Below are 56,883 nucleotides of genomic sequence, written 5' to 3'. Positions count from 1 at the left end.
AGCCCGGGCACCCCGTCGAGGGCGGAGGCGCGCATCCTCTTCGAGCGCTGCTGGCGGTGGTAGGTGATGGCGAAGCGGTGCGCCTCGTCGCGAATCTGCTGCAGCAGGTACATGCCCTCGGAGTTGCGCGGCAGGATGACGGGTTCGTCGTCGTCGGGCACCCACACCTCCTCGAGGCGCTTGGCCAGGCCGACGAGTGCGACGTCGACGATGCCGAGCTCGTCGAACACCGCCTGCGCCGCGTTGACCTGGGGCTTGCCGCCGTCGACGATGAACAGCTGCGGCGGGTAGGCGAAGCGCCTCGTCCCCGTGGTCTCCACGTCGGGGTCGTCGTCGAAAACGTCCTCATCCGGGGTGGCCAGCTTGTCCTCGTTGTAGCGCCGGAAGCGGCGCCGGGTCACCTCGGCGATCGAGCCGACATCGTCGGAGCGGCCCTCGCCCGCGGCCTCCCGAATCCGGTAGCGCCGGTAGTCGCCCTTCTTGGGCAGCCCGTCCTCGAACACGACCAGCGAGGCGACGACGTCCGTGCCCTGGATGTGCGAGATGTCGGTGCACTCGATGCGCAGCGGCGCCTCCTCCAGGCCGAGCGCGTCCTGGATGTCCTGAAGCGCCTGCGAACGGGCCGTCAGGTCCCCCACGCGCTTCAGCTTGTGCTGGTGCAGCGCCTCCGCGGCGTTGCGGTGCACCGTCTCCATGAGCGCCGCCTTGTCGCCGCGTTGCGGCACGCGCACGGAGACCGGCCCCCCGCGCAGGCTCTCGAGGAGCGCGGTGACCTCCTCGGGCTCCTCCGGCATCGCCTCCACGAGGATCTCCCGGGGCACGGGCAGGGCGGGGCGGGCGGCGGCGTGCGACTCCTGGTCCACCCCGCGGCGGCGCACCTTGCTCTCCAGAAGGGCGCGGTCCTCCGCCTCCTCCTGGCGCACCCGCTCGACGGCGTCGGAGTAGTACTGGACGAGGAAGTTCTGCACGAGCAGCGGCAGCGCGGGGTCTTCCCTGCCCTCCTCGAGGCGCTCGAGGCTGCCGGGCTCGTCGCCGGTTTTCTCCACGACCCACCCGCGCTGGGCCCGGATGCGCCCGTCGCGCACCGTGAAGATCTGCACGGCGGCCTCCAGTTCGTCGGTGTCGAATGCGATCACATCCGCGTCCGTCCCCTCGGCCAGCACCACGGTCTGGCGCTCCATGACCTTGTTGACGGCCCCGAGGTCGTCGCGAAGCCGCGCAGCCCTCTCGAACTCGAGGTTCTCGGCGGCCTCGTTCATCCGGCGGGTCAGCTCGCGCACGACGCGGTCGGTGCGGCCGGACATGAACGCGAGGAAGCCCTGCACGATCTCGTCGTACTCGGCCTCGTCGACACGCCCCACGCACGGCGCGGAGCACTTGTCGATGTAGCCGAGCAAACACGGCCGCCCGAGGCTCTCGTGGCGGTTGTACACCCCGTTGGAGCACGTCCGGATGGGGAAGACACGGGTCAGCAGGTCGAGGGTTTCACGCACCGCCCAGGCGTGGGAGAACGGGCCGAAGTAGCGCACGCCCTTGCGGCGCGGGCCGCGGTAGAAAAACGCGCGGGGGAAGCGCTCCCCCACGCTCACCGCGAGCATCGGGTACGTCTTGTCGTCGCGGTACATGACGTTGAACCACGGGTCGAAGCGCTTGATCCACGTGTACTCGAGCTGCAGCGCCTCGACCTCGGAAGAGACCACCGTCCACTCCACTGACGCCGCGGTGAACACCATCTGCCGGGTGCGCGGGTGCAGCTGCGCGGGCGGCTGGAAGTAGTTGCTCAGCCGGGCCCGCAGGTTTTTCGCCTTGCCCACGTAGACCACGCGGCCGTTGGCGTCGCGGAACTTGTACACGCCCGGCTCAGTGGGGATCGTCCCCGGCGCCGGGCGGTAGGAAACAGGGTTCGCCACGGCGGGCCTAGTCCTCCGGCATGTACTTTGCCTCGAGGCGGCGGAACTTCTCCACCGACTCGAGCGCCTTTTCCTTGTCGCCGGACTGGATCGCCCACAGCGGCACGTACTCGAACTCCGGCAGCTCCAGGCGCGCCATGCGCGAACCCCGCGGGAAGGACAGCCCGTAGATGACCAGCCACGGGTAGAAGCGGGTGCCGATGATGTTGCGCACCTCCACGCCGTCCTCGTTCGCGCGCACGCGCGGGCGCGTCAGGGCGATCCACGACAGCACACTGATGACGAGGCCGACGCCGGGGAACGCAAGCTTGTCGACGCCCGTGATGGTCAGCCCGGTGAACTGCACGTCCAGGACGGCGGCCATGAAGATGTGCACGGCCATGACGAGCACGACCCATCCGATTGCGACGCGGCGCAGGAACGGCGAGGCAATCTCGAGCTCCCACGGCTTGTCGCTGACCACGGCGTGGGGGTCGGCCGCGTTCAGGTACTCCAGTTCGCGGTCGCTCAGCCTGTTTCCCTCGCTCACGTCGCCTTCTTCCCGCATTGTCTCTTCCCGCATGGTCGCGATCTCCGCGCTGCCGCGCGGGCTTAAGTCTTTTGGTTGATACTAGCCCTTCGGGGGCCGCGGAGTTAAACCTGCGCGGGTCCCACCGCGGCGACCTTGGCCAGCTCGACTGCGGCGCCGAGCGCCGCCTCGAGCGCCTCGGCGCCCTTGTCCTCCTTGGCCCCCTCGCCGCCCGCGCGGTCGAGGGCCTGGTCCTCGTCCTCCACGGTGAGCACGCCGTTGCCGACGGGCGTGCCCTCGTCCAGCGCCACGCGGGTCAACCCCGCCGTGACGGAATCGCAGACGTAGTCGAAGTGGGCGGTCTCGCCGCGGATGACACAGCCCAGCGCCACCACGGCGTCGTAGCGCTGCGCGCACGCCTGCGCGACGACCGGCAGCTCCAGCGCCCCGGCGACGAGGTACTCGTCCGCCTTCGCCCCGAGCTCGCGCGCCTTCTCGAGCGCGCGTCGGTGGAGCCGCTCCACAATGTGCGCGTTCCAGCGGGTGGACACGACGGCCACCGTCATGCCCTCCGCCTTGAGGGTGTATCCCTGGGGTGCTCCGTGCGTCGCCATGGCGAGGTGCTCCTTTACGTCAGATGCCGGCGGTGTCCTGCCAGTGCTCCACGGACGGCAGGTCGTGGCCCATTCGGTCGCGCTTCGTGCGAAGGTAGCGGATGTTCTCGTGGGAGGGCGCGATTTCGATGCGGACACGCCCGGCCACCTCCGGACCGTAACCCGACAGCGCCCTGACCTTGTCCGGGTTGTTCGACATCACCCGCAGCGACTCGATGCCCAGGTCCGCGAGGATCTGCCCCGCCACCGAGTACTCGCGCGCGTCGACGGGCAGGCCCTGCTCCAGATTGGCGTCCACCGTGTCCAGCCCCTCGTCCTGCAGCCGGTAGGCCTGCAGCTTGGCCAGCAGGCCGATGCCCCGGCCCTCGTGGCCCCGGACGTAGACGACGATGCCCGCGCCCGCCTCCTGGATGCGGCGCATGGACTCGTGCAGCTGCGGCCCGCAGTCGCAGCGCTTCGAGCCGAACACGTCACCTGTCAGGCACTCGGAGTGCACCCGAACGAGCACCTCCTCGGCGCCGGCGACGTCGCCCTTGACCAGGGCCACGTGCTCCGTGCCGTCGACGGTGTTGCGGTAGCCGTGGGCCTCGAAGTCGCCGAACTCGGTGGGCAGGTGGGTCACCACGGTTCGCTCGACGAAGCGCTCGGTGTGGCGTCGGTAAGCAATGAGCTGCTCGATGGAGATCATCTTCAGCCCGTGCTTGTCCGCGAAGGCGCGCAGCTCGGGGCCGCGGGCCATGTCGGTCGGGTCGGACTCGGAAACGATCTCGCACAGAACGCCCACGTGCGACAGGCCCGCGAGGCGGCTCAGGTCGACGGAGGCCTCGGTGTGCCCGTCGCGAGTGAGCACGCCCCCGCGGCGGGCGCGCAGCGGCACGACGTGGCCGGGGCGAGTGAAGTCGTCCGCCCCGAACTGCGGGTCCGCGAGGCGGGTGATCGTCTCGCAGCGCGAGCGCGCCGAAATGCCCGTGGTGCCGGTCGCCGCGTCGACGGTCACGGTGTAGGCGGTCGAGCGCGCGTCCTCGTTCAGCGCCACCATCGGCGGCAGCCGCAGCTCGTCGGCGCGCGCGTCCTCCATCGCCACGCAGATGTAGCCGGAGGTGTGGCGGACCATGAACGCGACGAGCTCCGGGGTGGCCAGCTCGGCGGCGAAGATGAGATCGCCCTCGTTCTCCCGGTCCTCGTTGTCGACGACAACGACGGCCTCACCGCGCGCGATCGCGGAAATGGCGTCCTCTACCGGGTCAAGGGAAATCGGCTCTGTCATGGCTGAATACCTTAGTCCCCGACCATTTTCTCGACGTACTTGGCCACGATGTCCACCTCGACGTTGACGGTCTCGCCCGCGGCGAGCCCGCCTGCCGTCGTGTCGCGCAGGGTGGTGGGGATCAGCGAGACCTCGAACCAGTCGCCGCCCACGGCCGAGACGGTCAGCGAGGTGCCGTTGACGGCGATGGAGCCCTTCTCCACCACATAGCGCGCCAGCTCCACCGGGAGGCTGAAGCGCAGCACCTCCCAGTGCTCGGAGGGCGTGCGGCTGAGCAGCTGCGCGACGGCGTCGACGTGTCCCTGCACGATGTGCCCGCCCATGCGCGCGCCCGCGGCGAGCGCCCGCTCGAGGTTGACCCGGGCGCCGACGCCGTAGCCGCCGAGGCGCGAGCGGTCGAGGGTCTCCTGCATCACGTCCGCCGTGAAGACCCCTTCCGCGTTGTCGACCACCGTCAGGCACACGCCGTCCACCGCGATCGAGTCGCCCGGCGCCGCGTCCGCGGTCACCACCGGCGCCGCGATGGCGATGCGCACCGAATCACCCAGGTCATCGAGCCTTTCGACCCGTCCGATCTCTTCCACCAGTCCCGTAAACATCTACCTCTCCAATTCGATCAGAACGTCGTCGCCCAGGGTACGAACCCCGCCCAGTGTGTAACGCCGCGCGTCCGCCAGTGTTCCCGCCAGCGCCCGCTGCACCACCGGGCGCCCGCCGCCGAGCAGCAGCGGCGCCACGTAGGCCTGGATGCGGTCGACGACCCCCAGCTCGACCACGCTGGTCAGCAGGCCCGCCCCGCCCTCCACGAGCACGTCGCGCGCGCCCTGCTCCCACAGGGTGTCGAGGGCCTCCTGCGGCGTGGGGTACTGCTCGAAGCCCAGCCGCGTGAGGTTTCCTTCGGGCACCTTCCGCTTACCGACGACCACCCGCCGCGGCTGCCGCTCCCGCAGCGTTCCGTCGGGGTAGCGCGCCGTCAGCGAGGGGTTGTCCGCGATGGCGGTGCCGGTGCCGACGAGGATGGCGTCGCGAAGCGCCCGGTCCTCGTGGACGTGCTCGCGCGCCGCGGACCCCGTGATCCACTGGCTTGTCCCGTCGACTGCGGCGGTGAACCCGTCCACGGTCGCGGCGAACTTGGCGGTGACGGACACGCGGCCGTGGCGCACCGAGGCCAGCCACGGCTGCAGGGCGTCGACGCGGGTCGGGGCGAAGGTGACCTCCACTCCGTGGGAGCGCAGGTAGTCGGCCCCGCCGGCCGCCTGCGGGTTGGGGTCGGCGGTCAGGTAGACCACCTTCCGGATCCCGGCCTCCGCCAGGGCGTGGGAGCAGGGCCCGGTGCGGCCGGTGTGGTTGCACGGCTCGAGCGTGACCACCGCCGTGGCGCCGCGGGCGCGGTCCCCGGCGGCGCGCAGCGCGTTGATCTCGGCGTGGGGCCCGCCGGCGGGCGAGGTGCCCCCGGTGGCGATGACCTCGCCCCCGGGGCCGACGATGGCGCAGCCGACGGGCGGGTTGGGCGAGGTCGCCCCACGCACCGCCTCGCCCGCGGCGAGGGCCTCCGGGATGCCCACTGTCACGCTCAGCTCTCGCGCGCTTCGGCGGCGAGGCGGCGCAGGTTGTCGACAGCCTCGGCCGGGTTGTCCGCGCCGAAGACCGCGGAACCGGCCACGAAGGCGTCCACGCCCGCGGCGGCGGCCTCCGCGATGGTGCCGGCGCCGATGCCGCCGTCGATCCCGATGAGGGTGTCCAAGCCGCGCTCGTTGATGTGGTCGCGCAGCGTGAGGACCTTGCCCAGCACCTCCGGCATGAACTTCTGCCCGCCGAAGCCCGGCTCGACGCTCATGACCATGACCTCGTCGAAGTGCTCGAGGTCGTCCAGGTAGGGCTCGACCGAAGTTCCCGGCTTGATGGCGAACCCGGACTGCGCCCCGAGCTCGCGGATCTGCCTGCCCGCGGCGACGTGGTCGTCGGTCGCCTCGACGTGGAAGACGAGGCGGTCGCCGCCGGCGTCGATGTACGCTTCGAACCAGCGCTCGGGCTCCTCGATCATCAGGTGCATGTCGAGGAACTGCTCGGTCACCCCGTTGACGGCCCTGGTCACGTCCGGCCCGAACGACAGGTTGGGCACGAAGTGCCCGTCCATGATGTCCACGTGCAGAAGGTCGGCGTTGCCCACCTTGCGCACGTCATTGCCGAGGGCCGCGTAGTCCGCGGCGAGGATCGAGGGGGCGATGTAGATCATGGCTCCTAGCCTATCTTCCGCAGCACGGCGAGGAACATCGCGTCGGTGCCGTGGCGGTGCGGCCACATCTGCACGGCCGGGCCGGCGCCGACGTTGTCCATTCCGCCGACGAACTGCCGCGCGTCGAGCTCCTCGACGCCCCCGGCAGACAGCGCCGCGTCGACGATCTCCCGCGTCTCGCGCGCGTCAGGCGAGCACGTCGAGTAGACGATGACCCCGCCGGGCTTCGCCATCCGGATCGCGGAGGCGAGCAGCTCGGACTGCAGCGTGTTCAGCCCGGCGATGTCACCCTCGGACTTGGTCCAGCGCGCCTCGGGGCGGCGCCGCAGGGCGCCGAGGCCGGAGCAGGGGGCGTCGACAAGCACCCTGTCGTAGCCCGGCTCGAGGCCCGGGTCGCGGCCGTCGGCCGTGCGGACGGTGACGGGCAGGCCCCGGACGGCCTTGCGGATCAGCTCCGCGCGGTGCTCCGAGATCTCGATGGCGTCGACGTGCGCCCCGTCGATGGCCGCAAGTGAGCCCATGAGCGCCGCCTTGCCTCCCGGGCCGGCGCAGAGGTCCAGCCAGCGGCCCCGGTCGTCCTCCACGGGCACCGTGGCGGCGGCGCGGGCGATGAGCTGCGAGCCCTCGTCCTGCACCGCGGCGAGCCCGTCGCACACGGGCTCGAGCTGGCCGGGGTCGCCCTCGGGGAGGTAGACGGCGTAGGGCGAGTACCGGCCCTCCTCTCCGCCGGTGATCAGCGCCAGCTCCTCGGCGGAGATCTCTCCGGGGCGGGCGACGAGGTGGACGATGGGGCGCTCGCTGTCGGCGGCGAGCGCGTGCTCCAGCTCCCCCTCGCCGAGCACGCGCGCGAAGGAGCGCGCAATCCACTCGGGGTGCGCGGTGCGGAAGGCGAGGTTGGCCAGCGGTTCTGCCGGGGCGAGCCTGTCCATCCACTGCTGCGCCGGGGTGCGCGAAATCGTGCGCAGGATGCCGTTGGCGAAGCCGGTCGCCTTGGGCTGCCCGGCGGCCTCGACGAGGCTCACGGAGGTGTCCACCGCCGCGTGGGGCTCCACGCGCGTGTACAGCAGCTGGTAGGTCCCGAGCCGCAGCGCGGCAAGGACCTCGGGGGCGATCCTGTCGAGGGGGCGCGAGGAGCAGTCGGCGATGACGGCGTCGAGCACGCCCAGCGAGCGCAGCGCGCCGTAGGTCAGCTCGGTGGCGAATGCGGCGTCGCGCCCCTTGATGCGGCGCTCGCGCAACAGCTTCGGCAGCACGAGGTTAGCAAACGCGTTGTCCTCCGCGACGCGGTAGAGCACCTCCCACGCCACCTCGCGGGCGGGGTCGCCTATCGACGCCCTCTTCTCCCGCACCTCCCCGCGCCCGGCGGCGCTCTTCGGCGCGTCCACCGCCCGGCGCTGTTGCGTGGCCGTCTGCCTGCGCCCGGCGGCGCGCGACCTGAACCCTCCGCTCACTGGAACACCACTCCCTGTTCGATGACGTCTGTGTGGAGGCCGCGCGCCCACGCGGCGGCGTCCATCATTTTCTTGCCCGGCGGCTGGACGGTGCCCAGGCGCACCTCGGTCGTGCCGGTGCCGACGTAGACGGCGTTCTTCTCGGCGCGCACCTCGCCCGGGCCGAGGCCGGCGGAGCCGGAGGCGTCCGTGGGCTCCACGGGGCCGAGCTTGACGCGCTGGCCCTCCCACGTCGTCCAGGCGCCGGGCCCGGGGGTGTGGGCGCGGATGGCGCGGTCGATCTCTACGGCCGGCTGCGACCAGGACACCTGGGCGTCGGCGGGCGTTATCTTGCGCGCGTACGTGCCCTCGGCGGGCTGGGACACCGGGGTGACCGCCCCCGTCTCGAGGGCTGTCATCGTGTCCACGAGCAGCCCCGCGCCGGCGTGCGCGAGACGAGTGAGGAGGTCGTCGGCCGTGTCGCGCGGGCCGATGTCCTCGCCGACGGTGCCGAGGATGTCGCCGGTGTCGAGCCCGGGGTCGATGCGGAAGGTCGTCGCGCCGGTGGTGACGTCGCCGTTTTTGATCGCCGCCTGCACCGGGGCCGCGCCGCGCCACTGCGGGAGCAGGGAGAAGTGCAGGTTGACCCACCCGTGGCGGGGGATGTCCAGCATGTCCTCGGGGATGAGGTTGCCGTAGGCGACGACGGGGATGGCGTCCGGGGCGATGCCGGCGAGCCGGGCCCGGATCTCCTCGTTGCCGCGCAGGGACTCCGGCGTGAGCACCTCGATGCCGTTGGCCTCGGCCAGCGCCTTGACCGGCGAGGGGTGCAGGGTCCTGCCCCGGCCGCGCCGGGCGTCGGGGCGGGTGAGCACGGCCACAACCTCGTGCTCCGAATGAATGAGCTTCTGCAGGGCCACCACCGCGGGTTCGGGGGTGCCGGCGAAGACCAGACGCATCTACTTCTCCTTAAACCAGTCCGCGTTGCGGATCATCGTCATCGCTTCCTTGCGCACCTCGGGGACCATGCGCCGCATGAACATGATGCCGTCGAGATGGTCCGTCTCGTGCTGGATGCAGCGGGCCAGAAGGCCGGTGGCGCGAAGCGTGAGGGGGCGGCCCTCGGCGTCGCACCCCGTGGCCACGACGCTGTTGTAGCGCGCGACGGGCCCGGAGACCCCCGGCACGGAGAGGCAGCCCTCCGCGCCGACCTGGAGGTCCTCGCCGAGGGGGCGCCACTGCGGGTTGACCAGGTGCCCGCGCATGCCCTGGCAGTCGAACACGAACACGCGCGTCCCCAGGCCGATCTGGTTGGCGGCCAGCCCCACGCCGCCGGCGTGGTCCATCGTCTCGAGCATGTCGGCGACGAGGCGGCGCAGCGGCTCCCCGAACTCCCGCACGGGCGCCGCCGCCGAATTCAGAACCGGATCCCCGAACAACCTGATCTCGCGCACTGCCATGCCCATAGAGTGTACTGGGCGTGCCGGCTAGCCGATGTTGACCGGGTCGACCTGGATCCGCAGCGGCAGATCCTGCTTGCGCGTCGCCCGGCTCACCGACCCGGCCCGCAGCGCCCGGCCGAGCTCGGCGCGCCCGGCCAGGGGGCTGCGCACCAGCATGCGCTGCGCCGGGCCGAAAGAGCGCTCGTCCCACTCCCCCGGCAGGTCCTCGCCGGGCGGCAGGTCGACAGGCCCGAGTTTCTCGGCGTCGCCGGGAAGCTCGGTGTGCGCGAAGAAGTCCTCCAGCGCGGCGCGGGGGGCGTCGACAACCGCGACGTGCACCGCCGGGGGGAACCGGGCCTCGCGGCGCTGCGCCAGCTCCCCCGCCGCTTGGCTGACGGGGTCCCAGCGAATGAGGTGCTGCACCGGCGGCAGCGCGGGCTCCGCCACCACAATCACCTCGCCGGAATCGAGGCGGGAATCGACGAGAGAGGCCGCGCCCATCCACTTGGCGAAGGTGTCCTCCACCGCCCGCAGGTCCTGGCGGCGCAGCAGCGCCCAGGTGTCCAGCAGCACCGCGGCCCCGTAGCCCCCGGACTCGACGCGCGGCTCGGCCCCCGGGGTCGCGACGACGATGAGCGGCTCGCGCGGCACCGTGTCGAGGATCCGCTCCCCCCACGACGTGCGCACCCTCGTGCGCGGGAAGGCGCGCCCCAGCTCCTCCGCGGTGCGCTCCGTGCCGAGCACCACCGCCCGCAGCTTCTTCGACCCGCACACCCCGCACACGTGGGACGAGTCGACGCGGCCGCACCAGCGGCACGCGGGGGCGGCCGCCGGCCCGCCCTGCGGCAGGCCGAGCGGGCCGTTGCACCAGCGGCACCGGGCCGGGGTGCGGCAGCTGCCGCAGGCGAGCGACTGCACGTAACCGGTGCGGGGGACCTGGAAGAGGACCGGGGCGCCGCGCTCGAGCGACTTAGTGGCGGCCTGGAAGGCGGCGGAGGGCAGGCGCGCCTCGCGCGCTCGGGGGTCGCGCTCGAGCTCTAAGTCGGAGTCGCCCGCCGCGCGGATGTAGGGCGCCCGCTGGCGCAGCACCTCGCGCGGGGCGACGAGCTCGTGCATCCAGCCCGACTCGACGAGCAGCTGCGTCTCGGCCGTACGGGCGTGGCCCCCGATGATCAGGCAGGCGCCCTCGAGCGCCGCCCGGGTGGTCAGCACCTCCCGGGCGTGGACGTAGGGGGCACGGGGGTCGACGAGCGAGTCATCTCCGTCGTGCATGAGCACCATGAGGCGCAGGTCGGCCACCGGGGCGAACGCCGCCGAGCGCGTCCCCACCACCAGCCGGCCCTGCCCGTGGAGCACCGAGAGGTAGCGCGAGTAGCGCGCCTGCGGCCCCTGCGCCGCCGTCAGCGTGGTGATCTGCCGGGCCCCGACGACCCCGCGCAGGGCAGCCTCGCACCTGTCGACGTCCCGCTGGTCCGGCACCACAATGAGCGCGCCCCCGCCGTCCACCGCGACCTTCGCGCACAGCGCCGCCGCCGCGGCAGCCCAGTCGTCCCCGGGGGCGACCTGCCAGGCGGCGCGAGCCAGCTTGCCAGCGAGGACGGCGTCGACGAAGGAGTCGCCGAACTCGTAGGAGGTCCAGGCGGACAGGTCCGGCTCCTGCGCCTCGCCCAGCTCCTCCCACGGGGTGGTCGTGTCGGTCTCCTCGGCCTTCGCGTGGCGCGCCGGGATGGCGGCGCGGTAGATGTCGGAGCGGGTTCCGGCGTAGCGCTCCGCGAGGGCGTCGACAAGCGAGCGCAGCGCCGCGGGCGCGACCACCTCGGGGGAGATGACCCGCTCGATGTAGCGCAGCTCGCCGTCGTGCTCCGAGGTGGCGTGGCGCGACAGGACGATGGCGTCGACGAGGCGGCCGGCGAAGCGGATGCGCACGCGCACGCCGGGCTGCGCGGCGGCCGAGTCCTTCTCGGCGACGAGGTAGTCGAAGGGCCGGTCGAGGTGCGACAGCCCCAGCAGCGGGAGGAGGCGGGCGACGGGCGCGTCTGCTGCTGGGGTGGTCGACATGGCCACAGATTGTATCGCGGCGTCCGACACCGCCCCGCCGGCTAGTTCAGGCCAGCCGCCGCGCGCAGGTCGTCCACGCGGTCGAGCCGCTCCCACGGCAGGTCGATGTCCGTGCGGCCGAAGTGGCCGTAGGCGGCGGTCTGGCCGTAGATCGGGCGCAGCAGGTCGAGGTCGTTGATGATGGCCGCCGGGCGCAGGTCGAAGACCTTCTCCACGGCGTGCTGGATCGACTCGTTGGTCTGGCCCTCGGCAGCGGTGCCGAAGGTCTCCACGTACAGCCCGACCGGGGTGGCGCGGCCGATGGCGTAGGCCACCTGGATCTCGGCGCGTGAGGCGAGGCCCGCGGCGACGACGTTCTTGGCCACCCAGCGCATCGCGTAGGCGCCGGAGCGGTCCACCTTCGAGGGGTCCTTGCCGGAAAACGCGCCGCCGCCGTGTCGGGCCATGCCGCCGTAGGTGTCGACGATGATCTTGCGCCCCGTCAGGCCGGCGTCGCCCATCGGTCCGCCAGTGATGAAGGAGCCGGACGGGTTGACCAGGAGCTTCGTCTCGGCGTCGTAGAAGCGCTCGAGGCCGGCGTCGGCGATGACCCATTCAACCACGTGCTCGCGGACGGCGTCGAAAAGCTCCTGGCCCGCGAAGTTCGGGTCGTGCTGGGTGGACACGACGACGGTGTCGAGGTGGACCGGGGTGTCGCCGTCGTAGGCGAAGGTCACCTGGGTCTTGCCGTCGGGGCGCAGGCCCACCACCTCGCCGAGCTTGCGCACCTCGGTGAGGCGGCGCGCGAGGCGGTGAGCGGTGGAGATGGGCAGCGGCATGTACTCGGGGGTCTCGTCGGTGGCGTAGCCGAACATGAGGCCCTGGTCGCCCGCGCCCGCCTGGTCGTTTTCCTCGGTGGAGCGGTCTTCGCGGTGCTCCTGGGAGAAGCTCACGCCGTTGGCGATCTCGTCGGACTGCTCGCCGATGGCGATGTTGACGCCGCAGGTCTTGCCGTCGAAGCCGACCTCGGAGGAGGTGAACCCAATGCCGACGAGCTTCTGGCGCACGATCTTCGCGATGTTCGAGTACGCGGACGTGGAAACCTCGCCGACGACGTGGACCTGGCCGGTGGTCACCAGCGTCTCCACGGCCACGCGGGCCTTCGGGTCCTGACGGAGGATGTCGTCGAGGACGGCGTCGGAGATGGCGTCGCAGATCTTGTCCGGGTGGCCCTCGGTGACGGATTCACTCGTGAAGAGACGGTGGTAGTTCGCGGTAGTCAAGAGCAGTTCCTTCCTCGCAGTCTTCTGGGGTAACGCGCCTTACCGTGTCCGGGCGCCGGGCTCAGCGTCATCGCGGTGGAAGGCCAACTCTGACCAATATAGACCAAGCGGTCTAATTTGCCAACCTAAGAGGTCCACTTCTCGATGGCGTCCCAGATCTCCGCCGCCACGACGTGCTTCGACCCGTCGGCGATCTCCGCCACCGAGCCGTCCCGCGCCACCAGCCAGCCGCTGTTGCGGGCCTCCCCGAACACCCGCCCGCCGGCCACGGAGTTGACCATGAGCAGGTCCGCGGCCTTGCGCGCCAGCTTCGCCTTACCGTACTCGAGGGGGTTGTCGGTCTCTGCCGCGAAGCCGACGATCACGGCCCGAGTCTCCCCCGCCTCGCGCTTGTCGACGAGCCCCCGCAGCACGTCCGGGTTCTCCACCAGCCGCAGGGTGGACAGGGCGTCGTCCGCTTCGCCCTTCTTCAGCTTGGAGGTGGCCTCCGTCTCGGGCCGGTAGTCGGACACCGCTGCGGCCATGATGATGACGTCCGCCTCCCCCGCCCGCGCGGTCATCTCCTCCTGCAGCTGCCGCGTCGAGCGCACCCTCACGACCTCGGCGCCCGCCGGGGTGTCGAGCTCGTCGGTCGCCCCCGCCACCACGGTGACCGTGGCACCGCGGTGGGCGGCGATGTCCGCCAGGGCGAAGCCCTGCCTGCCGGAGGAGCGGTTGCCCACGTAGCGCACCGGGTCGATGTTCTCCTGCGTGCCGCCCGCGCTGATGAGCACCCGCAGCCCCTCCAGGGTGCGCGGGAGCGGGCCGTGCTCGGCGACGGTGCGCGCCATCGCCGCGATCGCGGCGGGCTCCATGAGCCGCCCCGGCCCGGTGTCCGCGCCGGTCAGCCTGCCGTGCGCGGGCTCCAGCACCGTCACGCCCCGCTCGCGCAGCGTGCGCACGTTCGCCTGCGTGGCCGGGTTGAGCCACATCTCTGTGTGCATCGCCGGGGCAACCACCACCGGGCAGGTGGACACGAGGATGGTGGAGGTGAGAAGGTCGTCCGCGCGCCCGGCGGCGATCCGGGCGATGAGATCCGCCGTCGCCGGGGCGATGACGATGAGGTCCGCCTCCTGGCCGATGCGCACGTGCTGCACCTCGTCGACCCGGGTGAACACCCCGGTGTCCACCGGCTGCCCGGACAGCGCCTCGAAGGTCGCGGCGCCGACGAAGTTCAGCGCGTTGGCCGTGGGGACGACGCGGACGTTGTCCCCCGCCTCCTTGAAGTCACGGACGAGGTGGCAGGCCTTGTAGGCGGCGATCCCGCCGGCGACGCCGACGACGACGTTTCTCGGGTTGCTCATGTCCGCCCAGTCTACGCACCGCGGAAACGACGAAGGCGCGCCGCCCAGGGTGTGGGGGCGCGCCCGGTGTGGCGTCGTGAAGCGGCTTACTGGCCTTCCTCGTGCTCGAGGAGCCCGGCCTGGATCTCGCGCAGGGCGATCGACAGCGGCTTCTCGCCGACCTCGGGAGTGACAAGGGGGCCGATGAACTCGAAGACGCCCTCGTCTTGCTCCTGGTAGAAGCTGTTGATCTGGCGCGCGCGCTTCGCGGCGAAGATCACCAGGGCGTACTTGGAGGACACCTTGGTCAGCAGCTCGTCGATCGGCGGAGCGGTGATGCCCTCGGGGGTGTCGTAGACCATTTCCTCGGGAGCCTGGCTCGTCGACAGGTCGTTGGTTACGTTGCTCACTTGCACCTACTAATTCTCGGGTTGTGTGCTCAGAAGTATATCCGCTATCGCGGCGACAGCCGTCTCGACGTCGTCATTGACCACCACATCGTCGAACTCGCCCTGGGCCTCGAGCTCGCCGCGGGCCGTTTCCAGCCTGCGCCGGATCACGTCCTCGGGCTCGGTCCCCCGGCCGGTGAGGCGCTCCACGAGCACCTCCCACGACGGCGGGGCGAGGAAAACCGTGGAGGCCTCCGGCATGAGCCGCTTGATGTTCCTAGCTCCCACCAGGTCAACCTCGACCAGCACCGGGCGGCCGGCCGCTAGGGCCTCGCGCACGGGACCCGCCGGGGTGCCGGAGCGCTGGAGGCCGCCGTGAATGTCGGCCCATTCGAGCATCTCCCCCGCGTCAATGCAGCGCCGGAAGTCCTCGGCGGTGACGAAGAAGTAGTCCTTCCCGTCGACCTCGCCGGGGCGCGGCTGACGCGTGGTCATGGAGACGGAGAAGTAGAGGTCGGGGACGTCGGTGCGCAGACGGTGGACGACTGTCGATTTGCCCACGGCGGAGGGACCGGCCAGAACGACCAGCCTCCCCCGCGGCGTCACGTCCGACACGGGCCTAGTCCTCGGAGTAGCCGAAACGCTCCAGCAGGGCGCGACGCTGACGCTCGCCGAGGCCCCGCAGGCGGCGGGTCTGGGCGATCTCCAGCTCCTCCATGATCTCGCGGGCCTTGACCTTGCCCACCTTCGGCATCGCCTCGAGGAGAGCGGAGACCTTGGTCTTGCCGATGATCTCGTCCGACTCAGCCTTGCCGAGCACGTCCTTGAGGGTGGTGTCGCCACGCTTCAGGGACGCCTTCAGTTCCGCGCGCTGCTTGCGCGCCTCGGCCGCCTTGGCGAGGGCTTCCTTGCGCTGCTCATCGGTCAACTGTGGAAGGGCCACGTTTCCTCCATTGTGTAGTAGTAAAAATCTTTGGCCAGTTTCCCAACCGGATCAGCCAGCCGCAGCAGGTCCCGCGCAGTGCGAATCCCACCGGTGCAACTCGCTGGTTCCGGCCAAGTGTATCACTGGGTCGTTTGTAGCACGATAGCCGAGGGCCGTGTTGTGACACGTTTTACCACGTCATCGCGTTGACGCACCTAAACTACCAGGGTTTTTCCGCGCCGACTAATGCGCCCCGCACTAAGCGCGTTTTCCCATGTCAACGGCGCATTTTCGCAGCTTATCGACGTCCGGCCCCGCGGATAGTACGCCCCGCGAAACGTTCGGGAACACCAGCCGCGCCCGCCGCCCGGCGATGCGGACGACGTCCTCGAAGGTCGCCCCCTGGGCGCCCACGCCCGGCATGAGCACGGGCGCGTTGAGCCCGCCGAGCTCCGGCGGGTCGGCGACCGTGGCCCCGACGACGACGCCCACGTCGCCGACGCCCCCGCCGTCGTTGTACGCGGCGCAGGCGTCCACCATCTGCTGGGCGATGCTCACCCCGTCGACCCGCTGGGCCTGGAACGCCTCGGCCTCCGGGTTGGAGTTCGCCGCCATGACAAACACGCCCTTGCCGTTCTCACCAGCCAGCCGGATGGCTGGCTCGAGCGAGCCGACGCCCAGGAAAGGCGTCAGCGTGACGGCGTCGGCCTCGAGCGGGGACCCCGCGCCCAGCCAGGCCCGGGCGTAGCCCTCCATCGTGGAACCGATGTCTCCGCGCTTCGCGTCGGCGACGGTGAGCGTGCCCGCCTCGCGCAGGGCGGCGAGGGTCTCTTCGAGCACCGCGAAACCGGCGGAACCGAAGCGCTCAAAGAAGGCCACCTGGGGCTTGACCAGCGCGACGTGTCCGGCGAAGGCCTCGACGCAGATCTCGCTGAACGCGCGCAGGCCCTCCACGGAATCGCCCAGGCCCCACGTCTCTAGCAGCCCGGCGTGCGGGTCGATGCCCACGCAGAGCCGGCCGTGCTTCTCCCCCGCCGCGACGAGGCGTTCTCCGAAGCCCATTTAGCGCCCGCCCGCCGTGTGGTCGATCTCCTGCAGGCTGAGCACCGAGATGTCGTTGTCGCGCACGCCCTCGATGCCCTGCACCGCGGCGACGACGCCCTGCACCGTGGTCACCTGCGGCACGCCGGCGGCGGTGGCGGCGGCGCGGATCTCGTAGCCGTCGTGGCGCGCACCGGAGGACCCGGCCGGGGTGTTGAGGATGAGGTCGATCTCGCCGTTGGTGATCCTGTCCACGATCGAGGTTCCCTCGGCGCCCTCGCGCACCTCGGAGGCCTTGAGCGCGACCTCGCATTCGATGCCGTTGCGGCGCAGCATGGAGGCCGTGCCGGCGGTGGCGAGGATGGTAAAGCCCATGGTGTAGAGGCGCTGGATGGGCAGGATCAGGGAGCGCTTGTCGCGGTTGGCCACGGAGACGAACACCGTGCCCTCCGACGGCAGCTCGCCGAACGCGGCGGCCTCAGCCTTGGCGTAGGCCTCGCCGAAGGAGTCGGCCAGGCCCATGACCTCGCCCGTGGACTTCATCTCGGGGCCGAGGATGGTGTCGAGCACGCGGCCCTCCGGGGTGCGGAAGCGGGTGAACGGCAGCACCGCCTCCTTCACCGCGATCGGGTGCTCCAGCGGCAGGGAGCCGCCGTCGTAGTCGGCGGGGAGCATGCCCTCCGCCTTCAGCTCGGCGATGGTGGCGCCCATCATGATCCGGGAGGCGGCCTTGGCCAGGTGAACGCCGGTGGCCTTGGACACGAAAGGCACGGTACGCGAGGCGCGCGGGTTGGCCTCGATGACGTAGAGGATGTCGTCCTTGAGGGCGAACTGGACGTTCATCAGGCCCTTCACGCCGATGCCGTGGGCCAGCGCCTCGGCGCTGCGCCGCACGGTGGCGATGTCCTCCGGGCCGATGGTCATCGGCGGCAACGCGCAGGCGGAGTCGCCCGAGTGGATGCCGGCCTCCTCGATGTGCTCCATCACGCCGCCGAGGTAGACGGACTCGCCGTCGCAGAGCACGTCGACGTCGATCTCGATGGCGGAGTCGAGGAAGCGGTCCACCAGCACCGGGTGGTCGGGGCTGAGCTCGGTCGCCCGGTTGATGTAGTCCTCCAGGCTGGCCTCGTCGTAGACGATCTCCATGCCGCGGCCGCCCAGCACGTAGGAGGGGCGCACGAGCACGGGGTAGCCGATGCGCTCGGCGACTTCCCGCGCCTCCGGGAAGGAGGTGGCGGTGCCGTAGGCGGGGGCGGGCAGGTTGGCGTCGGCAAGCACCTTGCCGAACTCGCCGCGGTCTTCGGCCAGGTCGATCGCTTCGGGGCTGGTGCCCACGACGGGCACGCCCGCGTCGGCGAGCTTCTGCGCCAGGCCCAGCGGGGTCTGCCCGCCGAGTTGGACGATCACGCCCGCGACCGTGCCGGAGGCGGACTCCGCGCGGTAGACCTCCATGACGTCCTCGAAGGTGAGCGGCTCGAAGTAGAGGCGATCCGCGGTGTCGTAGTCGGTGGAGACGGTCTCGGGGTTGCAGTTGACCATCACCGTCTCGTAGCCGACGCGGGAGAGCTCGAGCGCGGCGTGCACGCAAGAGTAGTCGAACTCGATGCCCTGGCCGATGCGGTTCGGGCCGGAGCCGAGGATGATGACCTTCTCCCTGCCGGTCTCGGCGATCTCGGACTCCGCGTTCGGGTCGAGCTCGTAGGCCGAGTAGTGGTACGGGGTCTGGGCCTCGAACTCGCCGGCGCAGGTGTCCACCGTCTTGAACACGGGGTGCACGCCGAGGGACCAGCGCAGGGCGCGCACGCCGTCCTCGCCGGCGAGCTCGGGGCGCAGCGCGGCGATCTGGGCGTCGGAAAGCCCGTAGGCCTTGGCCTCGCGCAGGAGATCGGCGTCGAGGACGGGGGCGTCGACAAGCGTGCCACGGAACTCGATGAGCGCGGCGAGCTCGGCGAGGAACCAGGGGTCGATGCCGGAGGCCTCGTAGACCTGCTCGATCGTCGCGCCGAGGCGCAGCGCCAGCTCGACGTCGTACATGCGCTTGTCGGTCGGCGTCTTCAGGTCCTCGAGCACGGCGGCGACGTCCGTGGCGCGCTCGCCGGCGAAGTACTCGTCCGGGCGGGTCCAGAAGCCGTTGGGCTTGTCCTCCATCGAGCGCATGACCTTGTTCAGGCCCTGGATGTAGTTGCGGCCGATACCCATGGCCTCGCCGACGGCCTTCATGGAGGTGCCCAGGGTCTCGTCCGAGCCGGGGAACTTCTCGAAGGCGAAGCGCGGCATCTTCACGATCACGTAGTCCAGCGTCGGCTCGAAGGCCGCCGGGGTCACCCCGGTGATGTCGTTGGTGATCTCGTCGAGGGTGTAGCCGATGGCGAGCTTGGAGGCGATCTTGGCAATCGGGAAGCCCGTCGCCTTCGACGCCAGCGCGGAGGAGCGCGACACGCGCGGGTTCATCTCGATGGTGATGATGCGCCCGTCGACCGGGTTGACGGCGAACTGGATGTTGCAGCCGCCGGTGTCCACGCCGACCTCGCGGATGATCGCAATGCCCTGGTCGCGCATGGTCTGGAACTCGCGGTCGGTCAGGGTGAGCGCGGGGGCGACGGTCACGGAGTCGCCGGTGTGCACGCCGAGCGCGTCGACGTTCTCGATCGAGGCGATGACCACGACGTTGTCGTCACCGTCGCGCATGAGCTCGAGCTCGAACTCCTTCCAGCCGAGGATAGACTCTTCGATGAGGACGTTCGCCTCGGGCGAGGCCTCCAGGCCGCCGCCCGCGATGCGGTCGAGGTCCTCCATGGTGAAGGCCAGGCCGGAGCCGAGCCCGCCCATGGTGAAGGAGGGGCGCACGACGACGGGCAGGCCGAGCTCGGCGACGGTGTCGTGGACCTCATCCATCGTGTGGCAGACGCGGGAGCGCGCGGACTCGCCGCCGATCTTCGCCACGATGTCCTTGAACTTCTGACGGTCCTCGCCGCGCTCGATTGCGTCGATGTTCGCGCCGATGAGCTCCACCCCGTGCTTGTCCAGGATGCCCTGGCGGTCGAGCTGGATGGCCGCGTTGAGCGCGGTCTGCCCGCCGAGGGTGGCCAGGATGGCGTCGACGGGGTGGCCCTGCTCCGCCTCGCGGGCGAGGATCGCGTCGATGTAGGCGGGCTCGATCGGCTCGACGTAGGTGTGGTCGGCGAACTCGGGGTCGGTCATGATGGTGGCCGGGTTCGAGTTGATGAGGGTGACGCGCAGGCCCTCCTCCTTGAGCACGCGGCACGCCTGGGTGCCGGAGTAGTCGAACTCGCAGGCCTGGCCGATGACAATCGGGCCGGAGCCGATAACCAGGACGTGGTTGATGTCTTCTCGCTTCATGGTGTGTGCGTTTCCTCTCCTGGTTAGTTCTTGTTCGGGCTGTGGTTGTCCATCAGGTCAATGAACTGGTCGAACAGCGGGTTGGCGTCGTGGGGGCCGGCGGCGGACTCGGGGTGGTACTGCACGGAGTAGGCCATCCCGCTTTCCAGGGCGACGCCCTCGACCACGTCGTCGTTGAGGCAGGTGTGGGTGACCACGGCGGGGCCGAAGTCGGTGTCGAAGCTCTCCCCTGCCGTGCCCTTCAGTGCGAAGCCGTGGTTCTGGCTGGTGATGTCGATCTTCCCGGTGAGGTGGTTCTTCACGGGCACGTTGACGCCGCGGTGGCCGAACGTGAGCTTGTAGGTCTCCATGCCGAGCGCGCGGCCGAGGATCTGGTTGCCGAAGCAGATGCCGAACAGCGGCACCTTGTTCTCGATGACCTCGCGGGTCACGGCCACCATCTCGTCCGCGGTGGCGGGGTCGCCCGGGCCGTTGGAGATGAACACGCCGTCCGGGTTGTAGCGCGCGATCTCGGCGTAGGGGGTGTTGGCCGGCACGACGACGGTCTCGATGCCGCGCTTGGCAAAGTGGCCGGGGGTCGCCGACTTGATGCCCATGTCGTAGGCGACGACGGTGTACTTCTTCTCCCCCTCGGCGGCGATCGTGTAAGGCTCGTCGGTGGAGACCTCGCCGGCCAGGTCCGCGCCCGTCATCGCGGGCTGCTCGTTGACCTTTGCCACGAGCTTGTCGACGTCCTCGCGCGCCGCCTCCCCCGTGAAGATGCCCGCGGCGATGGAGCCGTAGTTGCGCAGGTGGCGCACGACGCTGCGGGTGTCCACGCCGTAGATGCCCGTGACGTCCTGGGCCTTCATCTCGTCTTCGAGGGAGCGCTCGGCGCGCCAGTTGGAGACGCGCTTGGCCAGGTCGCGGATGACCAGGCCGGCGACCCAGATGTTGGAGTCGTGGGACTCGTTATCCTCGTCGTTCCAGCCGGTGTTGCCGATCTGCGGGGCGGTCATCACCACGATCTGGCGGTGGTAGGAGGGGTCGGTCATGGTCTCCTGGTAGCCGGTCATGGCGGTGGTGAACACCGCCTCGCCGTAGACCTCGGCGGCGGAGCCGAAGGAGTAGCCGGGGAAGACCTTGCCGTCACCGAGAACGAGGACGGCGGGGATTTTCTGGTTGCTCATGTGGTGTCAGTCCTTTGGGTTAGTTCTCGATACGGTGGGTGATCCGGCCGCGCAGCATGGTGAGCTCGACGCGGGCCGAGAAGTCCATCCCCTCGTAGGGGGTGTTGGAGGCCTTCGAGGCCATGTCCTCGCCGACGGCGGTCCACGGCGCGTCCGGGTTGATCAGCGCCAGGTTGGCGGGTTCGCCCTCGGCGATGGGTCGGCCATGCTCGGCCAGCTTGAGGATCTCGGCGGGGCGCTCGCTCATCACCCGGGCGACGAAGCGCCAGTCGGCGAGGCCGGGCTCGACGAACACCTGGTGGACGACGGCGAGCGAGGTCTCCAGGCCCAGCATGCCGGGCTTGGCGTGCTCGAACTCGACGCACTTGTCCTCGGAGCCGTGGGGGGCGTGGTCGGTGGCCACGACGTCGATGGTGCCGTCGAGAAGCGCGTCGCGCAGCGCCTCCGTGTCCGTTTTCTCGCGCAGCGGCGGGTTGACGCGGAAGTTGCCGTCGTAGGTCTCCAGCTTGGCGTCGGTGAGTACCAGGTGGTGCGGGGTCACCTCGGCGGTGACCGTGATGCCCTGCTCCTTCGCCCAGCGCAGCAGGTCGACGGTGCCATTGGTGGAGGCGTGGCAGATGTGCAGGCGCCCGCCGTAGTCGCGCGTCATGATGACGTCGCGGGCGACGATGGACTCCTCCGCGACACGCGGCCAGCCGCGCAGGCCGAGCCGCGCCGCGGTCTCGCCCTCGTGGGCGCAGGCTCCCTCGGTCATGCGGTGGTCCTCGGCGTGCTGCGCGAGCAGGACATCGTAGGCCTTCGCGTACTCGATGGCGCGGCGCATGATCTGCGGGTCGTTGACGCACTTGCCGTCGTCGGAGAACATGCGCACGTGCGAGCGGCTCATCAGGCCGATCTCGGTGAGCTGCTCCCCCTTGAGGTCCTGGGTGATGGAGCCGACCGGGTAGACGTCGCAGGCGCCGTAGGCCTGACCCTTCTCCCACACCGCGTCGGCGAGGAAGGGCTGGTCGATAACCGGGCTGGTGTTGGCCATGGTGAACACGGCGGTGAAGCCGCCGCGGGCGGCTGCGTCGGAGCCGGTGGCGATGGTCTCGGTGTCCTCGCGGCCGGGCTCGCGGAGGTGGACGTGCATGTCCACGAGGCCGGGCAGCGCGACGTTGCCGCGGCCGTCAATGACCTCGTCGACCCCCTCGCGGTTGAGGTCAGCGCCGATTGCGGCGATGACGCCGTCGCGAACGAGAATGTCCGCGGTGTCCTCGCCGTAGGGGCGGACGTTGGTGATCAGGGTGGTTGCCATTTAGCTTTCCTCTCCCGCCAGAAGGGTGAACAGGACGGCCATGCGGGTGTACACGCCGTTGGAGACCTGCTGGAGTACGGCGGTGTTGTCCCGGTCGGCCACGTTGAAGTTGATTTCCATGCCGCGCAGCATCGGGCCCGGGTGCATGATCACGGCGCCGTCCTTGAGACGGTCGGCGCGTTCGCGGCTCAGGCCGAACAGCGTGGCGTACTCGCGGTGCGAGGGGAAGAACCCGCCGTTCATGCGCTCGGCCTGGACGCGCAGCATCATCACCACGTCGGCCGCGGCGAGCTCGGCGTCGAAGTCGGCGGTAACGCGCGCCGGCCAGTGCTCCACGCCCTGGGGCAGAAGCGTCGGCGGGGCCACGAGGACCACCTCCGCGCCGAGGGCGGAGAGCAGGTCGACGTTGGAGCGGGCGACGCGGGAGTGCAGGATGTCTCCGACGATGAGCACCGTGCGTCCCGCGACGTCGCCGACCTTCTGGCGCATGGTGACGGCGTCGAGAAGCGCCTGCGTCGGGTGCTGGTGCTGGCCGTCGCCCGCGTTGATGATGGAGGTCTCGGGAAGCCAGGTGGTGAGCAGCTGCGCCGCGCCCGAGGCCGGGTGGCGCATGATCACGGCGTCGGCGCCGATCGCGGCGAGGGTCGAGGCCGTGTCCTTGAGGGACTCGCCCTTCTTCACCGAGGACGACGAGGCGGAGATGTTGATCACGTCCGCGCTCATCCACTTGCCGGCCGTCTCGAAGGAGGCGCGGGTGCGGGTGGAGTTTTCGTAGAAGAGGGTGAAGATGGTGCGCCCGCGCAGCGTCGGGAGCTTCTTGATCTCGCGGCCCTCGAGCGCCTCGCGGAAGCGGTCGGCCTCGTCCATGATGCCGACGATCTCCTCGCGGGAGAGGTCCTTGATGTCGATGAGGTGTTTCATTTAGGGGATCTCCCGGGTCAGGGTGACGGCGTCGGCCGCGTCGAGCGGGGTGAGGGTGACGTCCACGTCCTCCCCCTTCGCCGTGGGGATGTTCTTGCCCACGTAGTCGGCGCGGATGGGCAGCTCGCGGTGGCCGCGATCGACGAGCACGGCGAGCTGGATGGCGCGGGGGCGGCCGACGTCGCGCAGCGAGTCGAGCGCGGCGCGGATCGTGCGGCCGGAGAAGAGGACGTCGTCGACGAGGATGACCACGGAGCCGTCGATGTCCTCGGGGATGCGCGTGGGCAGAAGCGCACGGTGCGGCTTGTCGCGCAGGTCGTCGCGGTAGAGGGTGACGTCGAGGCTGCCCACGGGCACCTCGCGGCCGGAGAACTCGGAAATGGCGGCGGCGATGCGCTGCGCCAGGGGAACCCCTCCGGAGGGGATGCCGAGGAGGATCACGCGCGGCGCGTCCTCGGAGTCCAGCGCCGTTTTTTCTATGATCTGGTGGGCGATGCGTGCAATGGTGCGCGCGACGTCGTCGGCGTTCAGTAGGTCGACCGTCGAGCGGTTCGTTGTACTCATCGGACCTCCTTCCCCGCCTCTCTGTGCGGAATTTAAAGGATGTCGAATCTGATTGGTGCGTCCCAGCCTGGGAGGCTGCATCCGAGATTAGCACCCCGCCCTGACACGCGCGGAAGAGATCCGCGGGCTCCCGCGTTGAGCAGGTTGTTAACGTGTCACCTACACGCACGTTGCTTCACTGGACGCACCCGAAGGGACCCCCCATGCGCATCGGAATCATCCTCGGCTCCACCCGCGAAGGCCGCATCGGCGAGCCGATCGCCCGCTGGATCGACTCCCTGGACGGCTTTGTCTTTGTCACCCCCGAGTACAACCGCTCCGCGCCCGCCCCGTTCAAGAATGCCTTTGACACCCTCGGCGAGGAGTGGCAGGCCAAGCCCGTGGCCTTTGCCGGCTACGGCTACGGCGGCGGGGTCAACTCGGTGCGGGCGTGGCGCCAGATCATCGGCGCGTTCGCCATGCCCGCGACCGAGAACGACCTCTCATTCAGCCTGGCCAAGGAGGTGCGCGACGGCGAGTTCGTCCCCGGGTCCGGCCAGGAGAAGAACGTCAACGCGGTGCTCGGCGAGCTCGAGGCGCTCCTGCGCTGACATGTAGAGTCGGACGGGTGAGTCACGACAAGCCCAACGAGCCCTTGAATGAGCCATTGAATGAGCCTGGCCCCGTCGATCTCGCGGCGGTGGCCGCGATCCTCGACGAGGAGAATCTCGAGTACCGCGTCGAGGGCGCCATCCTGCGCACCGGCTTCGTCAACGCCGCGATCGTTGTCGCCCTCGACGGCACCGACCTCGTCTTCGAGGCCGTGTGGCGCGGAGAGTTCCCCGTCGAGATGGCCTCCCAGGTGCTCTTCGCCTGCAACGAGCACAACCAGACGCACTTCGCCCCCACGCTGCGTTTCTTCGAGAAGGGCCCCCAGCACCTCGCCGTCAGCGCGATCCGCACGATGGACGTCTCCCGCGGCGCCTCGTTCAACCAGCTCGGCGCCTTCGTGGTCAGCTCCATCGAGGCGACCCTGCAGGCCTTCGACTACCTGGCCGTCACGTTCCCGACCCTGGTCAACTGGGAGGAGCCCCACAATGAGCACTAGCACCGCCACGCAGGTCACCGTCGACCGCATCATCGCCGCGATGGCGAGCCACGGGGTCGAGCTTTCCGACGACCCCTCCGGCCGCGTCGCCCGCTGCAACCTCAACGGCCTCAACGTTCTTTTTGTCCTGCTGGACTCGGTGCTCATCGTGCGCGCCGACACGGAGACCGACGTCGCCTCCAATACCCCCGACGCCACGCTCTACCTCAGCGCGAACCAGCTGAACTCCACGATGCTCGGCGCGCGGGCCATCGTGGTCAACCGCGCGGAGAACATCATCGTTCGCACGGAGGCGGAGCTGCCTGTCGGGGCAGGCCTCAACGACGACCAGCTCGCCGCCGCGCTCAAGCGCGCCGTCGACGGCGTGGTCCACGGGCAGGACGCCATGAAGGCCCTCTCCGAGTCCATCGCCGAGCAGCGCGCCACCGACAACTCCTAAGGGCTACAGCCCCTCGCCGGAGGGCGAGACCAGGATCTTCACCGCGGTCTCGTTGCGGTTAATCAGCGTGTCGAAGCCCTCGTCGATGAGCCCGTCGAGGCCGATCTTTCCGGTGATGAACGGCTCGAGGTTGACCTTCCCGTCTGCGACGAGCTGGATTGTCGCCGGGTGGGAGTGGGCGTAGGCGATCGTGCCGCGCATGTCGATCTCCTTCATCACCACCTTGTGGATGTCCAGGTCGGCGTGCTTGGACCAGATGGACACGATCACGATGACGGCGCCCGGGCGGACGGCGTCGAGAAGCGTGTCGAGCACCGCCTGGACCGAGGTGCACTCGAAGGCGACGTCGGCACCCGCGCCGTCGCTAAGCTTGCGGACCTCCTCGACCACGTCTACCTCGGCGGGGCTGAGGGCGTAGTCCGCGACCCCCGAGTCGAGCGCCTTCTCGCGGCGCAGCGGGGACAGCTCGGAAATGACCACGGTGGCGCCGAACGCCTTGAGCACCGCGGCGGTGAGCAGCCCGATCGGGCCTGCTCCGCCGACGAGGGCGATCTTGCCCTTCGCCGCCTCCTCCGAGGCGAAGCCCGCGCGCTCCACGGCGTGGTACCCGACCGAGAGCGGCTCGATGAGCGCGGCCTGATCCAGCGGGATGGAGTCCGGAATCTTGTGGATCCAGCGGCGCTTGACCACGATGTTCTCCGACAGCCCGCCGCCACCACCGCCGAGGCCAATGAAATTCATGTCCTGCGACAGGTGGTAAAAGCGGTTGTCCTCCGATGTGTCCACGTCATCGCGGATGAGGTACGGCTCGACGACAACGTGGTCGCCCACCTGGAGGTCGTCAACCCCCTCCCCGACTTCCTCAACGACGCCCGACATCTCGTGGCCCAGGGTGACCGGGGCATCCTCGCCGCTGATCGGGTGCGGGTGGCCGTGGGGAGGGATGAAGATCGGCCCCTCCTTGAACTCGTGCAGGTCGGTGCCGCAGATGCCGCACCACGCGACCTTCACGCGCGCGGTCCCGGGCTTCAGCTCCTGGGGGTCGATGTCTTCGATGCGGATATCTTCACGGTCGTAGTAGCGAGCAGCCTTCATGGTTTTCCTCCAACCTCTCTCGGCGACTGGTGACACCATTAAGTCTACCCATCTTTTGCTCTCAGGCTCGTCGCTTGTCGACGCCACGAGATCGCGCCGGTGGAGGCGGTAGGCGCTAAATGAGTCCCCAGTGCGGAGTCCGCAGGCGTCCAGTCATCGCTCCGAAAAGTCTGGAATGCAGAGTCCCGCACAACCAGAAGACCCGACCCGACAGCCCGCAAGAGCGAGGCGAATAGACCGGTGCACCCATCTCGAGGGTCCGCAAGGCGGAGTCTGCAGACTGCCACTTCTACACCCGGGAAAGTCCGCAATGCGGACTCCGCGAGATATTCCTTTCCACTCCAAGACATCGCGAGCAACCAGTCGGTTACCCTGGCACGTTCGCATTGGAGAGTCCGCAGACTGCCACTCTTTCGCCCTGAACAGTCCGCAATGCGGAGTCCTCGAACGCCCAGCCGGACATCGCGAAAAGTCTGCAATGCAGAGGATGCAGACTTCCTCTCACTCACCTGGGAAAGTCCGCAATGCGGAGTCCGCAGACCGCCAGCCACTCACCCTGAAAAGTCCGCAATGCGGACCCCGATCACGAACCGCGTCAGTCCCGTTGAAGTTCGTGGCTCAACGCATCGAGCTCGCCGCCTCCCGCCATCTGGCGGGTGAGTTCGTCGAGGGTGACTTCGGATCTCGGGGCGTCGAGTTCCGGGCGGCCCAGTTTGAGGATGGTGAAGTGGTCGCCGACGAGGTAGGCGTGGTGGGGATTGTGGGTGACGAGGACGACGGCGATGCCGCGGTCGCGGGCGGCGGCGATGAACTTGAGCACCACCCCGGACTGCTTCACGCCGAGGGCGGCGGTCGGCTCGTCGAGCACGAGTACGCGGGCCCCGAAGTAAACGGCGCGGGCGATGGCGACGACCTGTCGCTGACCGCCGGAGAGGTTGCCGGCTTCCACGTTGACGTCGGGGATCTCGATGCCCATCTCGCGCAGCTGCTCGGCGCAGATGCGCTTCATCTCGGCCTCCTTGAGGGTGCCGAGCGTCCCGGTGAGTTCCTGTCCGAGGAAGAAGTTCCGCCACACGCTGAGCTCGTCGACGATGGCGAGCGTCTGGTACACGGTGGCGATGCCCGCGTCGAGAGCGTCGCGCGGTGAGGAGAAGGCGGCGGGTTGGGCGTCGATAAGCATGTCTCCGCTGGTCTGGGTGTGCAGGCCGGCGAGAATCTTGATGAGGGTGGACTTGCCCGCGCCGTTGTCGCCGAGGACGCAGGTGACCTCGCCGCTGCGGACGCTGAGGTTGACGCCGCGCAGGGCGTCGAAGCTGCCGTAGGACTTGGTGATGTCGCGAAGTTCGATGATCGGCATGGGCTACCTATTCTTCGTGTAATTGGCGAAGGACGTGTTGGTGAACACCGCGAAGAGCAGCATCGCCCCGAGGAAGAACTTGAACCAGTCGGGGTTCCATCCCGCGTAGACGATGCCCTGGTTGGTCATGCCGAAGATCAGCGCGCCGATCGCGGTGCCCACTGCCGTGCCGCGCCCGCCGGTCATGGAGCACCCGCCGATGACGGCGGCGATGATGTAGAGGAACTCGTTGCCCACCCCCTGCCCGGCCTGGATGGAGTCGAAGGCGAACAGCGTGTGCATGCCGACGAACCAGGCGGCGAAGCCGACGAGCATGAACAGGGCAATTTTCACCCCGCGCACGGGCACACCCACCGCGCGCGCTGCGTCCTGGTCGCCGCCCACGGCGGTGATCCAGTTGCCGAACTTCGTGCGGAACAGCAGGAAGGAGGCCAGCGCCACGAAGGCGATCCACCACAACACCGTCACGCTTATGCTCACACCACCGACGTGGAAGGACCCGGCGAAGAAGGCCCGGGCGGAGTTGAAACCCTCCATGTCGGAGATCGACGGGGTGGCCACCTGCCCGGTGACGAGTTTGGTCACCGCCAGGTTGAGGCCCTGCAGCATGAGGAAGGCGGCCAGGGTGATGAGGAAGCTGGCGATGCCCGTGCGGGCGACCAGCACCCCGTTGAGCGCGCCGATGGCCAGCGAGACCACCAGGGCGAGCGCCGCCCCCACCCAGGAGTTGAGGTGCAGGTTGTAGTTGAGCATCGTGGCGGCCAGAGCCGCCGTGGTCACGGCCACGCCGGAGGAGAGGTCGAACTCGCCGCCGATCATCAGCAGCCCCACCGCGAGCGCCACGATTCCGAGCGTCGAGCTGGCGTAGAGGATCGTCGCCATCGCCTCGAAGGAGCGGAAAGCGGGGGCAACGGTGAGGAAGAGGATGAAGATCGCGACGAATCCGAGGAGGCTGGCCAGCTCCGGGCGGCGGATCAGCTTCGCCAAGCCCGTGTGGGTGCGCAGCCTGTCCTCGGGCGCGGTGTCCTGCGGAGAGACGGTCATCGCAGGCCCGCCTTTGCGGCCTCGGAGATGGTCTCCACGTTCGACGAGTCCACAAAGCTCGGGCCCGTGTACACCGGCTGGCCGCCGCCGAAGGTGCCGCCGTTGCGCTTGGCCACCCAGAGGGAGTCGACGGCGAGGTAGCCCTGCAGGTAGGGCTGCTGGTCGACGGCCCAGGCGACGCGGCCGTCGGCGATGGCGTCGACAAGCTCGGCGTTGGTGTCGAACGTGACCACCTGCGCCGCCGCGCCCGCCTGCTTGACCGATTCCACAGCTCGCAGCGCGACGGGGGCCTGGAGCGCGAAGACGGTGTCGAAGCTCGGGTCCTGCGCGAGCTTCGACTTGATGGTCGCCTGCACCGAGGTCAGGTCCTGGCCGTTGACGTAGAGCAGCTCGACGCCGCCGCCGAGGCCCTTGCCGACGCCCGCGCAGCGCTCCTCCTGGGAGGAGTTGCCCTGCTCGTGGATGACGCACAGCACCTTCGACTTGCCCTCGGACTTCAGGCGCTCGCCCGCCGACGTGCCGGCGACTGTCTCGTCCTGCCCGAAGAAGCCGCTCATCCCGTAGCTGGCGTACTCCTTCATCCCCGCGTTCAGCCCGACGGTGGGGATGCCGGCGTCGACGGCTTTCTGCGCCGCCGGCCCGATCGCCTCGGCGTTCGGCATGGTCACCGCGATGCCGTCCACCCCGGCGTCGACCGCGGAGCGGACCAGGTTCGCCTGATTGGGCGCCTGCGGGTCGGAGGAGTAGCGCAGCTCGATGTTGTCCTTCTTCGCCGCCTCCTCCGCGCCCTTGCGCACGAGGTCCCAGTAGGTGTCGCCCGGGGCTCCGTGGGTGACCATGGCCACCACGTAGCGCGGGGTGTCCACTCCCCCGGCGGTCTCACCGCCCTCGGTGCTCCTCGGCGCGCCGCCCGTCGAGGAGCAGGCGGCGGCGAGGGAAACAGTGGCAGCGAGGGCCACGGCGGTGACGGTTTTCGATATGTTCAGCACGCACTGATAGTGACCCACCTCGTTTACGCACGTCAAACGGCACGCGCGCCTTCTGAACCGATACAGACGGCGTGAGCAGTGGCTTCCGCGGGCGCGGACCCACCCCCGCCGCTAGGAGCGCTCGAGGCGACGCAGCTCCTCCGTGGGGTCGAAGTCGGCCTCGGGCCAGGTGAGCCCGAGCGAGCTGAGGGCGTCGTAAAGCAGTGTCTTGACCACCGTCCGGCAGTATTTCTTGTTGTCGGAGGGCACGCAGTACCACGGGGCATCGCTTGTCGACGTCCTCGTCAGCGCCACCTGGTACGCCGCCATGTACTGCGACCACAGGGCGCGATCATCGATGTCGCCCGGGTCGTACTTCCAGTGCTTCGACGGGTTCTCGATCCGCTCCCGCAGGTTCTCCTTCTGGAAATCCCGCGAGATGTGCGCCATCACCTTGACCACGCCGGTGCCGCGGGCGGCGAGCTGCTTTTCAAAGTCCACGATCGCGCCGTAGCGCCGCTCGATCTCCTCCGGCGGCGCCATCTGCTTCACCCGCTGCACGAGGACGTCTTCGTAGTAGGAGCGGTCGAACACCGAGACCTGCCCCGGCTGGGGCAGGTGCGACTCGACGCGCCACAGGAAATCGTGCTGCGCCTCCTCCTCGGTCGGGCGCCCGAACGCCTTGACGTGCACGCCCTGGATGTCCATGACCGAGCCGATCGCGTGCTTGATGATGCCACCCTTGCCCGACGTGTCCATCCCCTGCAGCACCAGCAGCACCGAACCGGTGTCGCCCCCGCCGGCCCGCCCGTTGGCGTAGAGGCACTCCTGAAGCTCCTCCAGCTTGGCGTCGTAATGGGAGAACGCCTCGTCCAGCGCGGCTGCGTCCCCGCTCGGCAGCCCCGGCGTCGAGGCCGGGTCAACGTCGGCGATCTGGAAGGACGGGCCCACCGCCAACTTCCTCGCCTCCTCCACCGTCACCTTGGCCATGTCCATCTCCTTGCAGGTCTCGGGTTGGCACCGCGCTCGCGCGGCATGAAAAAAGTGCCCACGCTGAGGTGGGCACTGTCCATGTTAGAGCTCCGGGGAGTCGGCGACGATCTCCCCGAGCACCGGATCCGGCTCGCGGGCTGCTTCCGGCTCAGTGGACGGCTCAGTCGCGGGTGCGTCCGCGGAGCTCCACTGGATGATGTCGTCGAGCACCGCGTGGATGTACGGCGGGGCCGAGTTGTCGGCGTACGCCGTGGCCATCTCGAGCGCGTTCGCGATCGCGATCGGCGGCTCGACTTCGTCGTTGAACAGGATCTCCCACGTGGCAACCCGCAGGATCTGCCTGTCGACAGCCGGCAGGCGGTCGATCTCCCAGTTCTCGGAGAGGAAGCGTTCGATCGCGTCGTCGATGTCGTCGAGCTGCTCGGCCGCGCCGGCGATGATCTGACGCGTGTACTCCGCCACCGGAGCCACCGCGTTCTGCGGGTCCTTGGACAGCTCCGTGCGGTCCTCAACGATGGCCACGGGGTCCATGTCGCGCGTCTCCGCCTCAAAGAGGATGTCCACCGCGCGGCGCCGGGCGCGGTAGCGGGCGCCGTGTCGCTTGTAGTCAGGCATTAGTTGTTGACGCGGGAGAGGTACTCGCCGGTACGGGTGTCCACCTTGACCACGTTGCCGGTCTCGAGGAACAGCGGAACCTGGATCTCGGCGCCGGTCTCCAGGGTGGCTGGCTTGGTGCCGCCGGTGGAGCGGTCGCCCTGCAGGCCCGGCTCGGTGTGGGAGACCTTGAGGTCGACGGAGATGGGCAGCTCGGCGAAGAGGGCGTCGCCGTCGTGGAAGGACACCTGGACGCGCATGTTCTCCAGCAGGAAGCGGGCGGCGTCGCCGAATTTCTCCTCCGGCAGCTCGAACTGCTCGTAGGTCTTGTCGTCCATGACGACGTAGTTGGTGCCGTCGTTGTACAGGTAGGTCATGTCGCGGCGGTCCACTGTGGCGGTCTCGACCTTCACGCCGGCGTTCCACGTCTTGTCCACCGTCTTGCCGGAGACGACGTCCTTCAGCTTGGTGCGCACGAACGCGGGGCCCTTGCCCGGCTTGACGTGCTGGAACTCCACGATCTGCTGAAGCTTGCCATCGACCTTCAGCACCAGGCCGTTCTTGAAATCAGCGGTAGTTGCCACTGGGTACCTTCCTTACAGGGAGACGAACGTATGCAAACAGCACAATCCTACATCACAGAATCATAAGTTCTTTCGGCCACTCTGTGATAACGCGTGGGGCGCCCGAGGTGATGATGAGCGTGTCCTCGATGCGCACCCCACCCTCGCCGGGGATGTAGATCCCCGGCTCGATGGTGAGCGTCATGCCCTCGGCGAGCTCGCCCCGCCCGGTTCGCGCCGCGGAGGGGGCCTCGTGCACCTCCAGGCCGATGCCGTGGCCCGTCGAGTGGACGAAGTACTCGCCGTAGCCCGCCTCGTCGATGATGTCGCGGCACGCCTTGTCGACGTCCACGAGCGCCGCCCCAGGCACCGCCGCCTTCACCCCGGCCAGCTGCGCGGCCAGCACAACCTCGTAGATCTCGCGCAGCCGCGCCGGCGGCTCGCCGATGGCGAAGGTGCGGGTCATGTCGGAGTTGAAGCCCAACCGGTGGGCGCCGAAGTCGATGGTCACCAGGTCACCCTCGGTGAGGGTGCGGTCGCCGGCGCTGTAGTGCGGCAGGGCGGAGTTCGGGCCGGAGGCGACGATCGTGTCGAAGCTGACGTGCTCCGAGCCGAGCAACCGCATGCGGTACTCCAAATCCGCCGCGACCTCGCGCTCGGTGCGGCCGGCGCGCAACTCGCCCGCCTCGACCAGCTCGTCGAGCGCCCGGGTGGCAAGCGCCGCGACCTCGCTCAGCCTGGTCAGCTCGAGCGGGTCCTTGACCAGGCGGATGCCCTCGATCACCCCGCTGACGGGCACGAGGGACACCCCCTCCGGGCAGGCCTTCTCGAGCTCGCGGAGCTGGTTGACGCTGACGTAGTCCGCCTCGTAGCCGACGCGGTGGCCCTCCACGACCTCGCTGAGCAGGACCGGGGCGACCTCGCGGGTGATCCTCGCCTCGATGTCGGGGACCTCCTGGGCGACCTGTGTGAGGTAGCGCCCGTCGGTGGCGATCGCCGCCGTGCGGTCCTTCGACACCAGCAGCGCCGCGTTCGAGCCCGAGAAGCCGGACAGGTAGCGCACGTGGACCAGGTTGGTCACCACCATGTCGTCGATGCGCTGCGCCGCCAGCTCGCTGGCGAGTTTGCGCCGGCGCGTCTCGAAGCGGGTGTCAGCCATTCCCATTGTTCCTCCTTGCGAAAAATTGCAGAGCGAGTTCGTAGCCGTCGACGCCCAGCCCCGCGATCACCCCGAGAGCGATCGGCGAGAGGTAGGAGTGGTGGCGGAACTCCTCGCGGGCGTGCACGTTGGAGATATGCACCTCCACGAACCCCGGCCCGTCGGCGACCTCGGCGAGCGCGTCGCGCAGCGCGACCGAGGTGTGGGTGAACCCGCCCGGGTTAATCACCACCGCCCAGCTGTTGTCGGCTGCCTCGTGGGACCAGTCGATGAGGTCGCCCTCGTGGTTCGACTGACGGCACTCCACCTCGACGCCGAGGGCCTCGGCGCGCGCCTCGATGCGGCCCACCACGTCGGCGAGGGTGGTCGACCCGTACACCTCGGGCTGCCGCTTGCCCAGCCTGTTCAGGTTGGGCCCGTTGAGCACCAGGACCTTCACGCCGGAGTCCCCTCCGAGATTGCCTCGTAGGCGGCGCGCATTTCCTCCACCGTCGCGTCCTCCAGGCGGGCGCACTGGCCCAGCCCGCGCAGGACGACGAAGCGGATGCGCCCGTCGCGGTTCTTCTTGTCCCGCGTCATCGCCTCGTACAGCTCGTCGAAAGCGCCCGCCTCGTAGCTGGTGGGCAGGCCCACCAGCTCCAGGATCTCTCTGTGGAGGTCGAGCAGGGTGGCGTCGATAAGCCCGCGGTTGTGGGCGAGGTGCGCGACGAACATCATCCCCACCGCGACGGCGTCGCCGTGGCGCCAGGTGTAGTTCTCCCGCAGCTCGATCGCGTGGCCGAGCGTGTGGCCGTAGTTGAGAATCTCGCGCAGCCCCGACTCCTTCAGGTCCTGGCCCACGACGCCCGCCTTCACCGCCACCGAACGGCGCACGAGCTCCTCCCAGTTGCGCTCCGCGCCCTCGCGGTAGAGCTCAAGGATGCGCGGGTCCGCGATGAAACCCGTCTTGATCAGCTCCGCGGAGCCCGCCACCGTCTCCTCCTCCGGCAGCGTGTGCAGGCGCTCCAGGTCCACGAAGACCGAGTCCGGCTCGTGGAACGCGCCCACGAGGTTCTTGCCCAGGGCGGTGTTGATGCCCGTCTTCCCGCCGACGGCGGCGTCGACCATCGCGAGCAGCGTCGTCGGCACCTGGATCACGCGGATGCCGCGCATCCACGTCGCCGCGGCGAAGCCCGCGAGATCCGTCGCCGCGCCCCCGCCGAGACCGACGACGACGTCCTGACGGCCGAACCCGGCCTCGCCCAGCGCGTCCCACAGCTGCGCCAGCACCTCGACGTTTTTGCCCGCCTCGGCGTCCGGCACGGGCAGAAGCAGCACCTCGAGGTTCGCCCCCTCCACCTCCCGGGCGATGTGGCGCGCCACCGCGGCCAGCGGGCGCTGGTGGATGATGGCCACCTTGCGCGCCCCGATCTCGCTGACGCGCTGCGCAACCCCGCTGGTCACGTTGTACCCGATGTGGACCTGGTAAGGGCTGGGCCCGTTGACCTCGACTACTGCCATGGCTGTCGCTCCTTGCTGTGTGGTTGTGAGCCGGGCCGGCTCAGAGAGACTCGATGATCCCGAGGACCTCCGCGACAACGCGCTGCGGCGGGCGCTCGTCGGTGCGGACGCGGAAGTCGGACACTTCGCGGTAGTACGGCTCCCGGGCGGCGAGCAGGTCGCGGTAGTGCTGCGCCGGGTCGGCGGCCGCGAGCACCGGGCGCGTCGTCTGCCCGGCGGTGCGCCGCACCCCCTCCTCGGGGCTGACATCGATCCACACCACGGTGTGCGGCTGCAGCAACGCGCGCGTCATCTCGTTGAGCACCGCTCCCCCGCCGAGACTGACAATGCCCCCCGTCGCCAGGGAGCGCGCCACGTAGGTTTCCTCCAGCTCTCGGAAGCCCTCCTCGCCGAGCTCGGAGTACACCTCGCCGCAGGGCTTGCCCTCGCCCTCTTCGATGAGGTTGTCCGAGTCGACCAGTGGCAAGTTCAGGGAGCTCGCCAACCGACGCCCAATCGTCGATTTCCCGGCGCCGGGCGGGCCGACCAGGACGACGCGGGGGCGGGAATGGACGACGGCCGAGGTGGCGTCGTCAAGCTCGCACTCTTCGTCGAGCGGATCCTCGTGCGCGGGACGCTCAAGCATGATCTCCTCCGAAGGCCAGGCGGTCCGAAACATACTCATTGTACGAGGAAACCGCGCGGCGAACCTCCTCCAGGCTGTCTCCGCCGAACTTCTCCAGCACCGCGCGGGCGAGAACGAGCGCGACCATCGCCTCCGCGACGACCCCGCCGGCGGGGACCGCGCACACGTCCGAACGCTGGTGGATGCCTGTCGCCGCCGCGCCGGTGGACATGTCGACGGTGCGCAGGGCGCGCGGGACTGTCGAGATCGGCTTCAGAGCCGCGCGGACCCGCAGCTGTTCGCCGTTGGTCATGCCACCCTCCAGGCCACCGGCCCGGTTGGTCACGCGGCGCACCCCGGCCTCGTCGCGCACCATCTCGTCGTGGGCAGCGGAACCGCGGCGGCGCGCCTCGGCGAAACCGTCACCGACCTCCACCCCCTTGACGGACTGGATGCCCATGAGGGCCGCCGCGAGCTGCGCGTCGAGGCGGTGCTCCCCGGAAATGTGGGAGCCCAGGCCGATGGGGAGGCCGTCGACGACAACCTCCACCACACCGCCCAGGGTGTCGCCGTCCTTCTTCGCTGCCTCGATCTGCGCAACCATGTCCTCCTCGCAGGCCTTTTCCCAGGCGCGCACAGGGGAGGCGTCGATAGCCTCGATGTCGGAAAACGCCGGGGCCGGGCCGTCGTAGAGGGCGGACTCCCCGATGGACACGACGTGGGAGAGGACCTCGACACCGAGGGCCTCGCGCAGGAAGGAGCGCGCCACGGCGCCGGCGGCCACCCGGGCCGCCGTCTCACGCGCGGAGGAGCGCTCGAGGATCTTGCGGGCGTCGTCGAAGCCGTACTTCACCATGCCCGCGAAGTCGGCGTGGCCCGGGCGGGGGCGCGTGAGCCGGGCACCACGCCCGGAGCTCATCGCCTTGGCCACCTCCGGGTCCCCGAGATCGAGCGGGGCGGGCGACATGATGGTGGTCCACTTCGGCCACTCCGTGTTGCCGATCTGGATCGCGATCGGGCTGCCCAGTGTCTGCCCGTGCAGGATCCCGGTGAGCAGCGTGAGCTCGTCGGCCTCGAACTTCATGCGGGCGCCGCGGCCGTAGCCCAGGCGGCGCCGGGCGAGCTGGTGGCCGATCTCCTCCGCGGTGACCGTCACCCCGGCCGGCATGTTCTCAACGAGCGCGACGAGCGCTTGGCCGTGGGATTCCCCGGCTGTAGTCCAACGAAGCATGGCGCTTATTGTGTCATAAGATCCCCCCGCTATAGCCCATTAGTGCGCACAACCAGGCGGCGGCGAGCATCGACGGGCCATGGGGCGCCCCGTCGGCCCGTGCCAGCGCCGCCGCGGCCAGGGTGAGCAGACTCGCGCCCGCGACCGCCGCCAGCACCCACCCCGGCCCGGCCAGCGCTGCGACCGCGACCCCCAGCGGCAGCGCCAGCTTGACGTCTCCGCCCCCGATGCCGCCCCGGGGCAGCAGGTAGAGCGCGGGCCAGGCCAGGCCCCACCAGCCGGCGGGCAGCGCGAGGCACGCCGCGAGCGCCGCCGCCCCCGCCGGCAGCGTCAGCGCGTCCGGCAGCCTGCGCTCGCGCAGGTCGAACGCAACGAGCGCCGCGCTCCACACGGCAGCGGCGACCAACCCCCCGATCAGCACGGGGGCGAGTCTAGGCGCGGGCCCTACGCCTCGCCAGCCGAGACGTGGGCGAAGAGCGCGGCGCGCATCTCCTCGCGCGGCGCGGGCACCCCGGTGAACTGCTCGAACTGCGAGTAGGACTGGGCGGCCAGCATGACCAGCCCGCCCACGGTCCGGTGCCCGTTCGCGGCGGCCGCGGTGGCCAAAGGCGTCGGCCAGGGGTCGTAGATGACGTCGACGACCGGCGCGTGGCCGAGTTCCTCCGCGTACGGGGCCAGCGCGGCGGCGGGCACGGTGGAGACGATCACCTCGGCTTCCATCGCCAAGCGCTTGATGTCGGCGTCGAAGCCGACGAAGTCGACCTCGGCCCCGCGAACGAGGGGCCGCACCTCGTTGGAGCGGTCGCTGCGGTTGAGCACGCAGAGCTTCTCGACGCCCCACGCCCCCAGCGTCCACAGCGCCGGGCGCGCCGTTCCCCCGGCGCCGATGACGAGGGCGTTGCGAACCGGGGCGCCGCCGAGCAGCTCGTCGAGCGCGCCCGCGATCCCCTCGCAGTCAGTATTGTCGGCGCGCCACCCCGCGCCCGTGCGCACGAGGGTGTTCGCGGAGCCGATCGCCCGGGCTCGCTCCGTCGATTCGCCCGCGAACTCAAGGGCCGCGAACTTCGCCGGCATGGTGACGGAAAAGCCGCGGAACTCATCCCCCGCCCCGGCGACCACGCCAGGCAGCTGCTCAGCCGTGCACTCGATGCGGGTGTACTCCCAGCCCTCAAGACCCGCCGCCCGGTAGCCGGCGTTGTGCAGCACCGGCGAGAGCGAGTGCGCGATGGGCGAGCCGAGGACGGCGGCGCGGCCGGCGACGCTGCTCATCGGCCGGAATCGAGGACGCCGGACTCCTGCGCCCGCCTGACGTCGTCGAGGTGCTGCTCGAAGGTGTCGTTGAACACGGTCGTGCCCTCCTTGTCCACGGTGACGAAGAACAGCCAGTTGCCCTCCGCGGGGTTCTCCATCGCCTCGATGGCCTCGATGGAGGGCGAGGCGATCGGGGTCTCCGGCAGCCCGTCCTTGGCGTAGGTGTTCCAGGGGGTCGGGCGCTTGCGGTCCTCGTCGGTGGTGGCCACCTCGACCGAGGTCAGGCCGTAGTTGACCGTCGAGTCGAACTCGAGGCGCATCGGCTCCTTGAGGCGGTTGAGGATGACGCGGGCGACCTTGTCGAACTCGCCCGCCGGCGCCTCGCGCTCGACCAGCGAGGCCGAGGTGAGCAGCTCGTAGGGAGACAGCCCGATCGCCTGGGCGCGGCCGACGATGTCGGTGGACTCATACTCCTTCGCGGAGCGGGTGATCAGGTCAGTGAGGATGGACTCGGCCGTCGCGCCGGGGTCGACGGTGTACTCGCCGGGGGCGATCAGCCCCTCGAGCCGCTTCGGGTCACCCGCGTGGGCGTTGACCGTCTCGAGCGCCCACGCCGGGACACCGAGCTGGGCCGGGTCGGCGTTCGCCGCAACGTTGTGCAGCTCCTCCGCGGTCACGCAGCCGGGCCTCGGGGTGTCGCCGCAGGAAACCTGCTGGATGAGCGAGAGGATGCCCAGCCGGGTCTGTCCCCCCACGACCGCGACGTCCATGAGCGTGGCGCCGCCGACGACCTGCAGCGGGGTGATCTTGTTCGCCGGGTCGAGCAGGGCCTCGACGGCGGCGTCGGCGCTCATCTCTTTCTGCAGCCGGTAGAAGCCAGGCTGGATGTTGTTGGAGTTGATGTCGCGCAGCGCGGCGGACTGGAACGCCGCGTTGGACTTGACCACGCCGAGCTCCTCCAGCTCCGGGCCGAGCAGGGAGACGTTGGAGCCCTCCTTGACCTCCACGACCTGCTCCTCGCCGTTGCCCGCGCCCCGGTAGTCTCCCCCGACGCCGTTGGAGCGCGCCACCGCGATCCAGGCGACGAGGCCGACGATGAGCAGTATCGACGCCACGAGTACCGCGGTGGAGCGGGTCCTCCGCCGGCCGTTGAGTCCGGAGCTCACGATTTTCACATCTCCTTAAGGTTGTTGTGTCGGCCATCGAGCCAGGACTGCAGGATCTCCACCGCAGCGGCTTGGTCGATGACCCGGCGCCCAGCCTTTTCGCTGACACCGGCGGAACGAAGGGCCTGAGTGGCGACGACCGTCGTCAGCCTCTCGTCGGCGAGCCGCACGGCGACGCCGCTGCGGCGGCGGATGCGGAAGGCGATCTCCTTGGCGTGCTTCACGCTGACGGAGCCGTTGCCCTGCAGGTCGCGCGGCAGACCGACGACCACCTCGACCGCCCCATACTCCTCCACCAGGTGGAGGAGGCGCTCGATGTCCGCCCCGTCTCGATCCTTGAAGCCCGTCACGCGCTTGACGGTTTCCACCGGCATGGCCATCCTGGCGTCCCGGTCGGAGACCGCCACCCCGATGCGCACGGTGCCCACGTCAATGCCCAGTCGCCGCCCCTGACCGGGGTCGTCGACGCCCGGCGTGTCGGGCTGCACTTTCATGGGCTCATCCTTTGCGGCTCGGTGGTGGGCGCGCTGGCCGCATGACGGGCAGCGAAGCGACAGTTTTCACGGGTGAAACAATGACGGTCGGGTACCCACGCTAGCGGGCGGGCGCTGTCGCGCCGCCCACGGGCCCGGCGTGTCTCGTTTCCGATTTGTTATCTTACCCGCCGAGCCCTACCGCCCCGCCAGCTCCTCGCGGACCGCGCGCAGCGCGGCCTCGATCCCCTCCGGGGCGGAGCCGGAGCCCTGGGCGAGGTCGGGCTTGCCGCCGCCGCGGCCGTCGACGTACCCGCCGATCAGCTTGACCAGCTCGCCGGCCTCCACCCCGGCGTCAACAGCGGGCTTCGTCGCGGCGACCGCGAAGGGAACCTTGCCCTCGGACTCGGAGACCAGCGCGATAACGGCGGCTTCGGTGCCCATCCGGCCGCGCAGGTCACTGGCCACGGTGCGCAGGTCGCCCGCGCTGACCGCACCGGGCAGGGCGAGCGCGATCACCTTGAACGTGCCGAGCGTCTCGGCCTTGGACACGAGTTCGGCTGTCCGGCTCATCAGCTGCTGGCGGTGCAGCGCCTCGATCTCCTTTTCCGCGGCGCGCAGCCGCTCGGTGAGCTGGGCGATGCGCTCCGGGAGCTGCTCCGTCGGCGTCTTCAGCTCGGAGGCCAGGCCCGAGGCCAGCGCCGCCTCCTTGGAGAAGTAGCGGAACGAGTCCATGCCGGAGTAGGCCTCGATACGGCGGGCGCCGGAGCCGACGGAGGACTCGCCGAGCACCGCGACGGGCCCGATCTGGGAGGAGTGCTCGACGTGCGTGCCGCCGCACAGCTCGATGGAGAACGGCCCGCCGATCTCCACCACGCGGACCTCGCTGCCGTAGTTCTCGCCGAACAGCGCCAGCGCCCCCATCGCCTTTGCCTTCTCCAGCGAAGTCTCGATGGTGTGGACGGCGAAGTCGGCGTCAACGGCCTGGTTGGTCACCGTGGCGATGTCGTTCAGCTGCTGCTCGGTGAGCTGCTCGGTGTAGTTGAAATCGAAGCGCAGGTAGCCCGGCTTGTTCAGGGAGCCCGCCTGCACGGCAGTGGGGCCGAGCACCTGGCGCAGCGCGGCGTGGATGAGGTGGGTGGCGGTGTGCGCCTGGCGGGCACCGTGGCGCCACGCGCCGTCAACCTCCGCGGTGACCGTGGAGCCCAGGTCGAGCCCGCCGTTTTGCACCGTCGCCTTGTGCACCCACAGCTTCTTGCCGATCTTCTGCACGTCGGTGACGTTGAGGACGGTGTCGCCCATCACCAAGCGGCCGCGGTCAGCCGTCTGGCCGCCGGCCTCGGCGTACATCGGGGTGACGTCGAGGATGACCTCGACCTCATCGCCCTGGGAGACCTCGCCGACCTTCTCGCCGCCACGGACCAGGCCGAGCACGGTGCCGTCGTGGGTGAGCATGTCGTAGCCGACGAACTCGGTCGGGTTGTTGTCCACCCACTCGCGGTAGAGGGACTCGTCGACGTTGCGGTGCTTCTTCGCCTTGTTGTCGGCCTTGGCGCGCTCGCGCTGCGCCTTCATCTCGGAGTCGAAGGCGGCCATGTCGACGTCGAGACCGGCCTCGCGGGCCATCTCGAGGGTCAGGTCGATCGGGAAGCCGTAGGTGTCGTGCAGCTCGAACGCCTGGGCGCCGGGCAGGACGGAGGCGCCGGAGGACTTCACGGCCGCGGCGGCCTCGTCGAAGCGGTGGGTGCCGGACTCGAGGGTCTTCAGGAAGGCCCGCTCCTCGGCCAGGGCGACGCGCAGGATGCGCTCCCGGTTGTCGGCGATCTCCGGGAAGGAGGGCGTCATGGTGTCCATGATCGTGTTCATGAACGTCTCCATCACGGTGCCTGTCGCGCCCAGCAGGCGCGCGGAGCGGATCACGCGGCGCAGCAGGCGGCGCAGGATGTAGCCGCGGCCCTCGTTGGAGGGTGTGACGCCGTCGAGGATGATCATCATGGCGGTGCGCGAGTGGTCGGCGATGACGCGGAAGCGGACGTCGTCAGCCTTGTTTCCCGCGTCGTACTTGGTGCCGGTCATTTCCACCGCGGCGTCGATGACGGGGCGCAGCAGGTCGGTCTCGTAGACGTTGTCTACGCCCTGAAGCAGGCAGGCGACGCGCTCGATGCCCATGCCGGTGTCGATGTTCTTGTTCGGCAGCTCGCCGACGATGTCGAAGTTGCCCTTCTTGTCGCCCTCGCCGCGGATGGACTCCATGAACACGAGGTTCCAGATCTCCATGTAGCGGTTGTCGTCCGCGATGGGCCCGCCGTCCTTGCCGTACTCCGGGCCGCGGTCGTAGTAGATCTCCGAGCACGGGCCGCACGGACCGGGGATGCCCATGGACCAGAAGTTGTCCTCCATGCCCATGCGCTGGATCCGCTCCTCCGGCACGCCGATGACGTCGCGCCAGATGCCGGCCGCCTCATCGTCCTCGAGGAAGACGGTGACCCACAGGCGCTCGGGGTCGAGGCCCAGTCCGCCGTCGTCAAGCGAGCCCGTGAGCAGCGACCACGCGTGCTTGATCGCGCCCTCTTTGAAGTACTGGCCGAAGGAGAAGTTGCCCGCCATCTGGAAGAAGGTGTTGTGGCGGGTGGTGATGCCCACCTCCTCGATGTCGAGGGTGCGCACGCACTTCTGGATCGAGGTGGCCGTGCCGTTCTCGAAGGGCGGGTTCTGCTGGCCCAGGAAGTACGGCTTGAAGGGAACCATGCCCGCGTTGACGAACAGCAGCGTCGGGTCGTCGAGGATCAGCGAGGCGCTCGGCACCGCAGTGTGCCCTGCGTTGACGAAGTGCTCGGTGAAGCGCTTGCGGATCTCATGTGTGTGCACGGGTGTCCTCCGGGGATGGTTGCCAATTAGTCCGCAACTACTTTACCCCCGGCGAAAGCGAGGTCTACTTCCCCCGCACGATCCGCCGCAGCCTGCCGATGTAGTCCCGGATCCGCTTCTCGTTGCCGTGGTCGGTCGGCTCGTAGTAGACGGCGTCGTCGAGGCCCTCCGGGATGTAGCGCTGCGTGACGACGCCCCGCGGGTCGTCGTGGGGGAAGACGTAGCCGACTGCGTTGCCCATCTTCTTAGCGCCCTCGTAGTGCCCGTCGCGCAGGTGCGCGGGCACCGGCCCGGCCTTGCCCGCCCGGATGTCGTTCTGCGCCCGCGTGATCGACTGGATCACCGCCGGCGACTTCGGGGCGGTGGCCAGATGGATCGTCGCCTGCGCCAGCGGCAGGCGCCCCTCCGGCATGCCGATGAACTGGACGGCCTGCGCCGCGGCGGTGGCCACCTGGAGGGCGCTCGGGTCAGCCATCCCGATGTCCTCCGAGGCGTGGATGACCAGGCGCCGGGCGATGAAGCGGGGGTCCTCGCCCGCCTCGATCATGCGCGCCAGGTAGTGCAGGGCGGCGTCGACGTCCGACCCGCGGATCGACTTGATGAAGGCCGAGACGACGTCGTAGTGCTGGTCGCCGTCGCGGTCGTAGCGCACCACGGCGCGGTTGACGTTGTCGCGCACCACGTCGAGGGTGATGGCGCCGCCGTCATCAACGGCCTCGGCTGCCGCCTCCAGGTAGGTCAGGGAGCGCCGGGCGTCCCCGCCGGCGAGCAGCACGAGCTGCTCGCGCGCCTCCTCTTCCAGCACGACGCGGCCGCCGAGGCCCCGCTCGTCGGCGACGGCGCGGTCGAGCAGCGCGGCGATGTCGGCGTCGTCAAGCGACTCGAGCTTGAGCAGCAGCGAGCGCGACAGCAGCGGGGCAACGACGCTAAACGACGGGTTCTCGGTCGTCGCCGCGACCAGCAGGACGGTCCGGTTCTCCACCGCCGCCAGCAGCGAGTCCTGCTGCGTTTTGGAGAAGCGGTGCACCTCGTCGATGAACAGGACGGTGCGCTCGCCGCGGGCGAGGTCACGCCGTGCGCGGTCGATGACCTGGCGGACCTCCTTCACCCCGGAGGACAGCGCCGAGAGCGCCACGAAGTTATGCCCCGTGGCCTGCGCGATCAGCGAGGCGATGGTCGTCTTGCCCGTGCCCGGCGGGCCATAGAGGACCACCGAGGCCGCCCCGGAGCCCTCGATGAGCCGCCGCAGCGGCTTGCCCTCCGCGAGCAGATGGCGCTGACCCGCGATCTCGTCCAGGCTGCGCGGGCGCATCCGCGCCGCCAGGGGCGCGGTCGGGCCGGCCTCGAAGAAGGTTGTGCCCCGCTCTCCCTCGTCCTCGCCGAAAAGTCCCTCCTGCACGCCGCCCCCTACCGCAGGCGCTCGGCCACGCCGCGGGCCCAGTCCGCGATCACCAGGTATGACGGGTCGCGGCCCAGCGTGGCGTAGCGGGCCAGCGCGTCGAAGGTCTCATAGAGGTCGCGCCGCACGAGCAGCTCGTCCTGCGTGAAGGGGCCGTCGGAGCGCGGGCGCAGCAGGTCGCCGCTGAACTCGAAGTCCTCGTCGGCGCTCACCGCCGCCTCCAGGCTCGCCCCGGCTGAGGTGAACTCCTCGGCCAGCTGGGCGTCCGCCTGGCCGATCTCCTCCAGGGCGTTGGCGTTGAGGATCGACACGCTGGACAGGGCCCAGCCGATCAGCGCGGCGGTGATGCTGGAGTGGAGGGTGTCCTCGTGGAGGACGTTCGGCCACATCCCCTCGACCTCGCGGACCCAGGCGTCGATAAAGGCCTGCGCCTCGTCGTCGTTGATCGGCCGGGCCGCCACGTAGTTGGGGAACCCGCCCACGACAAAACCGACGTCGAAGGTGACGTCGCGGAACCCCGCCCACTCGTAGTCCAGAAACTGCGTCCGGTCGGCGTAAATGATGTTGTCCGGGGCGAGGTCGAAGGGGGTGAACGCCCGGTTGCCGCCGTGCAGCAGGCGCGCGTGGATCCGCTCCGCCGTAGCCGCCACCTCCGCGGGGATGGCGATGCCCGACTCCTCCAGCATCCGCGAGCCCAGGCGGATGCGGTGCATGAGCAGGCGCTCACGCAGGTCCTGGACCTGGCGCTGGCCGCTCCTGCTGCGCACCATGCGGGCGAAGAGCACGTTGTAGTCCTCCTCCTTGCCCGCCGTGCCGGCGTGCATCCGGCCCAGCGCGGAGCCGAGGTTGCGCAGGATCTGCACGCGCTGCTCGTCGTCGCCCGAGGTAAGCAGGGTCTCCAGGGTGTCGCCGTCGCCGGAATCGGAGATGATGATGATCCGCTGCGCCGTGTCGTAGCCCAACAGGATGGGCCCGGGCCGCACATCCTCGCTCAGCGAGGTGGTGAACTGGTACGCCACGACCTCCCGCAGGAAAGCCGCGTCCTCGAGCACGTCACCCGTCTCCGGGGAGTGCTTCACCACGAGGGAGCGGTGCTGCAGGAACGGGTTCGGGGCCACCCTCGCCCGGTACACCCCGGCGAGGCCCGAACCGGGCAGCCGGGTGGCGTCGAGAAGCTTCTGCGTACCCCCGTAGCGCCGGGTGAGGATGTCCTCGGCCGCGGCAACGACGTTGTCCTGCTCCATCAGGTCACTCCTTACGGGTTCCTCACACCCCAGTTTCGCACATCGCAAGCCCGGGGAGGGCCGCTTTGCCCACCCCGGTTCCGGGCGCAAACCGGCCTACTGCTTCGGCTCGGCCTCGGGCTTGGCGTCGACGCCGGTTTCCTTGCGCTGCTCCGCCGTGATGGGGGCGGGCGCGTCGGTCAGCGGGTCGACACCGCCGCCGGACTTCGGGAAGGCGATGACGTCGCGGATGGAGTCGAAGCCGCCGAGCAGCGAGACGATGCGGTCCCAGCCGAAGGCGATGCCGCCGTGCGGGGGCGCGCCGAAGGCGAAGGCCTCGAGCAGGAAGCCGAACTTCTCCTGCGCCTCCTCCTCGGTGATGCCCATGACCTCGAAGACGCGCTGCTGCACGTCGCGCTCGTGGATACGGATGGAGCCGCCGCCGATCTCGTTGCCGTTGCACACGATGTCGTAGGCGTAGGCCAGGGCCTCGCCGGGCTCTGAGTCGAAGGAGTCGAGGTACTCCGGCTTCGGGGAGGTGAAGGCGTGGTGCACCGCGGTCCACTTCGAGTGGCCGAGGGCGACGTCGCCGGAGGCGGTGGCGTCCGCCGCGGGCTCGAAGAGGGGCGCGTCGACGACCCAGGTGAAGGCCCAGTCGCCCTCCTTGATGAGGTCGAGCTTGCGGGCGATCTCGCCGCGGGCGGCGCCGAGGAGGGAGCGGGAGCTCTTCGTCTCGCCGGCGGCGAAGAAGATGCAGTCGCCCGGCTTCGCGCCGACGTGGGCGGCGATGCCCGCCTTCTCCTCGTCGGTGATGTTCTTGGCCACGGGGCCGCCGAGCTCGCCGTCCTCGCCGACGAGGATGTAGGCCAGGCCCTTGGCGCCGCGCTGCTTCGCCCACTCCTGCCAGGCGTCGAGCTGGCGGCGCGGCTGGGACGCACCGCCCTCCATCACGACGGCACCGACGTACTCGTTCTGGAAGACCCGGAAGGTGGTGTTGGAGAAGAACTCGGTGCAGTCCACGAGCTGGATGTCGAAGCGCAGGTCCGGCTTGTCGGAGCCGTACTTCTCCATCGCGTCCTTGTAGGTCATGCGCGGGATCGGGGTGGTGATCTCGTAGCCGATCAGCCTCCACAGCTCGACGAGGATCTCCTCGGCCAGGGCGATGATGTCGTCCTGGTCCACGAAGCTGGCCTCGACGTCGAGCTGGGTGAACTCCGGCTGGCGGTCGGCGCGGAAGTCCTCGTCGCGGTAGCAGCGCGCGATCTGGAAGTAGCGCTCCATGCCCGCGACCATGAGCAGCTGCTTGAACAGCTGCGGGGACTGCGGCAGCGCGTACCAGGAGCCCGGGCGCAGGCGGGCGGGGACGAGGAAGTCGCGCGCGCCCTCCGGGGTGGAGCGGGTCAGCGTGGGCGTCTCAATCTCGACGAAGTCGTGCTTGGCCAGGACCTCGCGGGCGGCGCGGTTGACGTCCGAGCGCAGGCGCAGGGCGCCCGCCTGGCGCTCGCGGCGCAGGTCGAGGTAGCGGTACTTCAGGCGCGTCTCCTCGCCGACCTCGTTGGAGGAGAAGTCCTCGACCTGGAAGGGCAGCGCCGCGGACTTGTTCAGCACCTTCAGCTCGGTGGCGTTGACCTCGATCTCGCCGGAGGCCAGGTTGGGGTTGGCGGAACCCTCGGGGCGGGGCTCGACCACGCCGGTGACCTGGATGCAGTACTCGCTGCGCAGGTCGTGAGCCGCCTCGGCGACCTCGGACTCGCGGAAGACCACCTGGGCCAGGCCCGAGCGGTCGCGCAGATCGATGAAGATCACGCCGCCGTGATCGCGGCGGCGGGACACCCAGCCGGTGAGCGTCACGGTCTGGCCATCGAGTTCTTTACGGAGGTCACCCGCAAGGTGAGTGCGCAGCACGGTATCTTCCACGTCCTTCCACGTGAGGGCAAAAGTTGACGTCGGAAAGTCTACCCCCTGCGCCGGACACGGCCGGGAAGTGCCCCACCCGCCCGGATTCTTTGGCAGACTTTTGGCATGACTTTCAACAGCAATTTCGACCGGGGCGGCGGCGGTCGCGTGACCACCAGCTCGGGCAGCGGCGGAGGCGGCCTCGGCGGCATGCCCATCGCGGTGGGCGGTGGCGGCATCGGCACGCTGATCATCCTCGCGCTCGTCTACTTCCTCGGCGGCGGCCTCGGCGGGGGCGGCCAGGTCCCCGGCGCCCAGTCCCAGGGCGGCGGCGCCGGGGACTACAACCTCGACCACTGCAACAGCGCCAACGCGGCGAACGAGTACGACGACTGCCGCGTCGAGGCCACCATGTACTCGGTCGACGACGTATGGCAGCGGGTCCTGCCCGAGCAGGCCGGCATCGAGTACACCCAGCCGGGCATGCACCTGTTCCGCAACGACGTGACGACCGGCTGCGGGCACGCCACCTCCGCGACCGGTCCCTTCTACTGCCCGACGGACACCACCGCCTACCTGGACATCAGCTTCTTCGAGCAGCTAGGCCAGCTCGGCGGCTCCGACGGCCCGCTCGCCCAGGAATACGCCGTGGCCCACGAAATGGGCCACCACATCCAGAATATCGAGGGCACCCTGGGATTGAGCGACTACAACAACCCGGGCGAGGACTCGGCCGCCGTGGCCATCGAGCTGCAGGCGGACTGCTACGCCGGCCTCTGGGCCAACCACGCCACCGAGGGCCCCGACGCGATCCTCGACCCAATCACCCGTGAGCAGCTCGCCCAGGCTGTGCAGACCGCCCGCGCGATCGGCGACGACAACATCCAGAAGCGCTCCGGCGGCCAGGTCAACCCGGACGCGTGGACGCACGGCTCCTCGCAGCAGCGCGAGGAGGCGTTCATGGCGGGCTACGACTCCGGAAAGATGTCCTCCTGCGACTTCCTGAACCGGGGCGTCTACTCGTCCTAGGGGCGCGCCCCGCCCGCCCGCTCGCCCCGCTCGTACCGGGGAGGGCGGGCGGACGTCGTGAAGCGGATTTATGAAATAGGTGACATGTCATCATTGTTCTGTACAATGAACCGACACGCGAACCACCGGCGCGAAAGGAACCGCCATGCAATTCGGAATCTTCACCATCGGCGACGTCACCGCCGACCCCACCACGGGCCGCACCCCCACCGAGAAGGAGCGCATCGACGCCATGACGGCGATCGCGCTCAAGGCCGACGAGGTGGGCCTCGACGTCTTCGCCACCGGGCAGCACCACAACCCGCCCTTCGTCCCCTCCTCGCCGACGACCCACCTGGCCTACATCGGCGCGAAGACGAAGAACATCCAGCTGTCCACCGCCACCACGCTCATCACCACCACCGACCCGGTGCGCATCGCGGAGGACTACTCCTTCCTGCAGAACCTCGTCGACGGGCGCATGGACCTCATGCTCGGCCGAGGCAACACCGGCCCGGTCTACCCGTGGTTCGGCAAGGACATCCGCCAAGGCGTGCCTCTGGCCGTGGAGAACTACCACCTCCTGCGCCGCCTCTGGCGCGAGCCGGTGGTGAACTGGCAGGGCGAGTTCCGCGCCCCGCTCAACGGCTTCACCGCCACCCCCTCCCCGCTCGAGGGCGTGCCGCCCTTTGTCTGGCACGGCTCCATCCGCTCCCCGCAGATCGCGGAGCAGGCGGCCTTCTACGGCGACGGCTTCTTCCACAACAACATCTTCTGGAACAAGGAGCACACCGCCTCCATGGTCAACCTCTACCGCCGCCGCTACGAGGCCTACGGCCACGGGCGCGCCGACCAGGCCATCGTCGGCCTCGGCGGGCAGGTGTTCATGGCGGAGACCGAGGAACAGGCGAAGAAGCAGTTCCGCCCCTACTTCGACAACGCCCCCGTCTACGGCCACGGCCCGAGCCTGGAGGAGTTCACCGAGGCCACCCCGCTGACGGTGGGCACCCCCGAGATGGTCATCGAACGCACGATGCAGTTCGCCGACTGGGTGGGCGACTACCAGCGCCAGCTCTTCCTCATGGACCACGCCGGCCTGCCGCTCGAGGTGGTGCTCAACCAGATCGAGATCCTCGGCACCCAGGTCGTGCCCGAGCTGCGAGAGCGCATGGAGGCGCGCCGCCCGGAGCACGTGCCCTCCGATCCGCCCACCTTTGATGCGCTCCTCGCCGCCAAGCGCGAGGGCAAGGCTCTTCCCCACTTCGAGGTCAACCCCGGAAAGGCAGAATAATGGCACAGCTGTTCGTCCTCGCCGCAGGCTTATCGACGCCCTCGACAACCCGCCAGGTCGCCGACGCCATCTCCACCGCAGTGAAGGGCACCGCCGCCGACAGGGAGAACGTGGAGGTGACCACCGTCGAGCTGCGCGAGCTGGCCACCGACCTGGCCCACGCGGTGACCACCGGCACCTCCACGCCGCGCCTCGACGAGGTCAAGCGCGACCTCTCCGCCGCGGACGGACTCGTGGCCGTCACCCCGGTGTTCAAGGCGAGCTACACCGGCCTGTTCAAGATGTTCTTCGACGTCCTCGACCCCGACGCGCTCAACGGGATGCCCACCATCATCGCCGCCACCGCGGGCACGGCGCGCCACACCCTCGTGACCGAGTACGCCCTGCGCCCGCTGCTCACCTTCATGCGTGCGGTGGTCGTGCCCACCTCCCTGTTCGCCGCCACCGAGGACTTCGGCGGACCGGAGAGCGCGGAGTTCAACCAGCGCGTCGGCCGCGCCGCCCGCGAGCTGACCGACCTCATGCTGGGCAAGCCCGGCCTCGGCCCGGACACCTCCGTCACCCGCCCACGCAAGACCGGGTTGAATGTCGAGGAGGACTTCGTCCCCTTCGGCCAGCTTCTTGAGGGCCACACCGGCGGATAGCGGTAGCATCGTCGGCATGTCGCAGAACACCGTTAGCGTTGTCGACCTCTTCAGCATCGGTATCGGTCCGTCCTCCTCCCACACCGTCGGGCCCATGCGCGCCGCGATCGCCTTCGTGGATTCGCTCGGCGCGGCGGAGCCCGCGCGCGTGAAGGTCGAGCTGCGCGGCTCGCTCGCGGCCACCGGCGTGGGCCACGGCACCGACCGCGCGGTCCTCCTCGGCCTGGTGGGCTACACCCCGCAGACCGCGTCCGCTGACGTCGCTCCCGTGCCCGGTGAGGAGATCCCCTCCACCGGCCGCATTGGGGGCCCCGAGCGCAGCCTCGACTACGAGGTGGTCTTCGACGCAACCCCCGTTGCCGAGCACCCCAACTGCCTCATCTTCTCCGCCTGGGATGCTGGCGGAGCCGCGCTCGCCGAAGGCGCCGAGTACTTCTCCGTGGGCGGCGGCTTCATCCTCGACCGCCCCGGCATGGAGGCCAAGGCGGGAGAATCGGGCATCACCACCACCTACGACACACCGGTCATCCCCTTTGAGTTCCACAGCGCCGCCGAGCTGATGCGCCTGTGCTCCGAACACGGGCTGAGCATCGCCGAGGTCATGCGGGCCAACGAAGAGGCGCTGCACGGCTGGGTGGTCGTGCGCGATCACCTCGACCGGGTGTGGGACGTCATGCAGGAGTGCGTCGCCCGCGGGCTGAAGTCCGAGGGAACGCTGCCGGGCGGGCTCAACGTCACCCGCCGCGCCCCTCGCCTGCACCGCCTGCTCACGGCGGAGTACGAGGCCTCCACGGCCCGCGGGCTCGACGCGATGGAGTGGGTCAACCTCTACGCCCTGGCGGTCAACGAGGAAAATGCCGCCCACGGGCAGATCGTCACCGCGCCAACCAACGGCGCCGCCGGGATCATCCCCGCCGTCATGCACTACTGCCGCGACTTCACCGACGGCTTCACGCCCGTCCGCGCCCGCGAGTTCCTCCTCACCGCGGCGGCGATCGGCGTTATCATCAAGACCAACGCCTCCATCTCCGGCGCCGAGGTCGGCTGCCAGGGAGAGGTCGGCTCCGCCTCCTCCATGGCGGCGGCGGGCATGTGCGCCATCCTCGGCGGCACCCCGCAGCAGGTGGAAAACGCCGCCGAGATCGCTCTCGAGCACAACCTCGGTCTGACGTGCGACCCTGTCGGCGGCCTCGTGCAGGTGCCCTGCATCGAGCGCAATGCCATCGGCGGGGTCAAGGCCATCAACGCCGCCCGCCTGGCCAAGCTTGGCGACGGCACGAACATCGTCACCCTCGACGACGTCGTCGAAACCATGGCGGCCACCGGCCGCGACATGATGACCAAATACAAGGAGACCTCGATGGGCGGGCTGGCCGTCCAGCTCGGCCTGCCCGTCAACATCACCGAGTGCTAAGCGCCGCGGCGGATCTCCCCGATCACGGCCTCGACGTTGAGGGGCACCTCGACCTGGGAGTGATCGGCCAGGTTCTTCACCGCGACCTGCCCTGCCTCCAGCTCGCGCTCGCCGAGCACCAGCGCGAACTTCGCGCCGGCGCGGTCCGCGCCCTTCATCGCGCCTTTCAGGCCGCGCCCGCCGTACGACATGTCGGCGGAGATCCCGGAGGCCCGGAGGGCGTCGACGAGCAGGCTCATGCGCTTGCCCGCGGCCTCGCCGATGGCTACCCCGAAGACCTCCACTCTCCTGTCGACGCCCTCGAGGGCGACCCCCTCGGCCTCGAGCGCCAGCACCGTGCGATCCACGCCCAGCCCGAAGCCGATGCCGGACAGGTCCTGGCCGCCGATCTGGGCCATGAGCCCGTCGTAGCGCCCGCCGCCACCGATGCCCGACTGGGCCCCGAGGCCGTCGTGTACGAACTCGAAGGTGGTCTTGGTGTAGTAGTCCAGGCCGCGCACCATGCGCGGGTTGATCACGTAGGGCACCTTGAGGTCGTCGAGGGTGCCGGTGACCGTCTCGAAGTGCTCGCGCGACTCCGCCGACAGGTGGTCGAGCATGAGGGGGGCGTCGGCGAGCATCTCGCGGACCTCGGGGCGCTTGTCGTCCAGCACGCGCAGCGGGTTGATCTCCGCGCGGTGGCGCGTCTCCTCGTCGAGCGGGAGCTTGAACAGGAACTCCTGCAGCTTCTCTCGGTACTGCGGGCGGCAAGTGCTGTCGCCCAGGCTGGTCAGCTCCAGGCGGAAGCCCGTCAGGCCGACGGAGCGGTAGCAGCGGTCCGCCAGGGCGATAACTTCGGCGTCGAGAAGCGGGTCGTCGATGCCGATGGCCTCCACGCCGACCTGCTGCAGCTGCCGATAGCGGCCCGCCTGGGGGCGCTCGTAGCGGAAGAAGGGCCCGTAGTAGTTCAGCTTGACCGGCAGGTAGCCGCGGTCGAGGTTGTGCTCGATCACCGAGCGCATCACGCCCGCCGTGCCCTCGGGGCGCAGCGTCACCGAGCGGTCGCCGCGGTCGGCGAAGGTGTACATCTCCTTCGAGACGATGTCCGTCGACTCCCCCACGCCCCGGGCGAACAGCGCCGTGTCCTCGAAAACCGGCAGCTCAATGTGCTGGTAGCCGGCCAGATGCGCCTGCCGCGCGAACTCGTCGCGCACCCTGATGAAGGTGGCGGAGACCGGGGGAACGTAGTCGGGCACGCCCTTCGGCCCGGACAGGGGCGTGGGCTTGGCAGTCTTCGAGGAATCGGTCATGGCCACCGAGTTTAGCGCGCCGGGTACGCCGCCCCGGCCTAGACGCGGTCCGCGTTGGCCGCGCGCAGGTAGGGATTGGTCGCCCGCTCCTGGGCCACCGTGGTCGTCGGGCCGTGGCCGGGCAGCACCGCGAGGGCGTCGGGAAGCTCCCAGACGGGCCCGCGGAGGCTGCGGCGCATCGCGGCGTCGTCGGAAAACGGCAGGTCCGTGCGGCCGATCGCCCCGCGGAACAGGACGTCGCCCGCGAGGACGAACTCCTCGGCGACGAACAGGGTGCTGCCCGGGGAGTGCCCGGGCGCGTGGCGCACGGCGAACTCGAGCCCCGCGACACGCAGGGTCTCCCCGTCCGCGACGTGGATGACCTCGCGGACTGGCTCCATCGCGTCGACATCGAAGGCCAGCTGGAGGCGTGCGAACTCGCCGCCTGAGGGGTCGAGCATGAACTCGTCGTCTGGGTGGATGTAGGTGGGGAGCCCGAACGCGCCCGCGTCACGGATGTGGTCGATGTGGCCGTGAGTGAGCACCACCGCCACCAGCTCCGCACCCGCCCTGTTTGCCGCCTCCACGGCGGGGCCGTGCGCGCCCAGGCTGGGGTCGACGACGAACGCCTGCGGCGGGTCGAGCTCGTCGTTGACCACCACGTAGCAGTTGGTCTGAAAAGGCCCGGCGGCGAATCCCGTGATTTCCATGCACCCACCCTATACGTCCCCCATGCGGCCCCGCGCGGGGCTCCTCCGCCTGGCCGCCCGGCTCACCTTGCTAAGATTTCCTCCCACACACGTTCAGCGAGCACGAAGCGAGGACTCCCACCGTGGCAAACAACGAGCAGCGGGGCAAGGACGCCCTGAAGAACCTGGAGCGCGAGCTCAACGCCCGCGACCGCAAGGAAAAGTCCGCCCCCTGGACCATCGCCGCTCTCTCCGCGGTCGTCCTCCTCGCCGCTGGCGGCGGCATCTACATGCTCGCCAACCAGGACGGCGAGGAGACCACCGCCGCCGAGCAGACCTCCTCCGAGTCGACCTCGCCCGAGCCCATCGACGCCCAACCGCTCTCCCGCACGCGCGCCGAGGCGCTGCCCGAGACGGTCTCCTGCACCTACGAGAAGAAGGAGGGCGAAGCCGGGAAGGACGCGGGCACCCCGCCGACCGAGAACGTCTCCGCCACCGGCACGGTCACCGTCACCCTCGACACCACGGCCGGGCCGATCGGGATGGAGCTCGACCGCGCCGTGTCCCCGTGCACGGTCAACTCGATCGAGTACCTCGCCTCCCAGGGCTACTTCAACGACACGGTCTGCCACCGCCTGACCACCAGCGAGGGCCTGAAGGTCCTGCAGTGCGGCGACCCGACCGGGACCGGCTCCGGCGGCCCGGGCTTCCAGTTCGCCAACGAGTACCCCACCGACGAGGCGCTGTCCAAGCTCGACACCTCCGCCATCCCGGAGGGCCTGCCCGCCGACCAGGCAGAGCAGTACAAGGGCCAGCTCCTCCAGGCCGAGGGGCCGGTGACATACGAGCGCGGCACCATCGCCATGGCGAACGCCGGTCTCGGCACCAACGGCTCGCAGTTCTTCCTCAACTACGGCGATTCCTCGCTGCCGCCCGCCTATACCTACTTCGGCCGCATTGACGACGCCGGGCTGGCCACCCTGGACAAGATCGCCGAGCAAGGCATCGAGGGCGGCCAGGACGACGGCAAGCCCGCGAAGGAGGTCAAGATCACCTCAGCGAAGGTGGCCTAGCCAGAGTTCTCCTGCGCGTAACCTAGGTGTCCCACGTAGCTTACCAGGGTGAACATTGTGCTGAAACAATTGCGTTACAGGTTCCTCTCAGATACTGTCGGCGATGTTCGTATGTTCCTCTCACGATAGGAAGATTCATGAAGCTTCGTAACGGCATGCTCGCCCTCGCTACCGCTACCACCCTCGTCGCCGGCGGCGTCACCGCTACCCCGGCTTTTGCGGAAGACGGGAAGGGCCAGCAGACCAGCTCCCTGGCGGCCCCCCAGGTCGAGGGCTCCTCCAAGGCTGACGGTGGCGAAGGCGCCGAGAACCCCGGCTCCTCGCAGGACAGCCTGAATCAGGCCGCCACCGCGATCGGTTTCGTCTCCGCTCTCGTCGGCCTGCTCAGCACCATCTACACCTTCGCCCAGAAGCTCGGCTTCACCGTGCCGAAGTTCTTCTAAGTCCGGCATCGCACACCGCCCCGCCCCGCAAGGGATCGGGCGGTTTTGCGTTTCTTAGCTACGCCGTCACGCGGTAGAGGTCGAAAACGCCCTCGATATTGCGCACATGGTTCATGATCGAGCCGAGCTGCTTGGTGTCGGAGACGGCCATGGTGAAACGAACGGTGGCGACGTTGTCGCTGCCCAACTGGGAGGACAGTGCCAGAATCGGCAGCTTCTGCTCGGAGAGCACGCCCGTGATCTCGGCGAGCAGGCCCTGGCGGTCCAGGGCTTCGACCTGCAGTGTCGCTTGGGAGGCCGTGCCCGGGGCTGCCGAGGCGGCCCACGAGACGTCGATAAGCCGCTCAGGCTCTTGCTTGAGCTTGGCCGCGTTGGTGCAGTCCGCGCGGTGGACGGACACGCCCGTGCCACGGGTGACAAATCCGAAGATCTGATCCCCCGGCACCGGCTGGCAGCACTTCGCCAGCTTGGCCAGCATGTCCGGGCTGCCCTCGACGAGCACGCCCGAGCTGTGCGCCACCGCCTTGGAGCGCACCAGCTCCGACATCGGGGTGCGCGCCGCGAGCACGTCCACGGCGTCTTCCTCGTCGCCGAACAGGTCGGTGAGCATGCGCGCGACGTGCTGGGCCGACACCGTGCCCGCGCCGATCGCGGTGTAGAGGGCGTCGACGTCCTGGTAGTGCAGGCGCTGGGCGATCTGGCGCATGGAATCGGCGGTAAACAGCCGGTGCATGGGCAGCCCGCCGCGCTGCACCTCCGCGGCCAGCGCATCCCGGCCAGCCTCCAGGTGCTCCTCGCGGCGCTCCTTGGCAAACCACTGCCTGATCTTTGTCCTCGCGCGCGGCGAGACCACGAACTCCTGCCAATCGCGCGAGGGGCCTGCGTTTTCGTCCTTGGAGGTGAAGATCTCCACCCGGTCGCCGGAGACGAGCTCCGATTCCAGGGCGACGAGCTTGCCGTTGACCTTCGCGCCGATGCAGCGGTGGCCCACCTCGGTGTGCACGGCGTAGGCGAAGTCCACCGGAGTCGACCCCGCGGGCAGGTTCACCACGTCGCCCTTCGGGGTGAAGGCGAAGATCTGCTGGCTGGTCAGGTCGTAGCGCAGCGAGTCGAGGAACTCGTTGGGGTCGGCGGCCTCCTTCTGCCAGTCGAGCAGCTGGCGCATCCACGCCATCTGGTCCACCTCCGCCTGGTCACCCTTGTGGGAGCCCTTCGTCTCCTTGTAGCGCCAGTGGGCGGCAACGCCGAACTCGGCATTGTAGTGCATCTCGTGGGTGCGCACCTGCACCTCGAGGGCGCGGCCGCTGTCTGTCATCACGGTGGTGTGCAGCGACTGGTAGACCCCGAAGCGCGGGTTGGAGATATAGTCCTTGAACCGGCCCGGCAGCGCCGAGTACAGCGCGTGCACCACGCCGATCGCCGCGTAGCAGTCGTGGACGGTGTCCACGAGCACGCGCAGGCCCACCAGGTCGAAGATCTCGTTGAACTCGTGGCCGCGCACAACCATCTTCTGGTAGATCGACCAGTAGTGCTTCGGCCGGCCCATCACCTCGGCCTGGATGTTGTTGGCATTGAGCTCCGCCTGCAGCTGCTCCGTGATCTCCTTGAGCGCCCGGTCGCGCGAGGGGGCGCGGTCGGCCACCAGGCGCACGATCTCCTCGTACTTCTTCGGGTAGAGGATGGCGAAGGCCAGGTCCTCCAGCTCCCACTTCACGGTGGCCATGCCGAGCCGATGCGCCAGCGGGGCGATGACGTCGAGGGTCTCCTTCGCCTTCTTGGCCTGCTTCTCCGGCGGGAGGAAGCGCATGGTGCGCATGTTGTGGAGGCGGTCGGCCACCTTGATCACCAGCACGCGCGGATCCTCCGCCATCGCCACGATCATCTTGCGGATCGTCTCCGCCTCCGCCGCGGCGCCCAGGGCGACCTTGTCCAGTTTGGTGACGCCGTCGACAAGCCGTGCGACCTCAGGCCCGAAGTCCCGGGTGAGGTCCTGGAGCGAGTAGTCCGTGTCCTCCACCGTGTCGTGCAGCAGCGCGGCGACCAGCGTGGTGGTGTCCATGCCGATCTCGCCGCAGATCGTGGCGACTGCCAGCGGGTGCGTGATGTAGGGGTCGCCGGACTTGCGGGTGACCCCCTCGTGGAGCCGCTCGGCGGTCTCGTAGGCTCGGTTGAGCAGCTCCGCGTCCGCCTTCGGGTGGTAGGTCCGGTGGATCGACAGCAGCGGGTCGAGGACCGGGTTGACCTTCGCCCGGCCTCCCGTCAGCGAGCGCGCGAGCCGGGCCGAGACGCTGCGCACGCTGGAGCCGGTGCGTCGGGGAGCCTTCTCGTTGGTCATCGCGTGCCTTCCAGTCCGAGCCGGGCGCTGCCGGCAGCCTTCCTACGCGCCCTCGTGCGCGAGAACCACCAGGGGTGCACCGGAGAGCTTCTC

55 protein-coding genes (2 of these 55 running past the window's edge) are annotated in these 56,883 nt (G+C 69.5%); 9 read left to right on the top strand and 46 right to left on the bottom strand.

Features of this window, described 5'->3' with window-relative positions:
- From uvrC to pyrR, 22 genes are all read right to left on the bottom strand, one after another.
- Nucleotides 1-1,910 carry the 5' portion of an excinuclease ABC subunit UvrC gene (gene uvrC, locus DYZ02_RS00835; protein ID WP_115684572.1) on the bottom strand. Its footprint begins 145 nt before the window's first position, so 1,910 of the gene's 2,055 nt are visible here — the first part of the coding sequence; the start codon lies at nt 1,908-1,910; the stop codon falls past the left edge of the window.
- Between the two features lie 7 nt (nt 1,911-1,917).
- Entirely contained in the window at nt 1,918-2,457 is a 540-nt protein-coding gene (locus DYZ02_RS00830) for a PH domain-containing protein (protein WP_425451029.1), read from the bottom strand.
- Nucleotides 2,458-2,543: 86 nt separating this feature from the next.
- Nucleotides 2,544-3,032 (bottom strand): 6,7-dimethyl-8-ribityllumazine synthase, encoded by a 489-nt coding sequence (gene ribH, locus DYZ02_RS00825; protein ID WP_115684570.1) that lies wholly within the window; start codon nt 3,030-3,032, stop codon nt 2,544-2,546.
- A 19-nt stretch (nt 3,033-3,051) separates the two neighbouring features.
- A complete protein-coding gene (locus DYZ02_RS00820) occupies nt 3,052-4,299 on the bottom strand; it encodes a bifunctional 3,4-dihydroxy-2-butanone-4-phosphate synthase/GTP cyclohydrolase II (protein ID WP_115684569.1) in 1,248 nt (415 codons plus the stop codon).
- An 11-nt stretch (nt 4,300-4,310) separates the two neighbouring features.
- Nucleotides 4,311-4,898, bottom strand: coding sequence for a riboflavin synthase (locus tag DYZ02_RS00815; protein WP_115684568.1), 588 nt, complete (start codon nt 4,896-4,898; stop codon nt 4,311-4,313).
- A complete protein-coding gene (gene ribD / locus DYZ02_RS00810) occupies nt 4,899-5,870 on the bottom strand; it encodes a bifunctional diaminohydroxyphosphoribosylaminopyrimidine deaminase/5-amino-6-(5-phosphoribosylamino)uracil reductase RibD (protein ID WP_115684567.1) in 972 nt (323 codons plus the stop codon).
- A 2-nt stretch (nt 5,871-5,872) separates the two neighbouring features.
- Nucleotides 5,873-6,535 (bottom strand): ribulose-phosphate 3-epimerase, encoded by a 663-nt coding sequence (gene rpe, locus DYZ02_RS00805; RefSeq protein ID WP_115684566.1) that lies wholly within the window; start codon nt 6,533-6,535, stop codon nt 5,873-5,875.
- Between the two features lie 5 nt (nt 6,536-6,540).
- On the bottom strand, nt 6,541-7,986 hold the full coding sequence (locus DYZ02_RS00800) for an RsmB/NOP family class I SAM-dependent RNA methyltransferase (protein WP_115684565.1): 1,446 nt from the start codon (nt 7,984-7,986) through the stop codon (nt 6,541-6,543).
- Complete coding sequence (gene fmt / locus DYZ02_RS00795) at nt 7,983-8,924, bottom strand: methionyl-tRNA formyltransferase (RefSeq protein ID WP_115684564.1); 942 nt, start codon at nt 8,922-8,924, stop codon at nt 7,983-7,985. The genes DYZ02_RS00800 and fmt overlap by 4 nt, the downstream gene beginning before the upstream one ends.
- On the bottom strand, nt 8,925-9,425 hold the full coding sequence (def, locus tag DYZ02_RS00790; RefSeq protein WP_115686303.1) for a peptide deformylase: 501 nt from the start codon (nt 9,423-9,425) through the stop codon (nt 8,925-8,927). It lies immediately after the preceding gene.
- A gap of 27 nt (nt 9,426-9,452) precedes the next feature.
- Nucleotides 9,453-11,471, bottom strand: a complete 2,019-nt coding sequence (locus DYZ02_RS00785; protein WP_181896854.1) for a primosomal protein N' — start codon at nt 11,469-11,471, stop codon at nt 9,453-9,455.
- Nucleotides 11,472-11,506: 35 nt separating this feature from the next.
- Nucleotides 11,507-12,727 carry a methionine adenosyltransferase gene (gene metK, locus DYZ02_RS00780; RefSeq protein ID WP_115684562.1) on the bottom strand — a complete coding sequence of 407 codons (1,221 nt, stop codon included), beginning with the start codon at nt 12,725-12,727 and terminating at the stop codon, nt 11,507-11,509.
- 125 nt (nt 12,728-12,852) lie between these two features.
- The gene (gene coaBC / locus DYZ02_RS00775; protein WP_115684561.1) at nt 12,853-14,070 is read right to left on the bottom strand and encodes a bifunctional phosphopantothenoylcysteine decarboxylase/phosphopantothenate--cysteine ligase CoaBC; all 1,218 of its coding nucleotides are present in this window, start codon (nt 14,068-14,070) and stop codon (nt 12,853-12,855) included.
- Between the two features lie 86 nt (nt 14,071-14,156).
- Nucleotides 14,157-14,459: a DNA-directed RNA polymerase subunit omega gene (gene rpoZ / locus DYZ02_RS00770; RefSeq protein ID WP_115684560.1), complete on the bottom strand. Its 303-nt coding sequence runs from the start codon at nt 14,457-14,459 to the stop codon at nt 14,157-14,159.
- A gap of 9 nt (nt 14,460-14,468) precedes the next feature.
- A complete protein-coding gene (gene gmk, locus DYZ02_RS00765; protein ID WP_115684559.1) occupies nt 14,469-15,053 on the bottom strand; it encodes a guanylate kinase in 585 nt (194 codons plus the stop codon).
- A 4-nt stretch (nt 15,054-15,057) separates the two neighbouring features.
- A complete protein-coding gene (mihF, locus tag DYZ02_RS00760; protein ID WP_115684558.1) occupies nt 15,058-15,381 on the bottom strand; it encodes an integration host factor, actinobacterial type in 324 nt (107 codons plus the stop codon).
- Between the two features lie 240 nt (nt 15,382-15,621).
- A complete protein-coding gene (gene pyrF / locus DYZ02_RS00755; RefSeq protein ID WP_115684557.1) occupies nt 15,622-16,425 on the bottom strand; it encodes an orotidine-5'-phosphate decarboxylase in 804 nt (267 codons plus the stop codon).
- Complete coding sequence (carB, locus tag DYZ02_RS00750) at nt 16,426-19,764, bottom strand: carbamoyl-phosphate synthase large subunit (RefSeq protein WP_115684556.1); 3,339 nt, start codon at nt 19,762-19,764, stop codon at nt 16,426-16,428. It abuts the gene before it with no gap.
- A gap of 23 nt (nt 19,765-19,787) precedes the next feature.
- Complete coding sequence (gene carA / locus DYZ02_RS00745; protein WP_115684555.1) at nt 19,788-20,933, bottom strand: glutamine-hydrolyzing carbamoyl-phosphate synthase small subunit; 1,146 nt, start codon at nt 20,931-20,933, stop codon at nt 19,788-19,790.
- A 19-nt stretch (nt 20,934-20,952) separates the two neighbouring features.
- A complete protein-coding gene (locus tag DYZ02_RS00740; RefSeq protein WP_115684554.1) occupies nt 20,953-22,230 on the bottom strand; it encodes a dihydroorotase in 1,278 nt (425 codons plus the stop codon).
- Nucleotides 22,231-23,151, bottom strand: a complete 921-nt coding sequence (locus DYZ02_RS00735) for an aspartate carbamoyltransferase catalytic subunit (protein WP_115684553.1) — start codon at nt 23,149-23,151, stop codon at nt 22,231-22,233. It lies immediately after the preceding gene.
- Complete coding sequence (gene pyrR, locus DYZ02_RS00730; protein WP_115684552.1) at nt 23,152-23,715, bottom strand: bifunctional pyr operon transcriptional regulator/uracil phosphoribosyltransferase PyrR; 564 nt, start codon at nt 23,713-23,715, stop codon at nt 23,152-23,154.
- Between the two features lie 203 nt (nt 23,716-23,918).
- On the opposite strand from pyrR, the gene DYZ02_RS00725 reads away from it, so the two are divergent.
- The 3 genes from DYZ02_RS00725 to DYZ02_RS00715 are packed head-to-tail and all read left to right on the top strand — an operon-like array spanning nt 23,919 to nt 25,241.
- Nucleotides 23,919-24,305 carry an NADPH-dependent FMN reductase gene (locus DYZ02_RS00725; RefSeq protein WP_115684551.1) on the top strand — a complete coding sequence of 129 codons (387 nt, stop codon included), beginning with the start codon at nt 23,919-23,921 and terminating at the stop codon, nt 24,303-24,305.
- 17 nt (nt 24,306-24,322) lie between these two features.
- The gene (locus tag DYZ02_RS00720; RefSeq protein WP_342767212.1) at nt 24,323-24,802 is read left to right on the top strand and encodes a type III secretion system chaperone family protein; all 480 of its coding nucleotides are present in this window, start codon (nt 24,323-24,325) and stop codon (nt 24,800-24,802) included.
- A complete protein-coding gene (locus DYZ02_RS00715; protein ID WP_115684549.1) occupies nt 24,792-25,241 on the top strand; it encodes a YbjN domain-containing protein in 450 nt (149 codons plus the stop codon). The genes DYZ02_RS00720 and DYZ02_RS00715 overlap by 11 nt, the downstream gene beginning before the upstream one ends.
- Before the next feature lie 3 nt (nt 25,242-25,244).
- On the opposite strand, the gene DYZ02_RS00710 is transcribed toward DYZ02_RS00715, so the two are convergent.
- The 20 genes from DYZ02_RS00710 to aspS form a co-directional block, all read right to left on the bottom strand.
- Complete coding sequence (locus DYZ02_RS00710; protein WP_115684548.1) at nt 25,245-26,336, bottom strand: 2,3-butanediol dehydrogenase; 1,092 nt, start codon at nt 26,334-26,336, stop codon at nt 25,245-25,247.
- Nucleotides 26,337-26,931: 595 nt separating this feature from the next.
- Nucleotides 26,932-27,693 (bottom strand): ATP-binding cassette domain-containing protein, encoded by a 762-nt coding sequence (locus DYZ02_RS00705; RefSeq protein WP_115684547.1) that lies wholly within the window; start codon nt 27,691-27,693, stop codon nt 26,932-26,934.
- A gap of 3 nt (nt 27,694-27,696) precedes the next feature.
- Nucleotides 27,697-28,737 (bottom strand): ABC transporter permease, encoded by a 1,041-nt coding sequence (locus DYZ02_RS00700; protein WP_115684546.1) that lies wholly within the window; start codon nt 28,735-28,737, stop codon nt 27,697-27,699.
- Nucleotides 28,734-29,726: a substrate-binding domain-containing protein gene (locus tag DYZ02_RS00695; RefSeq protein ID WP_115684545.1), complete on the bottom strand. Its 993-nt coding sequence runs from the start codon at nt 29,724-29,726 to the stop codon at nt 28,734-28,736. Before DYZ02_RS00695 ends, DYZ02_RS00700 begins: the two co-directional genes overlap by 4 nt.
- A gap of 111 nt (nt 29,727-29,837) precedes the next feature.
- Nucleotides 29,838-30,695, bottom strand: a complete 858-nt coding sequence (locus DYZ02_RS00690; RefSeq protein WP_115684544.1) for a PPK2 family polyphosphate kinase — start codon at nt 30,693-30,695, stop codon at nt 29,838-29,840.
- Between the two features lie 84 nt (nt 30,696-30,779).
- Nucleotides 30,780-31,313 carry a transcription antitermination factor NusB gene (nusB, locus tag DYZ02_RS00685; RefSeq protein WP_115684543.1) on the bottom strand — a complete coding sequence of 178 codons (534 nt, stop codon included), beginning with the start codon at nt 31,311-31,313 and terminating at the stop codon, nt 30,780-30,782.
- Entirely contained in the window at nt 31,313-31,876 is a 564-nt protein-coding gene (gene efp / locus DYZ02_RS00680) for an elongation factor P (RefSeq protein WP_115684542.1), read from the bottom strand. The genes nusB and efp overlap by 1 nt, the downstream gene beginning before the upstream one ends.
- A 52-nt stretch (nt 31,877-31,928) precedes the next feature.
- Nucleotides 31,929-33,020: a M24 family metallopeptidase gene (locus tag DYZ02_RS00675; protein ID WP_115684541.1), complete on the bottom strand. Its 1,092-nt coding sequence runs from the start codon at nt 33,018-33,020 to the stop codon at nt 31,929-31,931.
- Nucleotides 33,007-33,453, bottom strand: coding sequence for a type II 3-dehydroquinate dehydratase (gene aroQ / locus DYZ02_RS00670; protein WP_115684540.1), 447 nt, complete (start codon nt 33,451-33,453; stop codon nt 33,007-33,009). The genes DYZ02_RS00675 and aroQ overlap by 14 nt, the downstream gene beginning before the upstream one ends.
- Nucleotides 33,450-34,514: a 3-dehydroquinate synthase gene (aroB, locus tag DYZ02_RS00665; protein WP_115684539.1), complete on the bottom strand. Its 1,065-nt coding sequence runs from the start codon at nt 34,512-34,514 to the stop codon at nt 33,450-33,452. The genes aroQ and aroB overlap by 4 nt, the downstream gene beginning before the upstream one ends.
- Nucleotides 34,515-34,554: 40 nt before the next feature.
- Entirely contained in the window at nt 34,555-35,139 is a 585-nt protein-coding gene (locus DYZ02_RS00660; RefSeq protein ID WP_115684538.1) for a shikimate kinase, read from the bottom strand.
- Nucleotides 35,132-36,349, bottom strand: a complete 1,218-nt coding sequence (aroC, locus tag DYZ02_RS00655) for a chorismate synthase (protein ID WP_115684537.1) — start codon at nt 36,347-36,349, stop codon at nt 35,132-35,134. Before aroC ends, DYZ02_RS00660 begins: the two co-directional genes overlap by 8 nt.
- Nucleotides 36,350-36,362: 13 nt before the next feature.
- Nucleotides 36,363-36,770 carry a prepilin peptidase gene (locus DYZ02_RS00650; protein ID WP_115684536.1) on the bottom strand — a complete coding sequence of 136 codons (408 nt, stop codon included), beginning with the start codon at nt 36,768-36,770 and terminating at the stop codon, nt 36,363-36,365.
- 23 nt (nt 36,771-36,793) lie between these two features.
- Nucleotides 36,794-37,618, bottom strand: coding sequence for a shikimate dehydrogenase (locus tag DYZ02_RS00645; RefSeq protein ID WP_115684535.1), 825 nt, complete (start codon nt 37,616-37,618; stop codon nt 36,794-36,796).
- Complete coding sequence (gene mltG / locus DYZ02_RS00640; protein ID WP_115686302.1) at nt 37,615-38,766, bottom strand: endolytic transglycosylase MltG; 1,152 nt, start codon at nt 38,764-38,766, stop codon at nt 37,615-37,617. Before mltG ends, DYZ02_RS00645 begins: the two co-directional genes overlap by 4 nt.
- Before the next feature lie 5 nt (nt 38,767-38,771).
- Nucleotides 38,772-39,260 carry a Holliday junction resolvase RuvX gene (ruvX, locus tag DYZ02_RS00635; protein ID WP_115684534.1) on the bottom strand — a complete coding sequence of 163 codons (489 nt, stop codon included), beginning with the start codon at nt 39,258-39,260 and terminating at the stop codon, nt 38,772-38,774.
- A gap of 177 nt (nt 39,261-39,437) precedes the next feature.
- On the bottom strand, nt 39,438-42,107 hold the full coding sequence (gene alaS / locus DYZ02_RS00630; RefSeq protein ID WP_115684533.1) for an alanine--tRNA ligase: 2,670 nt from the start codon (nt 42,105-42,107) through the stop codon (nt 39,438-39,440).
- A 64-nt stretch (nt 42,108-42,171) separates the two neighbouring features.
- Nucleotides 42,172-43,506, bottom strand: coding sequence for a replication-associated recombination protein A (locus tag DYZ02_RS00625; protein ID WP_115684532.1), 1,335 nt, complete (start codon nt 43,504-43,506; stop codon nt 42,172-42,174).
- An 8-nt stretch (nt 43,507-43,514) separates the two neighbouring features.
- Nucleotides 43,515-44,750: a phosphotransferase gene (locus DYZ02_RS00620; RefSeq protein ID WP_115684531.1), complete on the bottom strand. Its 1,236-nt coding sequence runs from the start codon at nt 44,748-44,750 to the stop codon at nt 43,515-43,517.
- A gap of 96 nt (nt 44,751-44,846) precedes the next feature.
- Nucleotides 44,847-46,634, bottom strand: coding sequence for an aspartate--tRNA ligase (aspS, locus tag DYZ02_RS00615; RefSeq protein WP_115686301.1), 1,788 nt, complete (start codon nt 46,632-46,634; stop codon nt 44,847-44,849).
- 117 nt (nt 46,635-46,751) lie between these two features.
- Between aspS and ypfJ the strand changes: the two genes are divergently transcribed.
- From ypfJ to DYZ02_RS00595, 4 genes are all read left to right on the top strand, one after another.
- On the top strand, nt 46,752-47,654 hold the full coding sequence (gene ypfJ, locus DYZ02_RS00610; protein WP_115684530.1) for a KPN_02809 family neutral zinc metallopeptidase: 903 nt from the start codon (nt 46,752-46,754) through the stop codon (nt 47,652-47,654).
- A 145-nt stretch (nt 47,655-47,799) separates the two neighbouring features.
- The gene (locus DYZ02_RS00605) at nt 47,800-48,924 is read left to right on the top strand and encodes an LLM class flavin-dependent oxidoreductase (RefSeq protein WP_115684529.1); all 1,125 of its coding nucleotides are present in this window, start codon (nt 47,800-47,802) and stop codon (nt 48,922-48,924) included.
- Nucleotides 48,924-49,568 carry an FMN reductase gene (locus DYZ02_RS00600; protein WP_115684528.1) on the top strand — a complete coding sequence of 215 codons (645 nt, stop codon included), beginning with the start codon at nt 48,924-48,926 and terminating at the stop codon, nt 49,566-49,568. The genes DYZ02_RS00605 and DYZ02_RS00600 overlap by 1 nt, the downstream gene beginning before the upstream one ends.
- A 16-nt stretch (nt 49,569-49,584) precedes the next feature.
- Nucleotides 49,585-50,982, top strand: a complete 1,398-nt coding sequence (locus tag DYZ02_RS00595; protein WP_115684527.1) for an L-serine ammonia-lyase — start codon at nt 49,585-49,587, stop codon at nt 50,980-50,982.
- On the opposite strand, the gene hisS is transcribed toward DYZ02_RS00595, so the two are convergent.
- Complete coding sequence (gene hisS, locus DYZ02_RS00590; protein WP_115684526.1) at nt 50,979-52,271, bottom strand: histidine--tRNA ligase; 1,293 nt, start codon at nt 52,269-52,271, stop codon at nt 50,979-50,981. The genes DYZ02_RS00595 and hisS overlap by 4 nt on opposite strands.
- Nucleotides 52,272-52,309: 38 nt before the next feature.
- Complete coding sequence (locus DYZ02_RS00585; RefSeq protein ID WP_115684525.1) at nt 52,310-52,960, bottom strand: MBL fold metallo-hydrolase; 651 nt, start codon at nt 52,958-52,960, stop codon at nt 52,310-52,312.
- 122 nt (nt 52,961-53,082) lie between these two features.
- Between DYZ02_RS00585 and DYZ02_RS00580 the strand changes: the two genes are divergently transcribed.
- On the top strand, nt 53,083-54,012 hold the full coding sequence (locus DYZ02_RS00580; protein ID WP_115684524.1) for a peptidylprolyl isomerase: 930 nt from the start codon (nt 53,083-53,085) through the stop codon (nt 54,010-54,012).
- Nucleotides 54,013-54,149: 137 nt separating this feature from the next.
- On the top strand, nt 54,150-54,455 hold the full coding sequence (locus DYZ02_RS00575) for a hypothetical protein (RefSeq protein ID WP_115684523.1): 306 nt from the start codon (nt 54,150-54,152) through the stop codon (nt 54,453-54,455).
- A gap of 58 nt (nt 54,456-54,513) precedes the next feature.
- On the opposite strand, the gene DYZ02_RS00570 is transcribed toward DYZ02_RS00575, so the two are convergent.
- Nucleotides 54,514-56,790, bottom strand: coding sequence for a RelA/SpoT family protein (locus DYZ02_RS00570; protein WP_115684522.1), 2,277 nt, complete (start codon nt 56,788-56,790; stop codon nt 54,514-54,516).
- A 42-nt stretch (nt 56,791-56,832) separates the two neighbouring features.
- Nucleotides 56,833-56,883 carry the 3' portion of an adenine phosphoribosyltransferase gene (locus DYZ02_RS00565; RefSeq protein ID WP_115684521.1) on the bottom strand. 531 nt of this gene lie beyond the right edge of the window, so 51 of the gene's 582 nt are visible here — the last part of the coding sequence; its start codon lies off the right edge, out of view; the stop codon is at nt 56,833-56,835.

It is taken from the genome of Corynebacterium senegalense, from assembly GCF_900411315.1.
Taxonomy (GTDB): domain Bacteria; phylum Actinomycetota; class Actinomycetes; order Mycobacteriales; family Mycobacteriaceae; genus Corynebacterium; species Corynebacterium senegalense.
This window is presented reverse-complemented; position numbering and strand designations above follow the sequence as displayed.

Bases quoted from the DNA above. Each gene is read 5' to 3' on its own strand.
- DYZ02_RS00830 (WP_425451029.1), bottom strand. From the start codon at position 2,457: ATGCGGGAAGAAGGCGACGTGAGCGAGGGAAACAGGCTGAGCGACCGC.
- ribH (WP_115684570.1), bottom strand. From the start codon at position 3,032: ATGGCGACGCACGGAGCACCCCAGGGATACACCCTCAAGGCGGAGGGC.
- DYZ02_RS00820 (WP_115684569.1), bottom strand. From the start codon at position 4,299: ATGACAGAGCCGATTTCCCTTGACCCGGTAGAGGACGCCATTTCCGCG.
- DYZ02_RS00815 (WP_115684568.1), bottom strand. From the start codon at position 4,898: ATGTTTACGGGACTGGTGGAAGAGATCGGACGGGTCGAAAGGCTCGAT.
- rpe (WP_115684566.1), bottom strand. From the start codon at position 6,535: ATGATCTACATCGCCCCCTCGATCCTCGCCGCGGACTACGCGGCCCTC.
- fmt (WP_115684564.1), bottom strand. From the start codon at position 8,924: ATGCGTCTGGTCTTCGCCGGCACCCCCGAACCCGCGGTGGTGGCCCTG.
- def (WP_115686303.1), bottom strand. From the start codon at position 9,425: ATGGCAGTGCGCGAGATCAGGTTGTTCGGGGATCCGGTTCTGAATTCG.
- coaBC (WP_115684561.1), bottom strand. From the start codon at position 14,070: ATGAGCAACCCGAGAAACGTCGTCGTCGGCGTCGCCGGCGGGATCGCC.
- pyrF (WP_115684557.1), bottom strand. From the start codon at position 16,425: ATGGGCTTCGGAGAACGCCTCGTCGCGGCGGGGGAGAAGCACGGCCGG.
- carB (WP_115684556.1), bottom strand. From the start codon at position 19,764: ATGAAGCGAGAAGACATCAACCACGTCCTGGTTATCGGCTCCGGCCCG.
- carA (WP_115684555.1), bottom strand. From the start codon at position 20,933: ATGAGCAACCAGAAAATCCCCGCCGTCCTCGTTCTCGGTGACGGCAAG.
- DYZ02_RS00740 (WP_115684554.1), bottom strand. From the start codon at position 22,230: ATGGCAACCACCCTGATCACCAACGTCCGCCCCTACGGCGAGGACACC.
- DYZ02_RS00735 (WP_115684553.1), bottom strand. From the start codon at position 23,151: ATGAAACACCTCATCGACATCAAGGACCTCTCCCGCGAGGAGATCGTC.
- pyrR (WP_115684552.1), bottom strand. From the start codon at position 23,715: ATGAGTACAACGAACCGCTCGACGGTCGACCTACTGAACGCCGACGAC.
- DYZ02_RS00725 (WP_115684551.1), top strand. From the start codon at position 23,919: ATGCGCATCGGAATCATCCTCGGCTCCACCCGCGAAGGCCGCATCGGC.
- DYZ02_RS00715 (WP_115684549.1), top strand. From the start codon at position 24,792: ATGAGCACTAGCACCGCCACGCAGGTCACCGTCGACCGCATCATCGCC.
- DYZ02_RS00710 (WP_115684548.1), bottom strand. From the start codon at position 26,336: ATGAAGGCTGCTCGCTACTACGACCGTGAAGATATCCGCATCGAAGAC.
- DYZ02_RS00705 (WP_115684547.1), bottom strand. From the start codon at position 27,693: ATGCCGATCATCGAACTTCGCGACATCACCAAGTCCTACGGCAGCTTC.
- DYZ02_RS00700 (WP_115684546.1), bottom strand. From the start codon at position 28,737: ATGACCGTCTCTCCGCAGGACACCGCGCCCGAGGACAGGCTGCGCACC.
- DYZ02_RS00690 (WP_115684544.1), bottom strand. From the start codon at position 30,695: ATGGCCAAGGTGACGGTGGAGGAGGCGAGGAAGTTGGCGGTGGGCCCG.
- nusB (WP_115684543.1), bottom strand. From the start codon at position 31,313: ATGCCTGACTACAAGCGACACGGCGCCCGCTACCGCGCCCGGCGCCGC.
- DYZ02_RS00675 (WP_115684541.1), bottom strand. From the start codon at position 33,020: ATGGGAATGGCTGACACCCGCTTCGAGACGCGCCGGCGCAAACTCGCC.
- aroB (WP_115684539.1), bottom strand. From the start codon at position 34,514: ATGGCAGTAGTCGAGGTCAACGGGCCCAGCCCTTACCAGGTCCACATC.
- DYZ02_RS00660 (WP_115684538.1), bottom strand. From the start codon at position 35,139: ATGCTTGAGCGTCCCGCGCACGAGGATCCGCTCGACGAAGAGTGCGAG.
- aroC (WP_115684537.1), bottom strand. From the start codon at position 36,349: ATGCTTCGTTGGACTACAGCCGGGGAATCCCACGGCCAAGCGCTCGTC.
- DYZ02_RS00645 (WP_115684535.1), bottom strand. From the start codon at position 37,618: ATGAGCAGCGTCGCCGGCCGCGCCGCCGTCCTCGGCTCGCCCATCGCG.
- ruvX (WP_115684534.1), bottom strand. From the start codon at position 39,260: ATGAAAGTGCAGCCCGACACGCCGGGCGTCGACGACCCCGGTCAGGGG.
- DYZ02_RS00620 (WP_115684531.1), bottom strand. From the start codon at position 44,750: ATGGAGCAGGACAACGTCGTTGCCGCGGCCGAGGACATCCTCACCCGG.
- ypfJ (WP_115684530.1), top strand. From the start codon at position 46,752: ATGACTTTCAACAGCAATTTCGACCGGGGCGGCGGCGGTCGCGTGACC.
- DYZ02_RS00605 (WP_115684529.1), top strand. From the start codon at position 47,800: ATGCAATTCGGAATCTTCACCATCGGCGACGTCACCGCCGACCCCACC.
- DYZ02_RS00600 (WP_115684528.1), top strand. From the start codon at position 48,924: ATGGCACAGCTGTTCGTCCTCGCCGCAGGCTTATCGACGCCCTCGACA.
- DYZ02_RS00595 (WP_115684527.1), top strand. From the start codon at position 49,585: ATGTCGCAGAACACCGTTAGCGTTGTCGACCTCTTCAGCATCGGTATC.
- hisS (WP_115684526.1), bottom strand. From the start codon at position 52,271: ATGACCGATTCCTCGAAGACTGCCAAGCCCACGCCCCTGTCCGGGCCG.
- DYZ02_RS00585 (WP_115684525.1), bottom strand. From the start codon at position 52,960: ATGGAAATCACGGGATTCGCCGCCGGGCCTTTTCAGACCAACTGCTAC.
- DYZ02_RS00575 (WP_115684523.1), top strand. From the start codon at position 54,150: ATGAAGCTTCGTAACGGCATGCTCGCCCTCGCTACCGCTACCACCCTC.
- DYZ02_RS00570 (WP_115684522.1), bottom strand. From the start codon at position 56,790: ATGACCAACGAGAAGGCTCCCCGACGCACCGGCTCCAGCGTGCGCAGC.